Origin of the sequence: Nocardia vinacea NBRC 16497 (assembly GCF_000308835.1) — a bacterium.
In the GTDB taxonomy this organism is placed as follows: domain Bacteria; phylum Actinomycetota; class Actinomycetes; order Mycobacteriales; family Mycobacteriaceae; genus Nocardia; species Nocardia vinacea.
This window is the reverse complement of record NZ_BAGN01000085.1, coordinates 1-57,671: the sequence shown is the minus strand read 5'-3', so window position 1 is coordinate 57,671 and position 57,671 is coordinate 1. Positions and strand designations below refer to the sequence as shown.

Genomic DNA, 57,671 nt, shown 5'->3' with positions numbered 1-57,671 from the left:
ACCGCGGACGGACGCCCGAGCATTACCCACTACGACACCGTCGAGGCGTTCCAGGCGGCCAGCCTGCTCGATATTCATCTGGAAACCGGGCGCACCCACCAGATCCGGGTGCATTTCTCCGCGATCCGGCACCCCTGCTGCGGTGATCTCACCTATGGCGCGGATCCGCGGCTGGCGGAGCGGCTGGGGCTGGAACGGCAATGGCTGCACGCGCGTTCGCTGGGATTCAACCATCCGGCCGACGGCCGGTATCTGGAGATCACCAGCGAATATCCGGATGATCTGAAGAACGCACTCGACGTGTTGCGCAATGCCTGAAACATTGCGCCGCATTGCCATTGCCGTCGGGGCGGTCGGCTTCGTCGTGCTGATCGTGGTGCTCGGTGTGCTGAATCCCCCGCGACCGTCCGGCATTTCGACCGACCGGCTCGGGCCGGAACGGGGTGAGCATGTGGCGGATTATCTTGCGCGGGCACAGGATTCGCTGTCGGGTTCGGATACCGAGGAGCACTGGGCCCTGGTCTCGTTCACCGAACCCCTCACCCCGGATCAGATTCCGGCGCACAGTGGCGGCCTGCGCATTGCCACGGCAAGCCACCATGTGTCGATCCCGCGGGTGAACACCCCGATCGTCACGGTTCAACTGCCCGCGGGAGATGCGGTAGCCGTGGCATCCGCCGATAACGCCGCCTGGCAGCTACTGGCTCAGCACGCGGCCGACGAACGCACCGACCGCATCAACGCGGTGTCGGCGGGACGGCTGCGCGCCGGGTGCGCTTGCACCGTCGGTCTCGTCGTCCGCGGAACGCTGCCCCAACTCCGAGAGCTGGCGGCCCAGAACGGAATCCGCGCGGTACAGGCTCTGCCCGCCGATGCGGTCGCCACCAGTTTCGCGATCGTTCCGCTGCTGCCGGAGTACGAGGACATCGCGCTGCCCGGTACGGATGACGGCGCCGTCCCGGATCAGTAACCGTCGTCCGGCAGTGCCACAACACCATCCAGGTACCGGCGGCAGCGGCCGATGAGCAGTACCCGGTCGCCCGCGAGTTCACAGCGCAGCCTGCCACCGCGCCGGGACAGCTGACGGGCGCTGAGTTCGGCGCGGCCGAATTCGCGGCTCCACAGCGGAACCAGCTGTGCGTGCGCCGATCCCGTGACCGGGTCCTCGACCACGCCGAGGTCCGGACCGAAGACCCGGGAGACGAAATCGACGGTATCGCCGGGTGCGGTGATCACCGCGTCGAATGCCAGCGGCGGGAAGGCCGCGAAATTCGGCCGTGCCTCGCGCACTTCACGTTCGGAACCCACCACGATGACCTCGTCGAATCCGGTGTAGGCACGCACCGCGCGGACGCCGAGTGCATCGACCAGCGCGGGATCGGGCGCGACCTCCTTGGATTCCAGCGCGGGTAGGTCGAGTACGTATTCGTCGTCATCGGTGCGGTCGACGTGTAGCCAGCCGCTGCGCGTGAAGAAGCTCACCCGGTCCTCGCCGGGATGGATGTCCTCGAGAATCTGCGCGGCCGTCGCCATGGTCGCGTGGCCGCACATATCGACCTCCCGGGTCGGGGTGAACCAGCGCAGGTGGACGGCAGGCCACTCCCCGGGTGGACCGCCCGCCTCGACGGGTAATTGCGAGGTGTAGAAGGCGGTCTCGGCGAGGTTGTTCTCCTCGGCCAGATGTTGCAACAGCTCGTCCGGCAACCATGTCGACAGCGGCATGACCGCGGCCGGGTTGCCCGAGAACGGTGCGTCGGCGAACGCGTCGATCTGATGCAGCAGTACCTCCATAGTCGAGAAGGTACTCCAACCCTGAATGATCGCTTCGCACAAGGTATCTCGTGGCGCGGCGGGTCAGGCGTCCAGTTGTTCAGGCGCCCCCGCCCGGTGAGCTCGGAAGTAGCGTGTGCTTCTCGCCCTGAACTGCCGCGGCGATCCACCAGGCGGCCTCGACGAGCACGATGCCGACAGCGCCGCAGATGAACGCCGCGGTGGTGAGCTCGATATTCGACGGGTCGAGTTTGAAGAAATGCCTGGTGAACGGGATTGTGAACAACAGCACATAGGCGAGGATCGATGCGCCGATGAGCACCACCTTCCACCACACGTACGGCCGGGCCACGATGGCCAGGACCCACACCGCGATCATGATCAGGGTGATGAGTGCGGTGGTGCCCGCCTGCTCCTTCTGCTCGGGGGTGGCATGCGGTCCCGCATAGGCGATCAGATACGCGACGAAGGTGGCGATGCCGATCACCACACCGGATGGAATCGCCAAACGCATGACGCGCGAGACGAATCCGGAGCGGGCGCGCTCATTGTTCGGAGCCAGCGAGAGGATGAAGGCCGGAATGCCGATGGTGAACCAGGCCGCGATCGTGACATGCCTTGGCAGGAACGGATATCCGATCGGTTCGTAGTCGAAGATCTGCGAGCCGACACCGGCGAGGCCGACCAGGAAGGCGAGCAGCACCGAGTACACGGTCTTGGTGAGGAACAGATTCGAGACCCGCTCGATATTGCCGATCACCCGGCGGCCCTCGCCGACCACATACGGCAGTGTGGCGAACTTGTTGTCCAACAACACGATCTGGGCGACCGCGCGGGTGGCCGGACTGCCCGAACCCATGGCCACACCGATATCGGAATCCTTCAGCGCCAGTACATCGTTCACGCCGTCACCGGTCATAGCGACGGTGTGGCCGCGAGATTGCAAAGCGCCCACCATGGCTCGCTTCTGATCGGGGCGCACCCGGCCGAAAGTGGTCTCACGTTCGAGCACATCGGCGAGTGCGGCACGGTCCTCGGGCAATTCGCGGGCGTCGACCGCGTGATCACCGCCGCGCAGATCGAGCGAGGAGGCGACCGCACCGACCGAGACGGCATTGTCGCCGGAGATCACCTTGATCGAAACCTGCTGGCTGGCAAAGTAATCGAGGGTTTCGCGGGCATCGGGGCGCACCTTCTGCTCGAGTACGACCAGGGCCGCGGGGTCGACGACGCCGGGTGCGTCGGCGGCGTCGACCGGACGGTCGCTGCGCGCGAGCAGCAGAATGCGCAGGCCCGAGGAGCCGAGTTCCTCTGCGATACGGGCATCTTCGGAACTCGGGTCGAGCAGCACGTCGGGCGCGCCGAGCAGCCAGTCGCCGTGCTCGCCGTAGGAGAACCCACTCCACTTCTTCGCCGAGGAGAAGGGCGCGACCGCGGTGTGCTGCCAATTCGGTTTGTCGGTGAGCTCTTCACCGATGGCCTGCACGCTCGCATTCGGGCGCGGATCGTCGGCGGCCATGGCGGCCAAGGCCTGTCGTACCTCGGCGTCGTCGAACGTGGCGAGCGTCTTGATATCCGACAGGCGCATCCCGTTCTCGGTGAGCGTGCCGGTCTTATCCGCGCACACCACATCGACGCGGGCCAGGCCCTCGATGGCGGGCAACTCCTGCACCAGACATTTGCGCCTGCCGAGTCGCACCACACCGACCGCGAAGGCGACCGAGGTCATCAGCACCAGACCCTCGGGCACCATCGGCACCAGCGCCGCGACCATACCGGTGACCGCGGGCCGCCAGGACTCCTTACTGGAGAACAGCTGGTTGTAGATGCTCAGCAGACCTGCCGGGATCAACAGATAGGTGATGACCTTGAGGATGGTGTCGATACCGCTGCGCAATTCGGACTTGACCAGCGTGAACTTGCTCGCCTCTTCGGACAGCTTGGCGGCGTAGGCATCGCGGCCGACCTTCGTCGCACGGTAGCTGCCGGAACCGGAGACGACGTAGCTGCCCGACATCACCGACGCGCCGATCGGCTTGTCCACCGGATCGGCCTCGCCGGTGAGCAGTGATTCGTCGATTTCGAGCAGTGCGGACTCCTCGACCGTGCCGTCGACCACGATCTGGTCGCCGGGGCCGAGCTCGATCAGATCGTCGAGCACGACCTCCTTCGGCGCCACCTCGTGCGACTGTCCGTCGCGGCGCACGGCCGGCTTGGCCTGGCTGACAATGGCCAACTGGTCCAGGGTGCGCTTGGCGCGGACCTCCTGGATGATGCCGACCGCGCTATTGGCGACGATCAGCAGGCCGAACATGCCGTCGATGATCGAGCCGGTCGCCAGCACCAGGATGAACAGCACACCGAGGATGGCATTGATCCGGGTGAAGACATTGGCGCGGACGATGTCGCGTACGGATCGGCTCGCCCGGTCCGGCACGTCATTGGTCAGCCCGTCGCGGCGACGTTGCTCGACCTCCGCCGCGGTCAGCCCGGTGACGGCCGTATGGGGCACGGTAATCGACATGACCGCCAGGCTACCGAGAACTACCGTCGGTAGGGTGCAGCGAAGCAGGGCGGTCCCGGGTGTTGTGTTCGGTACGGGCGCATTTCTGATCTGGGGGCTGTTTCCGGCGTACTTCGGTTTGCTGGCCTTCGCGAATCCGGCCGAGGTGGTGGCGCAGCGGATTCTGTGGACGTTGGTGCTGGTGCTCGTGGTGCTGGCGATAACCGGGCAACTCGGTGGGCTGCGCGGAATCGCACCGCGGACCTGGCGGATGGCGGCAGTGGCCATCGCGGCGTTATCGATCAACTGGGGCGTGTACGTCTACGGCGTCACCTCCGGGCATGTGGTGGAGTGTGCGCTCGGGTACTTCATCAATCCGCTGGTGACGGTGGCGTTCGGCGTGCTGATCTTCCGTGAGCGGTTGGCAAGGGCGCAGTGGGCGGCGCTCGGGCTGGGTGCGGTGGCCGTCGCCGTGCTCACCGTCGACTACGGCAGACCGCCGCTCATCGCGCTCGCGCTGGCCTGCTCATTCGCCACCTATGGGCTGGTGAAGAAGGTGATTCCGCTCGACGCCCTGCACGGGATCGCGGCCGAGGGGCTGGTCGCCGCACCGTTCGCGCTGGTCTTCGTGATCGTATTCGCGGTCACCGGACGTAGTGAATTCGCCAGTGGCATCGCACATTCCGGATTGATGATCTCGACCGGTCCGGTCACCCTGCTGCCACTGCTGCTGTTCGCCGTTGCCGCGCAACGGGTTCCGCTCTCGACCATGGGACTGCTGCAGTACCTCACGCCCGCGCTGCAGATGGCATGGGGTGTGGCCGTCGCGCATGAGCCGATGCCCGCGTCGCGGTGGGCCGGTTTCGCGCTCATCTGGGCGGCGCTGGCGATTTTCACCGCCGACGCGCTGGTGCGCGGCCGGCGGCGGGCCAGGACCACGCAGCCCGAACCGGCCAGTTCGACAGACCGTCGCTGATCTGCCCTTCCCAGCTATGGCTTCGTGGTGAGGGCACAGTTTTCCACGCGATCGCTTGTCGAGTTCGACAGGACGGAACAGCCCATGTCCTCGGGTACATTGACCGCGAAAAACCGCAGGCGGCGGAAGGTTTCTTGATGCTGGACGATGCGCAACTGGATCGAGCGGCGGGTGTGCTGCTCGGCACCGCGGCGGGCGATGCGCTCGGGGCAGGCTACGAATTCACGTGGCCGGGACCGCAAGTCGCGATCGAGATGATCGGTGGCGGGCCGTGCCGGTGGGCACCCGGACAGTGGACCGATGACACATCGATGGCGATCGCCATCGCACTGGCGGCCGATAAGGGGCCCGGTATCGATCTCGACGAGGTGGCAGCCGGATTCGTCCAATGGTTCGATTCCGATCCACCTGATATCGGCATCCAGACCCGCGCCGTGCTCTCGGTGCGCCCGCGCTCGGCCCGTGAGATGCAGGTGCAGGCAATGTCCTTGCACGGCAAGACCGGCGGCAACGGTTCGCTGATGCGCACCGCCCCCGTTGCCCTCGCCTATCTCGGCGAAGCGGACCAATGCGTCCGCATGGCCGGTGCGATCGGCGCGCTCACCCATCACGACCAGCAGGCGATCGAGGCCTGCAAGATCTGGACCTACGCCATCCGGCACGCCGTGCTCACCGGAACCTTCGACGGTGTCCGCGAGTTCGTCGACGCATCGCCGAGCGCCGCCTACTGGACCCACCTGCTCGACCAGGCCGAAGCCGGTGGACCGCAAGACTTTTCGAATAACGGCTGGGTCGTGCACGCCCTCCAGACCGCCTGGTGGGCCATCACCACCGCCGACGCCTCCGATCCGGACCACCTCCGGCGCGCACTCGAACTCTGTGTCCGCGCGGGCGGCGACACCGACACCACCGCCGCCATCGCGGGCGGCCTCCTCGGCGCCCGCTGGGGCGCCACCGCCATCCCGCACCACTGGCGTCAACTCCTACACGGCTACCCGGGCTTCACCGCCGCCGACCTGACCGCCTTGGCCACCCGCATAGCGACCAACAGCATCAACCGCTAGTACGCCGTATTGATGTGGCCCGGCGTCCAGAGGCCGGAGTGGTCCTGCTGGGTGATTTCGGGTTTCGCAGGGTCGGCCTCGGGATCGATGCGGACCAGTTGTTGGAGTTCGCCCCAGTCTCGCCGCCAGTCCTGGTCCAGGTAGGTGGCCAGGGTGCGGGGACGCAGGAGCATATTGGACCAGCCCAGCGGGCCGCCGCCGTCGTGGCTCTGCCAGAGGGTGGTGATCTCGGCACCCGGACGGTCCGGAAGGATGCGGTAGACCGGGACCTCGGCGATATTGTCGCGGTGGTCGTAGGGGCGCTGGTTGGGGAATTGCAGGCCCACCATCCAGTCGGTGAGAACCGGGACCTGTGAGCCGACAACATCGTTCAGCGTTCTGGTCTGGGGCACCCGCGGCGGGGTGACGGCCAGCCATTGCTTGGGATTGCGGTCGCGGTCGACGGCGACGATGCGGATAACGTCTGCGCCGGTGGGGATTTCGCTGAACGGTACGCGCAGGTTGCGCCAGGACGGAGCCGGTCCGATATCGATCGGGGTGACCTTGCCCATGGGCTGCGCGGTGGTCTCGGAATCGGTTGCGCCGTATTCGATTTCGAGGGTCTGGCCCGGGGTGACGATGCCGTCGGCGTCGACCGAGCGGATCCGGCCCGCCGCGGTCAGCGCGATAATGCCATTGCGGTCACCGGGTTCCGGAAGCCGGTACCAACCCGTGGTCAGATCGGCGGGGCCCGCGTCACCGGAGCCGTAGCTGCCGAGCACCGGCGTGGTCGCCGGGTTCAGTCCGAAAGGCAGTGCGGCGGTGGCGGTTCCGGCGGTGTTCTCCGAGGCGGACTTACTGCTCAACGCGTCGGCGATACTGCCGGTCGGACTCGAATCGTCGTCGGGACGCAGATCGGCGGCCACGCCCGCCCCGGTGAATCCGGTGCCGGTACCCGACAGCGTGCTCACCGCATCGCCGGTCAGCGGGCGCAGCATGCCCGCATTCGGATCGGTCTCCACCAGCACATGGCCGGCCAGACCCGCCGTCTTCCCGGTCAGCGCCTCGATATTCGAGCGCGCCAGCGAGAACGCGGGCCCCTGGGCCACAGCCGCCTTGGCGAAGGAGCCGACATCCCAGACCACGAGCAGCGCCAGCGCGATGGTCAGCGGGGGCAGCACCGACACCCGCCATGCGAGACGCGAAACCCGATGCGGGGTACCGGGTTCCGGTGCTCGTACATGCCACCACGCGGCCACGGCAAGCAATGCGGCGGCAGCGAGCAGGAACAGTTTGTTGAGCTCGACACCGGCGATCACCGGCGGCTTGTCCCACCACGGAATGCCGTAAGACGAGACATACCACCACTTGTTGGGCCCGGAGAACACCAGCGCGAGCAGGAACGCCACCACCGCGGCGAACAACGCACGATAGCGCGGCGCCCGCAAAACCCTTGGCGCGACGGCCATCGCGGTCACCATGGCGACGGCACCGGCCACGCCCGCGTACACACCGAAGTGATGGGTCCACTTGGTCGGCGTGACCATGATCAGCAGCAGCGCGCCGACGGTGACACCGAGAATGCGCCGGGTCGGACCCGCGGCCAGCAGCGGAATCCGACCGCCCTTGCGCAGCAGGACGATGACACACACGATGAGCCCCGCGAACATGGCGAGCACACCGATCCGGCGGCCGACCGAGCCGTCGGTCTCGCCTTGGAAGAGGTACTGATAGCGCAGATAGTCGTTGAACCACTCGACATCCGGGCCGACGATGTGGTGAATCCGCTTCATCTCGAACATCGCCGCCAACGGCTGATCGGCGAACATGATCGCCAGCGCCACGATACCGGCGGCCAGCAGCGGGGCGAGTAGCACCGCATAGCCGACCACCCGGGCACGCAACGATCCCCGAGTCCCGGTGCGGTCCATGATGATTCGCGCGACCGGCCGCAAGCCCGCCAGCAGCGCCGCGATACAGATCACACCCGACGGCCCGGCCGTACAGGCGAAGGCCGCGACCAGGATCGCGAATCCGGCGGGCAGCAAACGCCGCGTGGCGATGGCACGCTCGACCAGGCACCAGGTGAGCAGAAGTCCCAGCGCGACCGGCGGTTCCGGACGCAGCCCGTTGTCATAGGCCAGCCAGATAGTCAGGAAGCCGAGTGCACCGGTCCACATCGCGACGCGGTTGCGTCGCACCGTGACCCCGAGCCGGGGCGCCACCTCGCGGCTGAGCAGCAGCCACATCAGCACACCGCAGCACAGCGCGGGCAGTCGCACCCACGGACTGGCGGTGCTGATCTCCGTCATGATCCGGATCAGGTCGTAATACGGTGTGCCGACCGGGTTTTCGGGCACCCCGAAGTAGGCGAAGTAGTTGGCCATGTAACCCGCGACACCAGACGCACGGGCCATACCGAACTGATAGCCGTCGTCGGAGGTGGTGGACCCGATGAAGTACCAGAGCACCATGGTGCCCAGCACCACCACATCCAGCAGCGTGAACGTCCACCAGCGCTGCGGCAGGAAGCGACGCACCCGCCGACCGTCCAGCCGGTCGAGCCGATACAGCGCGACCAGCGCCACAATCGTGCACAGCACCGCGAGCCAGATCGCCGCGCGCTTCACCGGAGTGGGCGTCGAGGAGAACCTGGTGTCGAGTTCGGCGGTGACGCGCGCACCGTCGGCCGCGGCCAGATCACTGAAGATGCCCACCATCTGCGGCCGGTAGTCGCCATTGAGCACCACCGGGAATCCGGGCGCTTCGAATCCGACCAGGGTGGCGGTCGCGCTGGTGTTGTCGGCGTGCACGGTGAGTTCACAGCCCGGAACCAGTTCGGCCACCGGCACGCTGAGCAATGCCTGATTGCGCAGCACGACATCCAGCCGCGCCGGAGTGCCGGCCCCGGCGTGCACGCGGGCGACGAATCCGTAGCGCTCGAGGTCCGGCGCGCCATCGGGTCCGGTCGCCGCGAGGGTGCCGCCCTTGGCGCTGAGCTGGTTGATCGCCGTGCACGGCAAGGTGGCGTCGAAAGTCAGCGGCGCATAGGAGATCAGCGGCGCCTCGATGCTGCGCGCCGAACCCACCTGCGGCCAGGTCAGCGTCGCCGCATCCACCCGCACCGGCAGCAGCGGCACCGCCACCGCGAACAGTGCACCCAGCAGGCCCGCGATCAGCGCGATCGGCCCGGCCAAACCCCTCCGCGTCTTCGATTGTGCCGTCCCGAGTTCGGATTCCTCGACGGACGGCTGCCCCGCCCACACCATCGTGTCAGCCACGGGGCCTGATCCTAACGGTAACTATTTCAAACGAAAGTTCTTGCCGGCGTGCGGCATTGATTCTCAGCAAGCACACAGCTGGCGCGGCCGACACCGGGTCGGCCGCGCCAGCTGGTCTATCAGCCGCAGGCCGCCGACTGCTGGCCGAGGTTGGTCAGCATGGTGCAGGCCCAGGCCTTCTGGATCTTCCACTTGCCGTTCTCTGCGACGAACGGCACGTCGACGATGTTCTCCTGGCCGTTGAGCACGACCTTGGCCTTGGCATTGACGCTGTCGCCGAAGCTGGTCACATCGGTGACCGTCACACTGATATTGGCGTTCTTGGCGGCCTCGGCGAGTCGATTCGGCAGTTCCGGATCGGCCTCGGCGCCCTGCACGCCGTCGAGCTTCTCCGAATTGGGGATCGACGGATCGAGGGCACGCTGCAGCTGCGTGTTCAGTTCCGCGACGGAGGGGACCGGCGGCAGATTGGTGTTCGCGTTCGCGCTGGCCGAGGCCTGGGCGCTGGTACTGGTCTTCGCGGCCGGCTTGCTGTCTTTGTCATCGCTGCAGGCGGTCATGCCGAGTGCGGCGACGACGGCCAGGGCGACGATGGCGATGCGTCCAGTCTTACGAAGCTTCAACTGCTCGTCCTTTGCGTTCGAGTAGGTACATGTCGTTCCACCAACGGCAGCCGTCACCCGAATCGGCAACGCTGCACGAATGACCCAGGCTACCTGTCAGCGGAGACTGCCGAGCGGATCTGCCCGGGACAGACTGATGTCGTCGGCGGCAAAGGTACGCGCCGGACCGGGCCCTGTCGAGCTGGTCTCGAACCGAACAGTAACCACCCCGAGCCCGGCGCCTTGCACCCACCCGTGCCCGAATTCGGGGTGCGTGACATCCAGTCCGGGATACCACAACGTCGCGCTCCGCATCGGCGAATCATCCTGAGCTGCACCGACGCTCGGCTGCGTGGTCGCGGGGACCGGGGATGTCGCGGTTACTCCCACCTCGACGCCTACCGCCCCGACCGACGCGCCGAAGCCGAGCTCCATGGCACTGTCCTCAGCCGCGGACGGCCCCGCCTGTGCACCCCAACCATCGGTGTTCGGCGCGTCGCCCTCCCAAACACCGCCGTCCTCGACCGGCGCCTGATCCAACTCCGGAAACAGCGACTCCTGCCGGACCGTCGACAGCCCGCCGTAACCCACTCCGACCAGCCGGATCGGCCCGAGCTCGGCCGGATCAATGGCCGAGCGCTGCGCCGCCGTCGTCAGTGTGGCCAGTTCGGCCGTCGCGTACGGCAGCGTGAACGACCTGGTCACGATGCTCATATCGGATTTCTTCAGCTTCAGCACCACGGTGCGTGCCGCCCGCCCGTCCTTTTCCAGACGACGGTGCGCGGCCGCCGCCATCGTCTCGATCGCCGGGCGCAGCTGGGCCAGCGTGACGATATCGGTCTCATAGGTGTTCTCGGCGCTGATTTGTTTGGCTTCGGCCCGCTCGGCAACCGGCCGGTCGTCGATGCCACGGGCCAGCCGGTGCAGCGCCGCGCCGACGCTGCCGCCGAGAATGGACACCGCCTCCGATTCCGGCAGCGCCGCGAAGGCGCCGACGGTCTCGATACCGAGCGAACGCAAGCGGCTGTCGGCCACCGGACCGATCCCCCACAGCTTGCGCACCGGCAGCCCGGCCAGCAGTTGCTGCTGCTCATCCGGCGAAACCACCCGTACCCCATCGGGTTTGGCCATACCGGAGGCGATCTTGGCCAGTTGCTTACCGGTGCCCGCACCGACCGAGGCGACCAACCCGGTCCGCTCCCGCACCAGCGCACGCAACCCCTCGGAGAATTCGCGCACCTGCTCGACGGTCGCGCCCACCAACTCGGCGGGCTCACCGAACGCCTCGTCGAACGACAGCGTCTCCAGCACCGGGATCCGGCTGCGCAGTGCGTCGAACACCCGCGCACTGACCACGCTGTAGACCGCACCGCGCGGCGGCACCACCACTGCGGTCACCCCGACCAACCGCCGAGCCTGATGCATCGGCATGGCCGAGCGCGCACCGAATACCCGCGCCTCATAGCTCGCCCCCGCGACCACACCGCGCCCACCGGTGCCACCGACCAGCACCGGGCGACCGCGCAGCGTCGGCCGGGTCAATTGTTCGACCGAAGCGAAGAAGGCATCCATATCGATATGCAGCACCCACCGCCGAGCCGTGCGCACAGACGCGGACCCCACCGCACCTCCCCCGGCGGCCACAGCGGTGTTGTCGGTGCTCACGCACCGGAATCTACGCCGCCCCACCGACAGGTCGGCCCACCGCGCAACACCGCGTCAACCTGTGAAGACGACAGGCAACCTGGGTGCCGGATGTACGTCAGCCGAGTAATTTCTGCGAGATTGCTATCGAACTTCGCGGCGCGACGACAGAGCGAGCGCGGCTCTCTGCCCTGCCCAACCACCCGTGACCAGGTCTGATACCAAAATGTTGCCGCCTCGACATGCCCGGGCCAAGCCTGGGGATCGCCGGTTCGGACCCGCTCGGGTATGTGATGATCGGACCATGAAGATCCGTAAGGCCGTGATACCGGCCGCCGGAATCGGCTCCCGGCTGCTCCCGCTGACCAAGGCCATCCCCAAGGAGATGCTGCCGGTCGGCGATAAGCCGGTCATCGAGCACACCGTCCGCGAGCTGGTCGCATCCGGAATCACCGATATCACCATCGTGGTCACTAGCGGAAAGTCCCTGATCCAGGACCATTTCCGCCCCAATCCGGCGCTGGTGGCCCAACTACGCGCCGACGGCAAGGACGCCTACGCCGACGCGGTGGAGGAGGTCGGCGAGCTGTCCCGGCTCGGGCATATCACCTACCTCGATCAGCACGGGCCCTATGGCAACGGCACCCCGGTGCTCAATGCCGCCCGTAATCTCGGCGACGAGCCGATGCTGGTGCTGTGGCCCGACGACGTCTTCGTCGCCGGGGTGCCACGCGCCCAGCAGCTGATCGACGCCTATGAGGCGACCGGCGCGCCCGTGCTCGCGCTGATGCCGATGGATCCGTCCGAATCCCAGCGCTACGGCGTCCCTGTTGTCGCGGACGACCAGGGCAACGGCCTGCTGCGCATCACCGGGCTGCGGGAAAAGCCCAAGCCCGAGGACGCACCGTCGAACTATGCCGCGATCGGCGGCTATGTCGTCACCCCCGGCATCATCTGCGAACTGCGCAGACAGACCGAGCAATGGTACGAACATCGCACCGGCGAGGTTTACCTCACCGATGCGATCAATGTGCACGCCGCCGACAACCCGGTCTTCGGCCAGGTCATCCAGGGCCGCTGGTACGACACCGGCAACCCGGCCGACTATCTGGTCGCGCAATTCGCCTCGGCACTGGCGCATCCGCAGTACGGGCCGCTGCTGCGCCAGCTCGTCGACTGAGCTCGGGTTCGCCTAGGGCATGGGCGACGATCACAACCTCGTCGTCGGCCGGCGCTGGAACACCCGATCCCATCACGCTCCCCATCGTTGCCATCCAAGCGCAACCATGCTGGTCCGGGAGAAACGTGGCCGATCCGGATCAGAAACGACGGATGGTGTAGATGTCGAAGTCGCGGAGTGGATGCAGACCGACCGGAACACCCCAGTCGTGCGCATCCAGGATTTGCCCGGAGCCGGCGTAGATGCCGACATGCGAGGCGTCGTCATTGAGGATTACGACATCACCCAGCGACAGGGCTGGGAACGGCACCACCGCGCCGACCTTGGCCTGCTCGTAGGTGGTACGCGGCAGTTTCACCCCGACCTGACGGAATGCCCACTGGACCAGAGCCGAGCAATCCCAGGCGAATGGGCCGGTGGCGCCCCATTCGTACGGTTTGCCGATCTGGGTGTAGGCCGCGGCAAGTGCGCCGAGTCCGGCGATACTCGGCAGCGGCAGGGCAGCGGAACCGCTGGAACTGCCGGAACTACCGGATGCGGAGCCGGAGCTACCCGAACCGGAGGCGCTTCCGGTATCACCGCGCACCGGTCCGGCCAGGACGAGCGTCATGACGATCGATACCAGAAACCCAACAGCTATCCGCCGCAATGCCTTTTTGTGCCCGGTGGTCATGCGCTCGCCCCTTCCGTCGACCCGATCGACGCGCGGTACCGGCCTCACCATCAGGGAAGGATCCGCACGTCACTGACCTGCGTCGCATCACGTACCCACGGGCGACGCAAGGTATTTCAGGTAGAGCAGTTCAAGCACGAACATTCACTGCCGTCACAGAAGTCGATCTGCGCACCAGCAGCAACATGCCGATTGTGCCGGGCATTGTGCGAGCACGACAAGGAAATCAGCTAATTCTTGGCATGTGATCTGTATCACATGAAAGCCTGGGATACAGACGCGAGTCGGGGCGGGATCTCGAGATCCCGCCCCGACTGCCGTTCCGAACGACCGCGCTCCAGCCGAGCCGCCGCGTCAGACCTTCGCGATCGACACCCGCACGCCACCGACGATTTCGGCGGCATCCGCGCCCGGATCACCGAAAGTCAGCTCGGTGGCGAGGATTTCGCCCGCGATGAGGTCGCGATGGGTCTGCGCCCAGACCTGCTTATCGTCGGGCACCGCGAGCACCACAGTGATGCGATCGGATACGTTCAGCCCCAAGGACTTTCGCGTCTCCTGCAGATCGCGGATCACATCGCGGGCCCAGCCCTCGGCCTCGAGCTCCTCGGTCACCACCGAATCGAGCACGACCAGGCCCGCATTGCCGGGCAGGGCCGCGGTCGACTCCGGTTCGGCCGCGACCAGTCGCTGGGTGTACTCCTCCGGCAGCAGGTCGATGCCCGCCGCGGTGACCACACCGGCGGCGTTCTCGGACCATTCGCCAGCCTTCACCGCCTTGATCACCGTCTGTACATCCTTGCCGAGGCGCGGGCCTGCGGCACGGGCGTTCACGACCAGCTCGAAACGGCCGTGCACGGCGACATCGGTGGTCAGGTCGACCTTCTTGACGTTCACCTCATCGGCGATGATGTCGGCGAACGGCCGCAGCCGCTCGGCATCGGGCGCGGCGATGGTGACCTCGGCCAGCGGCAGGCGCACCCGAAGATTCTGCGCCTTGCGCAGGCTCAGCACCGTCGAGCAGACCACCCGGACCTCGTCCATGGCAGCGACCAGATCCGGATCCTCCGGCAGCTCACCGTCCTTGGGCCAATCAGCCAGATGCACCGACTGCTCGCCGGTCAGCCCGCGCCAGATCACCTCGGAGATCAGCGGCAGCAGCGGCGCGGCCAGCCGGGTGACGACCTCGAGCACCGTATGCAGTGTGTCGACCGCATCCCGGTCCTCCTCCCAGAAGCGCGAACGCGACCGGCGCACATACCAATTGGTGAGGGCATCGGCGAAGGAGCGCAATTCCTCGCAAGCGCCCGCGATGTCGTAGACCTCGAGCGCCTCGGTCATCACATCCTGGGTCGCGGCCAGCTTGGCCAGGATGTAGCGGTCCAGCACATGCGGCGAATCCGTGCGCCACACACCGGTTTTCGAGGCGTACAACTGCAGGAAGGTCCAGGCGTTCCACAGTGGGCGCAGCGCATGGCCGACCCCCTCGCGGATGCCGCGCTCGGTGACGATGAGATTACCGCCGCGCAGGATCGGCGAACTCATCAGGAACCAGCGCATCGCATCGGAGCCGTCCCGGTCGAACACCTCGTTCACATCCGGGTAGTTGCCCTTGGACTTGCTCATCTTCAGCCCGTCGTCACCGAGCACGATGCCGTGCGCGGCAACGGTTTTGAAGGCCGGACTGTCGAACAGCGCGGTCGAGAGCACGTGCAGGTTGTAGAACCAGCCGCGGGTCTGCCCGTTGTACTCGACGATGAAATCGCCCGGGAAGTGGCTGTCGAACCACTCCTTGTTCTCGAACGGATAGTGCACCTGGGCATACGGCATCGAACCCGATTCGAACCAGCAGTCCAGTACCTCCGGCACCCGGCGCATGGTCGACTTCCCGGTCGGATCATCGGGATTCGGCCGGGTCAGCTCATCGATGTTCGGCCGGTGCAGATCAGTCGGGCGCACGCCGAAGTCGCGCTCCAACTCCTCCAGCGAGCCGTACACATCGGTGCGCGGGTATGCCGGATCATCGGAGACCCACACCGGGATCGGGCTGCCCCAGTACCGGTTGCGGCTGATATTCCAGTCCCGCGCACCCTCGAGCCACTTGCCGAACTGTCCGTCACGGATGTGTTCGGGCACCCAGGTGATCTGCTGGTTCAGCTCGACCATCCGGTCGCGGAACTTGGTCACCGCAACGAACCAGGACGGCACCGCCATGTAGATCAGCGGCTGGCCGGAGCGCCAGCTGTGCGGGTAGGAGTGCTCGATCGTCTCGTGCCGCAGCAGCTTTCCGGCCGCCTTGAGGTCCTTGATGATCACCGGATTGGCGTCGAAGACCATCAGGCCCTCGTACGGGGGCACCATCGAGGTGAACTTGCCGCCGGGATCCAGCGGCTGCACGAGTTCGATGCCGTTGGCACCGGCGACGTCCATATCCTCCTCACCGAAGGCCGGTGCGAGGTGCACGATTCCGGTGCCGGAGTCGGTGGTCACGTAGTCGGCGGTCAGCACGCGATGCGCGTTGGGATGACCGACGAAGAAGTCGAACGGCGGTGCGTAGGACAGATCCGCGAGGGCGGCGCCGTCGAACTCACCGAGCACCTCGGGCTCATTGCCGAATTCGCGAGCGTAGTGCGAGACCCGCTCGGCGGCCAGCAGATAGCGCTTGCCGTCGGCGCCGCGCACATGCACGTAGCGCACATCCGGGTGCACCGCGATGGCGAGGTTCGACGGCAGCGTCCACGGCGTGGTGGTCCAGATGAGTGCGTTCGCGCCGTCGAGTTCGTGCAGCGGATGCTCACCCGGCACGCGCAGCACCATATCCACGGTGACGGCCGGATCCTGACGCATCTTGTAGGCGTCGTCGAGCCGACTTTCCTGATTCGACAGCGGGGTCTGCTCGTACCAACTGTAGGGCAGCACCCGGAAGCCCTGGTAGATCAGGCCCTTGTCGTACAGCGACTTGAACGCCCACATCACCGACTCCATGAAGTCGAGATCCAACGTCTTGTAGTCGTTGTCGAAGTCGACCCAACGGGCCTGACGCGTCACATAATTACGCCATTCCCCGGTGTAGCGCAGTACCGATGATTTACAGGCCGCGTTGAATTCCGCGAGCCCCATGGCATCGATCTGTGATTTGTCCGTGATACCGAGCTGCTTTTCCGCTTCGATTTCCGCGGGCAGTCCGTGACAGTCCCAGCCGAAACGTCGATCGACCTGCTTGCCGCGCATGGTCTGGAAACGCGGGACCAGATCCTTGACGTACCCGGTGAGCAGATGTCCATAATGTGGCAATCCGTTGGCAAACGGCGGTCCGTCGTAGAAGACGAACTCCGCCGCACCCGAACGGTTCTCGATGCTGGCGCGGAAGGTGTCGTCGGTCGCCCAGGCGTCGAGTACCCGACGTTCCAGGTCGGGGAAGGATGACCCGCTGCCAGCGCCCAGATCGACGCGCGGGTATGCGCTGCTGGAAGGTTCGTCCGCCATCGCGGATCCGTCTCCTCGTGCCGCCGCGCCGTGGCGCGTATGTGTCAGCACGGGGACGATGACGACGCCGGTTGCGTCGAAACCGCGGTACCACCCCGCTTGTCCGAGCGGCGCGCCGATTCGCGCGACCAACCAGGACCTCTCGTTTCGAGCTGTAACGGGCTCACCCGTTCGGTTCTACTGAGTGCGGCCCGCGCACCGTTCTTCCGAAGACTCCCCGGTGATGGCCGGATCTACGCCGATTACATGTTTGATTCTAACCAGGACGGTCAAACCAGTTTGTCGGGGCCACGATTACCGTTTGGCATGCCGACCAGGTGGCGGCGCGGCATCGCCATCGGAGCTGCGCATAGAAAGCGCGCTCACCAGCAACAGCACAGCGCCCACGATACAGATAAGGATGCACCCCCAGGCCCACAGCACAGACCCAGTGGTCAGCGCGGCCACTAGCAGGGCGAACCCGATCGCCGCAAGGACGAGCGTCAAGACGAGCATATTGACCCCCTAGGCATGCCAGGCGGCTCGGCGTACCTCTAGCTACTCGAACAGCAACTACAGCGGAGATATCTCTCTACTACGAGATTACTTGGCGCCCTTGGCGAACGAGGCGGGAGCGAGATTGTTCGCGGTATTGGCGTCGACGAAGGCCTCGCCGCCGTCCACCGGCACCGCCGAGCCACGGTTCTCCAGCTCCTCGAGCTGGGACTCCAGGTACGACTTCAGCCGCACGCGGTATTCCCGCTCGAAGGTCTTGAGCTGCTCGATCCGGCTCTCCAGCACGCTGCGCTGCTGGGTGATGGTGGCCATGATCTCGGTGTGCTTGCGCTCGGCATCGGCCTGCAGCGCATCGGCCTTCTCTTTGGCCTGCCGTAGCTGGTTGTCCGAACGGGTCTGGGCATCCGACAGCATCGCATCCGACTTCTGCCGCGCATCGGCGATCATCGCCTCCGAGCGGGTTCGCGCATCGCCGACCAGGCGTTCGGAATTGGCCCGCGCATTCGAAAGCAGGTTCTCCGCTTCGAGCTTCGCATCGCTGGTCAGCCGGTCCGCCATCTCCTGGGCGAGGCTGAGAACCTTGGCCGCCTGCAAGTTCGCATCGGCGCTCGGCGCATCCTTGGCTACCGGTGCCGCGACCGGCATCGGAGGCGGCGGCGGGGCCTGCTGCACCGGCGGCTTGATGGGCTCGGGTGGGGGCGGCGGGGCTTGCTGGACCGGTGCTTTCACTGCGGCGGAATTGGCCGGACCGCGATTTTTCTTGGCGTCGGCCAGTTCCGCATCGAGTTCGGCAACCCGCTGGCGCAGGTCAGCGTTCTCCTCGATCAGACGCGACAGCTCCTGCTCCACGAGATCCAAGAAGGCATCTACTTCATCCTCGTTGTAGCCGCGCTTCCCGATCGGCGGTTTGCTGAACGCGACGTTGTGCACATCGGCTGGGGTCAGCGGCATGGAAGGATCCCTTCACGCGTCTTTTGGAGATCTAGCAGATCTAGCAAGCTATCTTCTCGGTTCATTCTGTCACACCAGGGCTACCCGTCGGCGTGGCCGCCCACAAACGTCATCGAGATGAAGACGACGAAAAGCAGGACCATAATCGACAGATCGAGCCGAATTCCTCCCAATGACACCGGTGGTATCAACCGCCTCAGGAGTTTCACCGGAGGATCGGTGATCGTGAAGATCACCTCGAGGATGACGACGACGAAGCCGCTCGGGCGCCAGTCTCTGGCAAAGCTGCGGATGAACTCCACGATCACTCGGCTGATCAACAACAGCCAGAAGATGAACAGTACGAAGTACAGCACCGCAAACAAGGCCACGACCTCACTCTGCCCCAAAATCCGCGTCGCGCAAAATGACCACACCGCCCCATACGCAACGGGTCTAACAGAACCCCCGGATCACAGCGCTATTTCTGGTTGTAGAAGCCGGTTTCCGCGATCCTGCGACGTTCTTCGGCCGAGACATCGACATCGGCCGGTGAGAGCAGGAACACTTTGGTCGCGACCTTGTCGAATGAGCCACGCAGCGCGAAAGCGAGGCCGGCAGCGAAGTCGACCAGCCGCTTTGCGTCGGCATTGCTCAGATCGACCAGGTCCATGATCACCGGGTTGCCCTCGCGGAAGCGCTCACCGATGATGCGGGCCTCGCTGTAGTCGCGCGGGCGCAGCGTCGTGATCTTGGACAAGGGACCTCCGTCCTCGAAGATCCCCGGCCGGCGTGCGGGCGCGGGCTCGGGGCGCACGCGCTCCTCCAGTCGCCGCTCCTCGGCCTCGGGATCGACGGCGAGCGCACCCCTGGTGGCTCCCCGCAGCATCGGCGCGTTACCGCCCGCACGGAATCGGGACGCGCCCGGCGCGGCATCGATCCTGGTGGGACGCGGCCGCGCGTCATAGCGGTCGTCCACATAGGGCTCGTCGACATAATCATCGCGCCGAGACACCGGGTATCCCGCCTTGTACGGCGACTTGTACGCCGGCTCAGGATAATCCGGCTCATCGTCGTAGCGGTCTTCGGCATAGCGGTCCGCGCCGTAACCGGCGCGCTCGGAATAGTCACGGGGCCGGGGACGACGTGAGCCGCGCTCGTCCACACCCCGGGGGGTCGGCTCGGCGACATAGTCGTCTTCGTAATCCTCGAGCGGAACCATGCCGAAGTACGCCTTGAACTTGTGCAGCGTGCTCATTTCATAGACCTTCCTTCGGCCCCGGTGGCGGCCGGGTGTTGAAGTCTTGCTCAGTCCTCTCCAGTCCCAGCATATGTGTCAAATGTGACTGATGAGGTTTCTTTGCTACGCCGAGGTTATCGGTCGAGCGCCCATCAAGGCGGTACCGACACGCACACAGGTAGAACCGTGTTCGATCGCCGATTCCAGATCACTCGACATGCCCGCGGAGAGTTCGGTCGCTTCCGGATGGTCCGCGCGTACCAGCGAGTGCAAATGTGCAAGGCGTGCAAAAGCATCGTCGGGCACGGCGTCGAGCGGGGGAATCGCCATCAAGCCCGCGAGCTGCAGTCCCGGCGCGGTGGCCACCCGATCGGCCAGTGCCGCAAGATCTTCCGGAGCGACACCACCGCGACCCGGATCCTCGTCCAGGCTCACCTGCATCAAGACGCGAACCGGTTCGCCGCGCTCTCCCGCGTCCAAGGCGGCCCGCGCCGCGGTGTCAAGGGCCGTTGCCAGGCGTTCGCTGTCGACCGAGTGCACCGTATGTGCCCAGCGCGCGACGATCCGAGCCTTGTTGCGCTGCAGCCGACCGACCATGTGCCAGCGCACATCCGCGAGGTCGGCCAGTTCGGCGACCTTCGCGGTGGCCTCCTGCTCCCTGGACTCGCCGAATTCCCTGCAACCCAAGCGATGCAGGATGGCGATATCGGTGGCCGGGAAGAACTTCGTCACGGGCAGCAGCCGCACCGAGTCCGGATCACGTCCGGCCGCATGACAAGCCGCGCCGATTCGCTTGTTCAGATCGGCGAGATTCGCCGCGAGTTCGGCGGTCCGGCCGTCCATGGCATCGGCCGCAATGGATTCCGTACTCATGCGTCCGCCTGCATCCAGATGACACCGGCCATGCGCCCGGTCGGTGCGCCGCGGCGATGACTGAACAGCGTCTTGTCCTCGATCGTGCAGCGTGGATCGAGGGCCACCCCGCCGATTCCGGCTTCGGTGAGCTGCCTGCTGATTCCGGCGCGCAGGTCGAGTCCAGGTGTGCCGCGCACGGTGGTTGTCGCACTGCCGGGCAGATGCGCCTCGACATCGGCGCGCATCGCGGCGGGCACCTCGTATTGACGACCCGATGCGGCCGGACCCAGAAAGGCTCCGATCCGCTCGATCCGAGCGCCGGCCGAAACCATTGCGTCCAATACCCGCGGCACGATACCGATGCGCGCACCGATGCGCCCGGCGTGCACGGCCGCGATCACACCTGCTTCGTCATCGGATAGCAGGATCGGTACGCAGTCCGCGGTGAGCACCACCAGTGCCAGCCCAGGCACGGTTGTCACCAGTGCGTCGGTGGCGGGCACCGGCGCGTCCCGTGGCCCATCGATGATTTCGACATTGCGCCCGTGGATCTGCTCCATCCACACGAGCCGATCCGGTGTCAGGCCGATACCCTCGGCCAGCCGGTCCCGGTTCCGCTGAACGGCCGCCGGGTCGTCCCCCACATGATCCCCGAGATTGAACGAATCGTATGGCGGCGCCGAGAAACCGCCCGCTCTGGTGGTCGTCACTCGTCGAACGGTTGATGTCGGCGCTGCTCCCCCGCCTCCCCGGAACTTTCGCCGGTCGTCGAGCGTGTCAACGGCGCCGTCGCGGGCAGACGGCCGTGTGCCTGGCCGAGTGCTGGGCGTCCCCGACGAGTTACCCATGTACGTACGAGATCAGTTGTTGCTTGGGCATACCGCCCAGTGTGCCAGTCCGGCCTTGCGATTTGCTTATGACCTACCGGCGCATGAACGAGGGCACGTCGACATCGTCGTCGTCATCGGAATCCGGCGGCTCGATATGCGAGCGCGTATTGTGCGTTGCCGTCGGCTCGGCCAGCGTGCGCGCCCGCTCGGAGTCCCGGTAGCTGGGCACCGCACCCCGAGTGGAGCTGGTTTGACCTGCGGCGGAGGTGGTTTCGGAACGCGAGGCGGCGGCGATCTCACTGGTCCGGCTGGTCTGGCCGATCTCACCGGCCCGGCCCGAACCGATCGCGCCGCGGCCCGCCTCGAAGGTACGCCTGGCCGGACCGCCGCCGTCGAAACCGGCCGCGATCACCGTGACGCGAACCTCATCGCCGAGCGAATCGTCGATGACGGTACCGAAGATGATATTCGCCTCGATATGCGCGGCCTCCTGCACCAGCGAGGCCGCCTCGTTGATCTCGAACAGGCCCAGATCCGAACCACCCGCGATCGAGAGCAGTACGCCGTGCGCACCATCCATCGATGCCTCGAGCAGTGGCGAATTGATGGCCGATTCAGCGGCCTTGACCGAACGACCCTCGCCGCGCGCCGAGCCGATACCCATCAAAGCGCTTCCCGCGCCGGACATCACGCTCTTCACGTCGGCGAAGTCGACGTTGATCAGACCCGGGGTGGTGATCAGGTCGGTAATGCCCTGCACACCGTTGAGCAGTACCTCATCGGCGGAGCGGAAGGCGTCCATCAGACTGACCGCCGCATCGCCGAGCTGCAACAGCCGATCGTTCGGAATGACGATGAGCGTGTCGCAGGATTCGCGCAGCAGGTTGATGCCCACCTCGGCCTGGTTGCCACGGCGCTTGCCCTCGAAGGAGAACGGCCTGGTGACCACACCGATGGTGAGCGCGCCGAGTTTGCGCGCGATGCTCGCGACGACAGGCGCACCACCGGTACCGGTGCCGCCGCCCTCACCCGCGGTGACGAAGACCATGTCGGCGCCCTTGAGCACCTCTTCGATCTCGTCCTTGTGATCCTCGGCAGCCTTGCGACCGACCTCCGGGTCGGCACCGGCGCCGAGACCGCGCGTGAGCTCACGGCCGACGTCGAGTTTGACGTCGGCATCGCTCATCAGCAGCGCCTGCGCGTCGGTGTTGACCGCGATGAACTCGACTCCCTTGAGTCCCTGTTCGATCATCCGGTTGACGGCATTCACGCCGCCGCCGCCGATACCGACGACCTTGATCACAGCAAGGTAGTTGTGCGGGGGCGTCATGGGCTCTCGCCTTCCTTCGATCTAAAGTCTGTCGTTTTCGAATTCTCGACATTCGGCCTGTGGCTGGTCCGGGCAAACTCTAAACCTCAACCACAGGGTTAGCGTTATGTCAAGTATCCGACTGCTGCGGAACGCTATTCGCAGCCGCCGCGATAGGCGCGCAGGCGCGCCGAAACGACTGACAGAATCTTGCGATCCCTCTCGTCTCGCCGCGCAACACGTCGTATCGTGAACGGTTGCCCCCGAACCCCCGGTCTCGCTGGGCTGTTCCCACTGCGGTCACAGTTCCATCGAAAAACCCCTGGGCACAATGGGTATCGATCACTTTACCGTGACCAGATTCGGACTCGAAACATCGAACACCGTTCCATCGCGGGTCAACAGCGGCATCACCACGGCCGCCTTGCGTTCCGCGTCGTTAGTTCCTCCCCACACTACCGTGCGGCCGTCGCGCAGGTTCAGCGAAATATCCGAAATCGACCGCGCGACAACCTCGTCCACTTGCACGACCAGCGCCGCGGGCAGTATCGACAGAACCGAGGCCGCGGCCCGGGTGACCGGATCGTCGCCGCTGGGATGTTCGGTGGTGAGCTTCGGAACGCCGATGGGGGCCTCTTCGATCGCGAACTCCACACCCTCCGCATCAAGCAGATGCGCGCCTTGCGGACTGTCCCAGAACAGTACTGGCGTGCGCTCCACCACCGTCACCTTGACGGTGGACGGAAATACGCGTTGCACCCGTGCAGTGCGGACTTTCGGAATGCCGGCCACCCGCCTGGCCATCGCATCGGTGTCGATGCGCAACATCGAGCGGCCGGACGGGATCTCGAGTTTGTCGCGCACCTGCTCCTCGGGCACCGCGACCAAACCGTCGATCTCGACCGTGCTCGCCGAGAGCACCGGGGTGAACCAGGCCAGTACAACGACCACGGTAAGGACGCACACGCCGAGCAAACTCCACAGGCGCAGGCGACCCCGGTGTGCCCGGTCGAACCAGTCACCCGCGGTTCGCATCGCGGGTCACCGCCCGTATTGCGGACGAGCTCGCAGCCCATCGAGAATCTGGCTGCCGAGCATCGTCACATCGCCCGCACCCATGGTGATCACCACATCGCCGGGCAGTGCCAGACCCGCGACCTGACGACCGACCCGCGACATATCCGGCTGGTAGTGCACGGGTTTCGTGACGGCTTGTGCGACGAGTGCGCCGTTGACGCCGGGCAGCGGCTTCTCCCGCGCACCGTAGACATCGAGCACGACGACCTCGTCGGCAAGGCTCAACGCCGCGCCGAAATCCTGGGCGAAGGTGGCGGTGCGGCTGTAGAGGTGCGGTTGGAACACCACGATGACCCGGCCCTGTCGGGAGCGCGCACCGTCGCGAGCCTCCTGCTGCACCAGCTCCACGGCCGCGCCGAGTACCGCGCGCACCTCGGTCGGGTGGTGGGCGTAATCGTCGAAGACGCGCACCCCGTTTTCCCGGCCCACGAACTGGAACCGGCGATGCACACCGCCGAAACCCTCCAGCCCCTGGATGATTTCGTCCACATCCGCACCGGCGGCTCGTGCGGCGAGCAGCGCGGCCAGCGCGTTGAGCGCCATATGCCGGCCGGGCACCGCGAGTCGCAGGGTGCGCGGCGCGGCCTCATCGGCGAGCTGGAACTGGGCCAGCCCGCCGACATCGCGCGGCTCCCAACTGTGCAGCCGCACACCCACTGGCACCGGCGCGTCGGACAGGTCGCCCGACCCGTAGCCGAGCACCCGAACGTTCTTCTCCGCCAATCGCGCACCGACCCGCTCGGCCAGACCCCGCGAACCGAGATCGTCCAGACACACCACCAGCAGCCCACCGGGGCCGAGACGGTCGGCGAAATCGTCGAAGACCTGGACATAGGCCTCATCGGAACCGAAGAAGTCCAGGTGATCGGATTCGATATTGGTGACCACGGCGACATCCGGGTCGTATTGCAGCAGCGAGCCGTCGCTCTCGTCGGCCTCGGCGACGAAGATCTCGCCGGTGCCGTGGTGGGCATTGGTGCCCGCCTCGTTGAGTTCACCGCCGACCGCGAAGGACGGATCGAATCCGCAGTGCTGCAACGACACGATCAGCATGGAGGTGGTCGAGGTCTTGCCGTGCGTGCCCGAGACCAGCAGCGTGCGATGTCCCTGCATCAGCGAGGCGAGCACGGCGGGTCGCAACAGCACCGGAATATCGCGCCGATTCGCCTCGACCAGTTCGGGATTGGTCTTCGGTATGGCCGCATAGGTGGTGACCACAGCGGTCGGGCCGCCTGGCAGCAGATCGAGGGCGCTGGCATCGTGACCGATGCGCACCTGCGCGCCCCGGGCCCGCAACGCGAGCACACCGCGACTCTCCTTGGCATCCGAGCCGGAGACCGAGCCACCGCGCGAGAGCAGGATGCGGGCGATGCCGGACATGCCCGCCCCTCCGATCCCGACCATATGCACACGCGCCAATTCGGGCGGCAGGGCCGAGCGCGCCTCGTCGGCGCCGGATTCGACCGCCCCGGATTCGGTGGCATCGGCTCCCGTGGTCACCGGCCGCTCACCTCGACGACAATGCGCGCCAGCTCGTCGGCGGCGTCGCGGTGTCCGGCGCCTGCGGCGGACAGGCTCATTTCGATCAGCCGTGTGTGGTCGGTCAGCAGCGGTATCACCTCGTCGATCACATATTTCGGGGTCAGCTCGGCATCGGGGACGATTCTGCCACCTCCCTGGCGGACGATCGGCCTGGCATTGAGTTCCTGCTCACCGTTGCCGTGCGGCAGCGGTACATAGAACGCGGGCAGACCGACCGCCGACACCTCGGCGACGGTCATCGCGCCGGAGCGGCAGACGACCGCGTCGGCGGCGGCATAGGCCAGGTCCATTCGGGAAAGATACGGCACCGCGATATACCGCGCCCCACCCTCATCCGATTCCGCGACCTCGAGGGTGTTCTTGGGGCCGTGCGCGTGCAGCACCGAGACGCCCGCCGCGGCCAGCTGTGGCGCCGCGCCGGATATCGCCTTGTTCAACGAGACCGCACCCTGCGAGCCACCGAAGACGAGCAGGACCGGTCCCTCGGCGGGCAGGCCGAAATGAGCACGGGCCTCGGCCTGCAATGCGGCCCGATCCAGCGAGGTGATGGACCCGCGCACCGGAATGCCGATGACCTCGGCCTTGGCCAGACCCGAACCGGGGACGGCGGCAAGCACTCTGGCCGCGCGCCTGGCACCGACCTTATTGGCGATACCTGCCTTGGCATTCGCCTCGTGCACCACCACCGGCACCGCGCGCCTGCGGCCGAACAAGCCACGGCCCGCGGCGAGATAGGCGGGCAGTGCGACATAGCCGCCGAAGCCGACGATCACATCGGCCTCGACCGCATCGATGACCGCCCTGGTCTTGGCCACCGAGGCGCGGACACGACCGGGCAGCCGCAGCAGATCCGCGCTCGGCTTGCGCGGCAACGGCACCGGCGGGATCAACTCCAGCGGATAGCCGCGCTCGGGCACCAGTTTGGTCTCGAGTCCGCGTTCGGTGCCGAGTGCGGTGACCCGGATCGAATCGTCGAGTCGTCGCAGCGCGTCGGCGACGGCCAGCGCGGGCTCGATATGTCCCGCGGTACCACCGCCCGCGACGATCACCGACAGTGGTTTGCGGGGTCGCTCCGCACTCACCTGGATCTTCCCCGATCTCTCGCATGGTTTATCGGATAGCTCGGCTCCCATGCCCTGGTCGCCCGCAGCGAACTCGTTCCTCGGCTCTCGGGCACGCGCCGCCGACCGGATTCGGACTGGCCGCGCCGCCCCTGCGGCAGTGCGGCCCGCGCGCGGTCGGCCTTGGCCCGTTCGGCACGTGCCCGCTGTTCGGCCGCCTTGGCCTTGGCCGCGGCCGAGCGCGCACGTGCCGCATCCGCCTTCGCCGGTGAGTACACCTCCGGCTTGGGCAGTCGCAGCAGTCGGCTGAATCTGCCGTCCTGTCCGGCCTGCAGCGCCGAAATGGCCTCGGGCTCATGCCTGGCCGCATTGGCGATGATGCCGAACATGAACAGGGTGATCGCCAGCGACGAACCGCCCGCCGAAACCAGCGGCAGCTGCAGACCGGTCACCGGGAGCAGGTTGACCACGTAGCCGATGTTGATCAGCGCCTGGCCGGTGATCCAGGTCGTCGCGGTCGCGGTGAGCAGCCGCAGGAAAGGATCGACCGAACGGCTCGCGATGCGCAGGCCGGTGTAGACGAACAGTGCGAACAGGCCCAGAACCAGTGCGCAGCCGAGGAATCCGAGTTCCTCGCCGATGATGGCGAAGATGAAGTCGTTGTGCGCGTTCGGCAGGTACTGCCACTTGGCGCGGCTCTGGCCGAGGCCGCGCCCCCAGATCCCGCCGTCGGCAAGCGAGTACAGCGCCTGGCGCGCTTGGTAATTGATGCCCTGCGGATCGTCGCCCGGATTGAAGAAGGCGCGCATCCGGTCCGAGCGATAACCAGCCGACAGCGCGAGTATGCCCGCGGCGATCATGCCCGAAATCGCGATGGTGACGAACAGCCGCACCGGCAACCCGCCGAACCACAGCAGTGCGGCGAGCACGATGCCCAGCGCGATGGTGGTCGACAGATTCGGCTCCAGCACGACGAGCAGACACACCAGCAGACCGGCAGGCACCAGCGGCACCAGAATGTCCTTCAAGCCGGCCTGTTCCGAGCGGCGCGAGGCGAGCAGATGCGCACCCCACACCACCAGCGTCACCTTCACGATCTCCGATGGCTGCACCGAGATCGGCCCGAGGAAGAACCAGCGCCGCGCACCCTGCACCTCGGAGCCGATGCCGGGAATCAGCACCAGCAACAGCGCCAGCACCGAGATCGCGAACAGCGGAAACGACCATTGCCGCAGTCGGCGCAACGAAATCCGCAGTGCCAGATAGAACAGCACCGCGCCGATCGCGGCGAACATGGCCTGCTGGATGAACAGCGAATACGCCGACCCGCCGTCGACATACGCCTCGACGCTCGACGCCGACAACACCATGACCAGACCGAGCACCGTCAGCAGTGTCGCGATCGTGACAACGAGATGGAACGACGCGAGCGGGCGCGCCAGCCAGGCGCCGAATTTGGTGGCCGCCAGCCGATTCCGCCGGGTCGTCTCGGTCATAGATGCCGCCCGATGTCACCGTCTTCCAGCGCGGCCACCGCCGCGGCGAAACTGCGCCCGCGGTGGGTGTAGTCGGCGAACATATCCAAGGAGGCCGCGGCCGGAGCCAGCAGTACGGCGTCCCCGGGACGGGCGAGCCCGGCCGCGGCGCGCACGGCCTGCACCATCACGGCGTCGGCGCTCGCAGCCCCATCTATCCCAGCGTCACCCATTCCTGCATGGTCTCCCGCGCGCACCTCGACAACCGGGACCTCGGGCGCGTGTCGCGCCAATGCGGCCGCGATCACCGGCGCGTCGGCCCCGATCAGCACGGCGGCGACGAGGCGATCGGCGATCTCCTCGACCAGATCCTCGACCGACGCGCCCTTCAGCTGCCCACCCGCGATCCAGACCACCTGCGGGTGACCGAGAATCGATGAGCGGGCGGCATGCGGGTTGGTGGCCTTGGAGTCATCGATGAATTCGACACCGGCCACCTCGCGCACGAAGGCGGACCGGTGCGGACCGACCTTGTGCTCGATGAGACCTTCCCGCACGAATTGCGGTGCCACATCGATGGCCCTGGTCAGCGCGGCGGCGGCGAGTGCGTCGGCGACACCGGCGGGTCCCTTGGGGCTGATATCGCCGACCTCGGCCAGGATGGCGGCCTTGGTGAAGGCGCGGTCGAGCAGTTTGCCGTCCACGACACCGAGTTCGCCGTCGGCGGGTACGCCGATCCGGAACCCGACCGTCCGGCGCGCCTTACTGCGCCGGGCCAGCGAGGCGGCCACCGGATCGTCGAGACCGACCACACCGACGCGGCCGTAGAGCGCCCTGGACTTGGCGGCGGCGTAGGCATCGAGGCCGCCGTGCCAATCGAGGTGATCCTCAGCCACATTCAGCACCACACCGGCCTCGGGCCGCACCGAAGGCGCCCAATGCAATTGGAACGAGGACAGCTCGACCGCCAGCACCTGCGGACCGGGATTGCGGCGCAGCGCATCCAGGATCGGCAGTCCGATATTGCCGCAGGCGACACTGGCGATACCGGCCGCGCGCAGAATCGAATGCACCATCGAGGTGGTGGTGGTCTTGCCGTTGGTACCGGTCACCACCAGCCATTTGCGGACCGGACCGTAGATCCTGGCCTGATCGACCCACCAGGCGAATTCGACATCGCCCCAGACCGGGGTGCCCTCGGTCACCGCGGCGGCGAGCACCGGCGAATCCGGCCGCCAGCCCGGGCTGGTGATGACCAGCGCGAAGCGGCTCCAGTCCGCGGTTTCCAGTTCGGTACAGGTCGCGATGTCCAGACCGAGCCCGGCCGCTTCGGCCAATGCGGCGGCACCGCCGTCGGTGACCACCGGACGCGCGCCGATATCGCGCAGCGGTTCGATCAACGAGCGACCCGAGACACCCCATCCGGCCACCAGAACATCACGGCCACGCAGGAATTCGAGCATGGGCCCAGGTGTTCGCAGGGCCCGCGGAGAATGTTCGACCATCGCTACTTCACCCGACCGCTGAGAGATATTCGCTGTAGAACAGGCCGAGTCCGACCGCCGACGCCATCGCCGCCAACAGCCAGAACCGAATGATCACCGTAGTCTCGGCCCACTTGCTGAGTTCGAAGTGATGATGGAACGGCGCCATCTTGAATAGCCGATTGCGGGTTGTGCGGTACACCGCGACCTGCAGCACCACGGAGGCGGTTTCCGCGACGAACAGCGCACCGATCACGACCATCAGCAGTTCGGTGCGGGTCGTGATGGACAGGCCGGCGAGCATGCCGCCCAGCGCCAGCGAACCGGTATCGCCCATGAAGATCTTGGCGGGCGCGGCATTCCACCACAGGAAGCCGACACATGCGGCGGCAGCCGAAGCGCAGACCAGCGCAAGGTCCAGCGGATCGCGCACGTTGTAGCAGCCCGCCTCCGGGATCGTCGCGCAGGCATTGCGGTACTGCCAGAACGTGATGATCACGTAGGCGCCGAGCACGAGGCTCATCGAACCGGCGGCCAGACCGTCCAGGCCGTCGGTCAGGTTCACCGCGTTCGACCAGGCCACGACCAGCAGACAGACCCAGCACAGGAAGATGATCACGCCCATCGACACCGTGGTGATATCGCGGACATAGGACAGATGCTTACTCGCCGGAGTCAACCCGTTGCCGCCGCGGAACTGCAAGGCGAGGATGCCGAACAGGACCGCGGCGCTGATCTGACCGATGTACTTGCCCGCGGCCGACAAACCGAGATTGCGCTGCTTGCGCAGCTTGATGAAGTCGTCGAGGAAGCCGACCACACCGAGTGCGGTGGTCAGCCCGAGCACCAGAATGCCCGAGGCGGAGGGGCCGTCGGCGTCGTAGCCGATGCCGATCAGATGTGAGCCGAGGTAGCCGGCCCACATGCCGACCAGGATGGCCACACCACCCATGGTCGGGGTGCCGCGCTTGGCCTGATGACTGGCCGGACCGTCGACCCGGATCTCCTGCCCGAAGCCCTGCCTCGCGAAAATGCGTATCAACAGCGGCGTCAGCAGGATGGAGACCGCAAGCGCGATACCAGCCGCGAACAAAATCTGCCTCACGACTCCGCCTCGCTGACGCTCGGCTCCGTCGTTCGGCAGGAAGCCGCTGTGTTCATGGTTCGCTCGCTTCGCTCACTCACGACTCCGCCTCGCTGACGCTCGGCTCCGTCGTTCGGCAGGAAGCCGCTGTGTTCATGGTTCGCTCGCTCACGCCTCGCGCCTCCGTGCTACCCGACTGATTCCCGCACGTTCCGCGCTGGTCAAATGTTCGGCGACCGCCCACAGTCCGACCGCCTTGGACGCCTTGACCAGCACCACATCGCCCGGCTCGACCTCCTTGTCGAGCAGCGCGATGGCCGCGCCGATATCGGGCACGAGAATCGACTCCTCGCCCCACGAGCCTTCCATTACCGCGCCCTGGTGCATCGCGTGGGATGGCCTTCCGGTGCCGACCACGATCAACCGGGAGACATCCAGACGCACCGCGAGGCGCCCGATCCGGTCGTGTTCGATGACGGATTCCTCGCCGAGTTCACCCATTTCGCCGAGTACGGCCCAGCTGCGGCGCGGAGTGTCGCCCGCACGCGACATGGTCACCAACGCCTTGAGCGCGGCGCGCACGGAATCCGGATTGGCGTTGTAGGAGTCGTTGACGACGGTGATGCCGTCGGCGGTGGTCCGCACATCCATGCGGCGGGCCGATGCGGCATGCGCGCCACCGAGTGCCTGCGCGACGGCGTCGAGGTCGGCACCGCATTCGAGTGCGACGGCGGCGGCGGACAGCGCATTGCCGACCTGGTGCTCGCCGTGCACGGCGAGCCGCACCGGGATGCTGCCTTTACTTGTGTGCAGTGTGAAGCCCGCGCGTGCCTCGGCATCGAGATGTACATCGGTGGCGCGGATTTCGGCATTGCCCGCCTGACCGACCGTCACCACGCGCGCCTGCGTGCGTGCGGCCATCGCGGCCACCTGCGGATCGTCGGCATTGAGTACGGCCAAGCCCGTCGACGGCAGTGCCTCGACGAGTTCGCCCTTGGTCTGCGCGATCGCCTCGCGACTGCCGAACTCACCGAGATGGGCGGTGCCGACATTGAGCACGACACCGATCTTCGGCGGCGCGACCTGTGCGAGCGCGGCGATATGGCCGGGACCGCGCGCAGACAGTTCCAGTACCAGGAAGCGGGTGTCGGCATCGGCGCGCAGTGCGGTCCACGGATGGCCGAGTTCGTTGTTGAACGATCCGGGCGGTGCGACGACCGGCCCCAGCGGCGTGAGCACGGCCGCGAGCAGATCCTTGGTCGAGGTCTTGCCCGAGGAGCCGGTCACCCCGATCACGGTGAGTCCGCCTGCCGCGGAAAGACGTTCGACACTCACCCGGGCGAGCGTAGCGAGCGCGACCAGCACCGCAGCTCCCGACCCGTCCGAATCACCGGCCAGCGCAACGGATTTCGCGGGCACGATACCCGGACTCGGCGTCACCACGATCGCGGGCACGCCGACCGGGCGGGCCGCGAGCACCGCGACCGCACCGGCGTCGACGGCGGCCTTCGCATAGTCGTGGCCGTCGGCGTGCTCGCCGGGCAGGGCCAGGAAAAGATCCCCGGAACCGATTCGGCGCGAATCGAATTCGACCGAACCCGTTACCGTCACCTCCGGGTCTGGGGCGTCGTGCAGCGTGCCGCCGACGACCTCCGCGATCTCCCGCAGTGTCATCTCGATCATGAAACCGTCATGTCCTCCGCGTCCGACCCCTGCGGACTCTGCTCAGTATTGGATCGGCCGCGCTCGCGGGACCCTACGTGGTCACGCTTCGCTACCGCCTCCGGGCCCGTCGCTCCCGCGGCGGTGTTGTCGTCCTGCGGGCCCCGCCCCCGTCGCTCCAACGCCGCCGCGAGCACCTCGCGGTCGTCGAACGGATGCTTCACACCCTGGATCTCCTGCCCTGCCTCATGTCCTTTACCTGCCACCAGCACCACGTCACCGGGACGGGCCCAGTCGACGGCGGCGGCGATGGCCGCGGCCCGGTCCCCGATTTCGCGTACTTCACCGCGTTCGACCTCCGGGACCGCCAGCGCGCCTCGGCGCAGCGCGGCGCGGATCGCGGCCGGATCCTCGCTGCGCGGATTGTCGTCGGTGATGATCAGCAGATCGGCGCCGCGCGCACCGGCCGCACCCATCAGCGGGCGCTTACCCGCATCCCGGTCCCCGCCCGCGCCGACGACCACGGCCAGCCGACCACCGGTATCGCCTGCAGTATCGGATTCGTGGCGCCCTCCGTGGCCACGCTCCGCTACCTCCTCCGGGCGCGTCGCTCCGGCCGCCAGATGACCCCGCAGCGTGGCGATCACCGACTCCACCGCCGCGGGCTTGTGCGCGTAGTCGACGATCGCAAGGAAGTCCTGTCCGCGCTCGACCCGCTGCATCCGGCCCGGCACATCGACGGTGGCCAGTGCGGGCGCGGCGACGGTGGGCTCCACTCCTGCGGCGGTGCACACCGCGACCGCGAGCAGTCCGTTGGCGACGTTGTAGCGGCCCGGAAGCCGCAGGCGCACATCGACATTCGCACCCGGTCCGGCAGCGGTGAATTCCTGCTCACCGCCGTGCGCCGATACCTCGCCAGTGAGCTGCCACGTGCCGGAGCCGGTGGTGGATACGGTGATCGGATCCGTGAGATCAACGGCGAGGCGCTGTCCCCATGCATCATCGACGCAGATGACCGACGTGCGTGCGGCGACCGGCGACTCCGGTTCGAAAAGCCTGCGCTTGGCGGCGAAGTAATCCTCGAAGTCGGCGTGGAAGTCCAGGTGGTCCTGGGAGAGATTGGTGAACGCACCCACCGCGAAGCGCACACCGTCCACCCGGCCCAGCGCCAGCGCGTGGCTGGAAACCTCCATTACGACCGCATCCACACCCTGCTCGACCATCAGCGCGAACATGGCGTGCAGCTGCGGCGCCTCGGGCGTGGTCAATGCGCTCGGCACCCGACGACCGCCGATCCTGGTCTCGATGGTGCCGATCAGCGCCGTGGACAGGCCGCCGGCGGCCAGCCCGGCCTCCACCAGATACGCAGTGGTCGTCTTGCCCGAGGTGCCGGTAATGCCGACGATGCGCAGCCGCTCCGACGGATTGCCGTAGAGCGCGCCCGAAAGCTCGCCGAGCACCGACCTGGGTTGCTCGCGCACCAGCACCGGCACACCGAGCTCACCGGCCAGTTCGGCGCCCGCGGGGTCGGTGAAAACCGCGACCGCGCCCCGTTCGACGGCATCGCGCGCGAAACGGGCGCCATGCGCCTGCGCGCCCGGCAGTGCGGCGAACAGATCACCCGGCTGTACCGCATGCGAGCGCTGCTCGATGCCGGTGACCTGGATCTGCGCGAGGTCGGCTCGCGAGGAGCCGGCCCCGGTCATGGCCAGTACGGTGGACAACGACGTCGACCGCGAATGGGTCGGCCGGAGCACGTGCTGGCTGGACTGCGCGGGCACAAGGCTCCTCTCGAGAATCGGCACGGACGGGACTGGGTGGATCTATAGGAAAGGCGGGAACGTCGAGTCAGGTTACCGACGTCGGCTCACGGCCGGGCAACGCGGCTCCAATCTTATGAAGCCTGCAGAACGAACCGTCGCGACGGCTCGGGTGAAGGGGGGATCCGGTCGCGCTGCAGCGCCCAGGAGGCGATGTTGTGGAACAGCGGCGCCACCGACCCGCCACCGCTGCCGTCGGAGCTGCGAATCGGCGCGTCGAGCATCAGGCCGATGACGTAGCGCGGGTTGTCCGCGGGGGCCATACCGGCGAAAGTGATGTAGAACGACGAGGTCGAATAGCAGCGGCAGCTCGGGTCGACCTTCTGCGCGGTGCCGGTCTTGCCCGCCACCTGATAGCCATCGATCGCCGCGGACGCGCCGGTGCCCATCTGCACGCCCATCGGATCGCGCTGCACGACTGCCTGGAACATAGTGCGCAGCGTGGCCGCGGTCTGTTCGCTCACCACGCGCACGCCGTCGGGCTGTGGCTCATCGGTGCGGGTGCCGTCCGGTGCGGTCTCGGACTTGACGATGCGCGGCGGAATCCGCACGCCGCCATTGGCAATGGCCTGGTACATCCCGGTCATCTGCAGGTTGGTCATCGAAAGGCCCTGTCCGATGGGCAGGTTCGCGAAGGTTCCGCCGGACCACTGGTCGCGGGCGGGCACCTGGCCCGGGCTTTCGCCCGGCAGTCCGACACCGGTGCGCTGGCCGAGGCCGAAGCGGTTGACCATATCCGCGAACCGGTCCTCGCCGACCCGCTGCGCCAGCATCAGCGTGCCGACATTGGAGGACTTACCGAAGATGCCGGTGGTGGTGTACGGCATAGTGCCGTGCTCCCAGGCGTCGTGCACGGTGACGCCCGACATCCTGATCTCGCCGGGCACCTGCAGCACCTCGTCGGGATTGGTCAAGCCGTATTCGATGGCGGCGGCCGCGGTCACGATCTTGTTGACCGAACCGGGTTCGAAGGGATCCTGCACCGAGGGGTTCTGCATCTCGGCATTGCCCCAATGCTGCGGTCCCAGCGCCGGGTTGAAGGTGTTGTCATTCGACATCGCCAGCACCTGCCCGGTTTTCGCATCCAGCACGACGGCCGAGGCCGCGTTCGCGCCGGACATCTCCTTGGCCTGCTGCACCTGCTGCTGCACGTAGTACTGCAGATCCGAGTCCAGGGTCAGTTGGACTGAGTAGCCGTTCACCGCCGGCTGCTTATCGCGCCAGCTGCCCGGAATGACCGCACCGTCGGAGCCGCGGTCGTAGGTCTGCGAGCCGTCGGTACCCGCCAGCAGCGAGTCCAGCGACGATTCCAGCCCCATCTGGCCGTGTCCGTCCCAGCCGGTGGTGCCGAGCACATTGGCCGCCAGCGAGCCGCCCGGATAATCGCGCACATCCTGACGCTCGGCGCCGACCTCGGGAAATTGCACCTTGATATCGGAGGCGACGCGCGGATCGACATTGCGGGCGAGATAGACGAACGCTGTATCGCTCTTCAGCTTGTCCAGCAGCGCCGATTCGGCGGGCGCGTCCTTGCCGATCTTGTCGTGGATGGTCTTCGCGATCGCTTTGAGCCGCTCATCGGGATCCGGAGCCTTGGCCGACTTCTCCTTCGCATCGGCGAGTTGTTTGCGCACGACCACCGGCTGGAAGGTCAGCGCCTGCGCGCTCAGCGTGATCGCGAGGGACTTCCCGTTGCGATCGGTGATCGGCCCACGGGTGGCGTACTCGGGCTCGCGGGTGGTTCGCTGGCTGGCCGCCTGCGCGGACAGGCTGGGCGCGGAAATGCTCTGCACCCAGAGCAATTGCAGCGCGACGACCGCCAGTGCGATCAGCATGATCACCCGGCCGACGCCGAGACGCAGGCGCAGCGGACGATCCGGGGCGGCCGTCCGCGGTCTGGATGCGGTTGCCGTCCTCGATGTCCCGGAGGCTCTGGTGGAACCCGCCGTGGATGCCGACGGCCCGCGGCGCTGACGCGACGCGGGCCTGGCCTGCCGCATGCTCATCGGGCGCCCTCGTCAGGGGTGGGCGCTGTTTGGGACGTTTCGGGCTGCGGCGCAAGAGCTTGCGCCGGTACGGGCTGCGGAGTTTCCGGTTGCGGTGTCTCCACCGGAGCCTGCGCGACCGGACTCGACGTCGGCAGCGGGCTCGCCGGCGTCGGGGTTGGTGTCGGACTCGACTGTCCCGCAAGGGCATTCGCGGGCTGACCGGTATTCGGCTGGGTAGGCGGCGCGGTCGGCGTGGTCGTCACCGGAACCAATCGTTCACCCCGGGCCTGGGCGTTGCCCGTCGGCGGGACGGTGGGCGTGGCAGGCGAGCTGTTCAGCGGCGGGACCGGTGCGCCCTGCGCGGGCGTCGGCTTTCCGATCACCGTCACCCCGCCATCCGGTCCGATCACCAGCCGGGCCGGATCCTTGGCCGGGATCATCCCGAGTTCGCGAGCCCTGGCGGCGAGTTCGGGCGCGGAATCGGCGGCCTCGACCTCGCGCTGCAGCGCCGCGCGTTCGTCGGCCAGCTTGCGGTTGGTCGCCCTGGCATCACCGAGCTGATAGCTGTCCTCCGCCGAACGGGTGGTGAGCAGCAGAGTGAGCGCGAGACCGCAGCCGAGCAGCGCGATGATGGCCGCCACGAACGGAATTCGCGCAGCCATCGCCGACGCGCGCTGTTTCGGCAGATCGTGCTGGTCCCCCGACTGCTCGGCCCGCATCCGACGCTTGGCATAGGCCCGTTGTGCGGCACCCGATTTCACCCGCTCGGCGGCCTGAACCCGGCGGGCGATCCGGCCCGGCGCCTCGACGGTACGCGTGCGCACACTCATGCTGTCCCCTCCTGGATTCTCTCCGCCGCGCGCATCCGCACGGGTGCCGCCCTCGGGTTCTCTTCGATCTCTTGTTCTGTCGCCTTCTCGGCGCCCCGGGTCAGCAACTTGAATTCCGGTCCCATACCGGGCAATTCGACCGGCAGGTCGACCGGTGTCCGCGATGTCGTGCGCGGCGCCAGCTCCTGTTTGACCACCCGATCCTCGAGCGACTGATAGGACATGATCACGATCCGGCCGCCGACCCGCAGCGAGTCCAGGGCGGCCGGCAGGGCGGCGCGCAGCGAGTCGAGCTCGCCGTTCACCTCCACCCGCAGCGCCTGGAAGGTCCGCTTGGCCGGATGACCGCCCGTCCGCCTGGCGGCGGCCGGGATTGTGGCATAAAGCAATTCGACCAATTCGGCACTCGTGCGAAACGGCTTCTGCTGCCGACGGCGCAGCACCTCGGATGCGATCTTGCCCGCGAAGCGTTCCTCGCCATAGGTTTTCAGCACGCGCGCCAGATCACCGTGACTGTAGGTGTTGAGCACATCGGCGGCGGTGATGCCGGTGGTCGGATCCATCCGCATATCCAGTGGCGCGTCGACGGAGTAGGCGAAGCCGCGATCGGCCTCGTCGAGTTGCATCGAGGACACGCCGAGATCCATCAGGATGGCGCTCACCGAACCGGTGGTCGGCAATCCGGCCTGCTTCAGCGCGGCCGCGATTCCGTCATATCGGATGTGTACCAAGGTGATTCGGTCGGCGAACGGCGCCAATCGCGCACCGGCCAATGCCAGCGCGTGGGTATCGCGATCGAGTCCGACGAGATGGATATTCGGGTAGGTCCGTAGGAAGTGTTCGGCGTGTCCGCCCAAACCCAATGTGGCGTCGACATATACCGCGCCGGGTTCGGCGAGTGCCGGACCGAGGAGCGCGTCGGCCCGTTGGAGCAGAACCGGAACATGGCGAGGACCGTCCTGTTCACGGTTCACCTCGACCTCCCGGAATCCTGCCTCGCGTCGTCGCGCATCGAGCCGTGTCAGTGGGATCACTCGCTGCGGGGTCGCCTTGTTACACAGCTACTTTCGAAAATACGAATGCCGCGGGGTCTCTGACCGGAGCCTCGGCACCTGGCGTCGGGGAAGTACGTCAGGGTCCGCGCGTCCGGGCAGAGGCCGCGTGGCACTCGTTCGCTCAGGGCTAGAAGATTCCGCCCAGCGACTCGTCTCTCGCTTGCGCGTAGTCCTCCTCGTGCTCGGCGAGGTAGGACTCCCACGCCTGCTTATCCCATATCTCGAGGAAGTCGACCGATCCGATCACCACGCAATCCCGCGAAAGGTTCGCGTAGCGACGATGATCGGCCGACAACACGATCCGGCCCTGGGCGTCCGGACGCTGTTCATCCGTACCGGCCGCGAGTGCCCGGACGAACGCGCGCGCCTGCGGATTGCTTCGAGATGCCGCCGCGGCTCGCCGTGCGAGAGCGGTGAACTCTTCCTTGGGATATACGGCAAGGCTGTGGTCCTGACCCTTCGTGACCATCAACCCTCCCGCCAGATCGTCTCGAAACTTCGCAGGCAACGTCAGTCGCCCCTTGTCATCCAACCGAGGTGTATAGGTACCGAGAAACAACTCGCTACCTCCCGGATCAACCCCGCGGTACGGGGAGCACGATCACCTCGGATGTATGCCCTTCCTCTTGTGCGCGCTCCACATTACCCCACTTTCCCCCACTTTCAATCGAAACTCGGGGTGATCTGGCTCCCCGCGTTGTCGATTGCGCAGGTCATCCCAGCTATCACGGTGGTGGAGAACTTTTTCCGTGTTCTGGCGACACGCGCCGGACCGCCGGACAAGCCCCCGACAACTGCCAGCAAACGCCCTGGTACCCCAGGCCCTTGGCCACTGACGAGGCCATGCAGAGGTGGGTGGTGGGAGGTGGTGGGGAAGATCGTGGGGCGTTGTGGGGAACCGCGCGCGGCGAGCATTCAGCAGCCGGGTGGTTCACGCATGAGAACACGCCGCCGCACCTGTTCGGTGCGGCGGCGCGTTCGATATGTCGATGTCGGCTACGGGCGCGCTACTCCTGATCGAAGCGGCGGCGGAACCGATCCTCCATGCGCTCGGAGAAACCACCGGACTTGCGCTGTCGCCCACGTCCGCCCGATCCGCCACTCGCGCCGCCGGATTGGGCATTGCCCGACCGGTCGCCCTTGGCGATGCCCTTGGAACTGCCGAGCAGCAACAGCACGCCTGCGGCGAACATCACGATGAATCCGATCAGGCTGATGATCGGAAAGTCGCCGAGCTTCACCGGAGCGGCTATGCCGGCGACAAGTAGAAACAGACCGAGGACGAACAGGGCCGCGGCCTGGAGTCTGCGACGACTCGAGGTCGAGCGAAGGCGTCCGCCGCGGACGGACGACGCGAACTTCGGATCCTCAGCATAGAGCGCGCTCTCGATTTGTTCGAGCATGCGCTGCTCGTGCTCGGAGAGTGGCACGGTACCTCCCCCGGCACTAGGACGTGGCTGTCGCCTCCGGGTAGGCGACAGATAGCCAAGGTCGGCTATCTGCCACCAATGATACGAGTTCGATCAGTGCCGTACCACCTACTCGCCGATAACTAAGCGGTCATACCGCCGGACCAGCCCGGCGCGGGGCGCAATCGAGCCCCGGCATTCAGCAGATCTTCCACATCGTGGAGGAATGCGCCCACCCGCGAATAGAACTCGTCGGCCTGCTGATCGTCCACATCGCGATCCAGCCCCGCCTCCAGCGCCGCCCTGATCTCCGAACGCGCACTGAAGTAGTCGGCCCACATGACGAATTCGGGTGCGGCGCGCTGCAGCAGCACCCAAGCATTGCGCGAGCGCGCCCGCGGCGCTGCGTCCGCCCCGCTGAACGCGAGCACGGCCCCGGCACCGCGCAGCGCGGCGAGATACGCGGTCCGGAAACGCTCGCGCGGGTCGCGTTCCCCCGCCGCCTGCATCAGCAAGCCGTCCGCCCGCTGCAGCAGCTTGCCCGCCTTGCCGGGTTGCCCCGGGTGTTCGATCCGACCAGACATCAGCCGTCCCTCCGAGTCGCGTACCTGGCCTATCCTGGGCGCGAATGCCGAGTTCCCAGCACCGCGGGGATCGAACAGGTATTCGAACGTTTGAATTGAGATTGAATATAGGGACACCCACCGACAACTTTCCGCGGACCGACGAGAGCCATGACAGCCGTCAAGCCCAAACACACCCCCGCCAACGCCCCTGTCGTCATCGACCTCTCCGTCGCGGCGCTGCGCTCCCGACTGCACGACGCGCTTGCGGTGTACGTCGCGGCGATGGAGTATCCGCACGGCACCGAACAGCATCGCGCACCGATGTGGACCGAGCACACCACCCGCGTCGGCTGGCAGGGCGTGGCCGCCGTTGTCCCGGATGACTCCGGGCAGATCGACCTGCGGACCGCGCCGATCGTGGCCATCGCCTACGGCTATCGCGGCGCCGCCCACCAGTGGTGGCATCAGCAGGTGCACAGCGGGATGCGGCGCTCGGGCTGGCCGGAACATTCTGCGCGCGAACTGCTTTCGGACTATTTCGAACTGACCGAGTTGCACGTGCATCCGTCGGCGCAGGGTCGCGGCATCGGCGGCGAACTGCTGACGCGGTTGCTGGCGAATCGCACCGAGAGCGCGGTGCTGCTGTCCACGCCGGAAGTGCACGGCGAGGCCAACCGCGCCTGGAAACTGTATCGGCGACTCGGATTCACCGATGTGATCCGGAATTTCGTCTTCGCCGGGGATACCAGGCCGTTCGCGATCCTGGGACGGCGGCTGCCTCTGTGACCGTTGTGGTCGTCGGGTCAGGCCATAACGCGCTCGTCGCGGCTTGCTATCTGGCGCGGGCCGGGGAGCGGGTGGAGGTGCTCGAGCGCGACGAGGTGCTCGGCGGCGCGGTGTCGACGGTCGAACGCTTTCCCGGTCATCTGGTCGATCGCGGATCTTCGGCGCACATCATGGTGCGCCATACCGGGATCATCGAGGAACTCGAGCTGTCGCGTTTCGGGCTGCGTTATATCGATTGCGATCCTTGGGGTTTCACGCCCGCGGGGCCGGATGGCGGTGCGCCGATCGTTTTCCATCGCGATGTCGATCGGACCTGCGCCGGAATCGCGGAGGTCTGCGGAGCGCGGGATGCGACGGCGTATCGGCGCTTCGTCGAGGTCTGGGGGCCACGGTCGGCGCGGGTGATGCGCGCGTTCGGCGGTGCGCCGACGCCGGGTCGGCTGCTGCGTTCGTTCTGGGGGCTGGACGCGCGCGATGGCGGGAGTGCGTTGTCGCGGGAGTTCCTGCAGACCGGCGATGCCCTGCTGGACAGCTACTTCGACGATGAGCGACTCAAGGCATCGCTGGCCTGGTTCGGTGCGCAGTCCGGGCCGCCGATGTCGGAACCGGGGACCGCGCCGATGGTCGGATTCGCCGCGCTGATGCATACGCTGCCGCCGGGACGGGCGGTGGGAGGAAGTGGGGCGTTGACAACGGCGCTGGTCGCGCGGCTGCGCGCCGACGACGGTGTGGTGTCGGCGGGCGATGCGGTCACCGAGCTGCGCCAGGTCGGTGCGGGCTGGCAGGTGCGCACCGCGTCGGGACGAAGTCTGCATGCGGATACCGTGATCGCGGGCACGCATGTGCTGACGACACTGGATCTGCTGCGGGATGGCGGATTCGACGGTGCGGTGCTCGACGACTGGCAGCGGCGGATCCGGGTCGGGCCCGGTATCGGCATGGTGGTGCGGCTCGCGACGTCCGCGCTGCCGCAGTATCCCGGTAGTTCGACCGCCGAATCCGCCAATGGTCTGCAGTTTCTCGTCTCCGATCGGCGCCAGCTGCGCCGGGCGCACGGTGCGGCACTGGCCGGCGATCTGCCACCGCGTCCGGTGGTGCTGGCCATGAGTTTCAGTGCGCTGGATCCGAGCATCGCCCCGGCCGGTGAGCATCAGCTCTCGCTGTGGGCGCAGTGGCATCCGTACAAGCTGGCCGACGGGAGCGATTGGGCCGCGCACGCGGAGTCGGAGGCCGATCGGATCATCGCCGAAGTCGACTCCTACGCACCGGGTTTCGGGGCGAGCGTGCTGCGGCGGTACGTGCAGACGCCGGTCGACCTGGAACGCGAGCTCGGGTTGCGCGGCGGAAATGTGATGCATGTGGAGATGTCGCTGGATCAGATGATGCTGTGGCGGCCGCTGCCCGAGTTGTCCGGGCAGCGAGTGCCCGGCGCGCCCGGGTTGTATCTCACCGGAGCGTCGACGCATCCGGGTGGCGGGGTGTCCGGAGCGAGCGGGCGCAGCGCGGCGCAGTTGGTGCTGCGCGATCGACGACGCAACCGGTTTCCCCTACTGCGCAGACGATGACGGAGCCGACCGGGCCAGCCGTGCCGGAGCCGGACGAGCGACCCACATCAGGGACGGAAAGCCCTGGTCCAGAGACCACCCGGCGAGCCGAGCGCTCTGACACAACGGACTCCAACATCCACGGTCCGGCGAGTCCAAAGACCACCGGAAGGGCGGAATCCTCCGACACAACCGATTCCGACATCCATAGTCCGGCGAGTCCAGAGACCACCCGGCGAGCCGAGTCCTCTGACGCAAAGGACTCTGACGTCCACGGTGCTGACGGGAACCCGGCAAGTCGGCGCGGCGCGAGTCGGCGCTCGCGGTCGGCGCCAGCCTTTCGATGGACGCCACGGTTGCTGGCCCCCGTGGTCCCGGCGGTGCTGCTCGTGCTCGTGCAGATCAGTTATCCGCTTGCCTCGGGGGTCGGTCGCGATCGGGTGACCGTCGCAGTCGTGCTGTTGTCGGCGGGGACGGCGCTGGTGCACGCGGTGGCGACGCGCGGCATCAGATACGCGTCGGGGTTCGTGGTGATTGTCTCCGGGCTCGGATTGGTTGCCGAAATCGTTGGTACGGCAACAGGTTTCCCATTCGGTTGTTATGCGTATGCCGTCGGCAGATCGGGGCCCGCGGTGACGGGGGTGCCATTGGTGGTCGCGCTGGCCTGGACCGGTGGGCTGTATCCGGTGTGGGTGGTCGCCGGGCTGTTAGCTCGACGGTGGGCCCGGCGAGTTGTTCTGACCGCGGTCGGGGCCGTGGGTTGGGATCTGTTCCTCGATCCGCAGATGGTGGCGGACGGGCAGTGGACTTGGTGTGCCGCCGGTCGGGGACTACCCGGACTCGCCGAGATTCCGTACACCAACTATCTGGGATGGTTCGCGGTGTCGCTGGTGATGGCGTTGCTGCTGACCGGATTGGATCGTGCTGTGGGCGCGAGGGGTGCGAATACGTTTGCGGCGCCGACGGCAGAGCACCGGCTGTCGACAGCGGAGACACGAACGCCGACGGCAGAGCGCCTGTTGCCGACAGCACAGACACACGTGCCGATGGCGGCGGCTCGCGGTGCGGCAGCCTCGGATATGGCGGCTGGAACCCCGGCGCTGGCGTTGGGAACGCCTGACTCGACCAGCCCGCAGCACAAGTCCCGAGAGCCGATATCTCTGATCTCGGCGGACACGGTCGTCCCGGTGGCGGTGTTCATGTGGACCTGGCTCGGGTCGACGCTCGCGCACGCGGTGTTCCTCGATCTGCCGTATTCGGCCTGGTACGGGTGTGTTGGGCTGGGGGTGCTCGGGGTGCCGCTGCTGGTGCGGTCGGCCGCGGCCCGGCGGGGCTGAAGCGATGCGGACCAGCTGTCCGATACTTCGGTCGGCGTACGTTCCGCCCGTCGCGTGGCAATTCGGGGCGATCGCCTGGCACGATGTGTGCCGTGCAGCCGAGTCCTCTCACCGCGATGCCCGACACATCGGTTCTACCGCCACGTTCTCCCCGGCCTGGAGCACGGGTGGCCGCGGCAGTACTGCTGGCCGCGATGCTGGTGCCCATGCTCGCGGGCTGCCTGCGGGTGCAGGTATCGATGGGTGTGTCGTCCAATGACCGGGTCTCCGGTCGGATCGTGGCCGCGGTGGTGCCCGCGGACGCCAATGACAAGGGCCCGCAGCTGAAGGCGCCCGATTCGCTGGCCGCGAAGGTGCGGGTCGAGCCGTACAGCCAGGACGGCTACGTGGGCAGCAAGGTGTTCTTCGAGGATCTGTCCTTCGGTGAGGTCGGCCAGCTCGGCGCGCTCTCCGATCAGACCCAGGGGATGTTCAACCTGTCGTTCCAGCGCACCGGCGACCTGGTCAGCCTCAATGGCCGGGTCGATCTGAAATCCGTTCCGCCGCACGGTTCGGATGTGCAGTTCACCGTGGCTTTCCCGGCCCGCGTCGCCAAGACCAACGGCAATCGTGAGGACGACTCGACCGTCTCCTGGAAACTGCCGCCCGGCGATGTCTCTACCGTGCGCGCCGAGGTCAGCTACGCGGACCCGAATACCCGCTCCTTCGCGGGCTGGGCAGGCATCGTCGGCGGTATCACCCTGGCCGTCGCCGCCATCATCGCCGCCATCGCCTATATGGACCGCAACCCGGCACCGCCCGGCGCACCGGAAACCAACTTCTCGCCGAGCAATCTGTGGCGTTCGCTGACCCGCCGCTGACGCGATCCCTGCGCGCGGGCGCGGCGATCGCCGCGTGGACGGGCGCGGGTATCGCGCTGTTCGGTTGCGGGACCGCGTTATTCAACCGCGTGACGGTGCGCAGGCTCTCGGCCGGACCGAATACGGTGATCGAGCCGGTTTCGGTGTGTATCCCGGCGCGCGATGAGGCACAGCGACTGCCCGAGCTGATCGATGATCTCCGTGGCCAGGTGGGTGTGCCGCGACTGCGGGTGCTGATTCTCGACGACGCGTCGTCGGACGGGACCGAAGCGGCCGCGCTCGACGCGATTGCGGGCGATTCGCGCTTCACGGTGTTCCGTTCCGAGGCCGAACCCGCACCCGGATGGACCGGGAAGGCCGCGGCCTGCGCGCGACTTGCCGAGTTGGCGGATGCCACGGTGCTGATCTTTCTCGACGCCGATGTGCGACTGGCACCGAACGCGATTGCCGCGGCGACCGCCGAATTGCGTCGCAGCCGAGCCGCATTGTTGTCACCGTGGCCGTACCAGGTGACCGATTCGCTGGCCGAGGCGCTGGTGCAGCCGCTGCTGTGCTGGTCGTGGGCGACGAGCCTGCCGATCGCGGCCGCCAATCGCAGCCTCCGCCCCTCGACAGCCGTGGCCTGCGGCCAGTTCTTGGTATTCGACGCCACCGCCTACCACGCCATCGGCGGGCATGCCGCGGTCGCCACGAGCCCGACCGAGGACCTGGATATCGCTCGCGCACTGCGTCGTTCTGGTCGCCGGACCGCGCTGGTCGCAGCAGGCCGGGCGGCGAGCACCCGAATGTACCGTGGCGCAGCCGAACTGGAGACCGGTTACAACCGCTGGCTGTGGTCCGCTTACGGCGGCACGACAATCGGCGGCGCGGCAGTAGGAGCTGTTGCGACACTGGCGTACTGGGCGCCCCCACTGGCCGCGATCGGCGGCCGAGGCTCCGTACGCACCGCCGGTCTCATCGGCTACGGCGCCGCGGTCGCCAGCCGCCTACTCGCGCGCTCACTGGAACGCGGCACCACAACCCGCACAGACGCCCTTGCGGCCCTGGCACATCCGATCTCCATCGACGCCTACCTCCGCCTCTGGACCCGCTCCCGCCGCGCCCACCGCACCAACACCTTGACCTGGAAAACCCGCCCCTCCCCCCCAACCGCTGATCAAGATCAGGTGGCACTGGTGGCGGCATCGCCCGAGAAGCCGCCGCCACCAGTGCCACCTGATCTTGATCTCAGCGCACGGGGGTGAGGTTTATGGTGGGGAGGAAGAGGCAGGAGTGGGGGCCGTTGGCTATGGTTCCGAAGATTGCGGCGAGTACTGGGCCGGATCCGGTTTCGATCGGGACTGCGCGGACGCCGCCGACCGGGAATGCGGCGAAGAAGTCTTGGATGGCGCGTTCGGCCAGTGGCCTTATCTCGGTCGGGGTTTCGGCGGGCACCATCGTGCGGACGACATCGGAGATCGATCCCATGGGGGTGATGCCGCTGCGGCCATTGGCCAGGTTGACCCAGGCGACGTTCATGCCCGAAGCATTCGCGCTGTCCGGACCGAGGCCGTAGGGGACGAAGGTGAACATGACTTGGCCCGCCTTGACGGCGGTCGGGTCGAGTCCCGGAATGGCCACCGTGGTTTTGGGCCACGGCCCCGGGACTGCGCCCGCAACCGCGGGGACCAGACCGAGGCTGCCGGTGTCGGAGCAGAACGGCGCGACCGCCGGGTACAGGAACGGTTCGATGCCGAAGGTGCGCAGCGCCTCCACGACGGCTCGGTAACCGGCGAACAGATCACCGGGTGCGACCTGGGCGGACGGTGCGGTCACGGCCGGAACGGCGGGTGCGGGCATCGGCGCCGGACCCGCGGCGGCGATGCCGGGTGCGGCGAGAGTCAGCGCGGCCGTACCGGTCGCGATGGCGGTTAGCGTGGTCAGACGGCGCAGCAGGGTCACAGCGGACCTCCTCATCGTCGGGCACGAATCGAGGTCCGAGACTACTCCGGCAAACCTTCGCAACAGCGTCTATTCCGGGGGTCGACACGTTCGCGCCGCGCGTCCCGATCGGCCGCCGCGGCGATCCGCAGGCAGGCAATTCGGACGAAAAGCACGCGGAAAACCTGGTCCGAAATGCCATGATCCACTGCACAACCGGGCCAATAGTGCCTGCTCACGCCCATATGAACAAGGTCTGCGCTCACGCTGATTCGTACCCTTGTGCCGGACTTCGCCTGCTTCGCATGATATTTCGGCTAGACCCATTGACCGACCCGTGCTCGGCGTCGGACACACCATCCAGAGCGACCGAGAGACCTGGCTCGTCGACGTCGCAGCAACCCCCCGGTCACCGGGTGCGGGTGCTTCCGCCGGGAACGATGGAGGAACCGAAATATGAGCGCGTCCGTCGCATCCGATACTCCGGTATCGGATGTCCCGATACCGGGTGCCCACACACCCGCCGCTGCCGCAAGCACTAATGCCGCGCCGGCGATCGCCAAGTCCTGGCATCCGTGGCGCTGGGTCGTCAGTGCCATCGCGCTCGTGGTGCTCGCGCAGTTCATCCACGGACTGGCCACCAACCCGGGCTGGGATTGGTCGACGTTCGCCAAGTACTTCACCGCGAAATCGGTGCTGTCGGCGCTGAAGGTCACCTTGGAGCTGACCCTGTGGGGCACGGCGCTGGGATTCCTGATCGGTACGGCATTGGCGATCGCCCGGCTGTCGAGTAATCCGGTACTGCGGGTGATTTCGTGGGTCTATATCTGGGCGTTCCGCTCGATTCCGCTGATCGTGCAGTTGCTGTTCTGGTTCAACATCGCGTACCTGTACCACACGCTCTCGCTCGGAATCCCGTTCGGCCCTTCCTTTCTCACCTTCGAGGTGAACGGGGTGATCAGCGGTTTCACCGCGGCGGTCATCGGACTCGCCTTGCATCAGGCGGCGTATGCGGCCGAGATCATCCGGGCCGGATACATTTCGGTCGATCCGGGGCAGCTGGAAGCGGCCGCGGCACTCGGTATTCCACGGGTGCGCCAGTTCCGCACGGTCATCGTCCCGCAGGCCATGCGCTCGATTCTGCCGAATGCGACCAACGAGGTGATCAGCCTGTTCAAGGGCACCTCGATCGTCTCGGTCATGGCGATCGCGGAACTCTTCTACCAGGTCCAGGTGATCTACGGCCGCAACGGCCGGGTGGTGCCACTGCTCATGGTCGCCACCGTCTGGTACATCGTGCTGACCACGATTCTGTCGGTGGTGCAGTTCTATATCGAACGCCACTACGCCAAGGGCGCGCTCCGTACGCCCCCACCGACACCGGTGCAGAAGGTGTGGCGCAGGCTGCGCGAAATCGCCGAAATCGGTTCCGCCGCACCACGCGGAGCGACCCGATGAGCGCGCCGGTGGCACTGCAGGCGGGCCGGGCTCCTGCGGTAGCGGTGCGCGGCGTGCGAAAGTCCTACGGCGGCACCGAGGTACTCGCCGGCATCGACCTGACCGTGCGCGCCGGTGAAGTGGTCACCGTGATCGGACCGTCCGGCTCCGGCAAATCGACGCTGCTGCGGGTGGTCAACCACCTGGAGTCGCTGGATGCGGGCACCGTGCACATCGACGGCGAACTGATCGGATATCGGCTGCGTCGCAATAAGTTACATGCGCTGTCGGACCGCGAAGTGCGCAAGCAGCGCTCGCACATCGGCTTCGTCTTCCAGCAGTTCAATCTCTTCCCGCATCTGACGGTGCTCGACAATGTCACGCTCGCACCGATTTCCGCGCAGGGTCGCCCGCGTGCGGAAATCGAGGCCGAGGCACGGGACTTACTCGAGCGGGTCGGTATCGGCGACCTGACCGACGCCTATCCGCGGCGGCTGTCCGGCGGACAACAGCAGCGCGTGGCTATCGCGCGAGCGTTGGCGCTGCGACCGCCGGTGATCCTCTTCGACGAACCCACCTCCGCGCTGGATCCGGAGCTCGTCGGTGAAGTGCTCGATGTGATCCGCGATCTCGCCGACGGCGGGACCGCGCTGGTGATCGTCACCCACGAAATCGGTTTCGCCCGTGAGGTCGCCGACACCGTCGTATTCCTCGACGGCGGCGTGATCGTCGAACAAGGTCCGCCCGTTGCCGTACTCGACAACCCGCAACACCCGCGCACCCGCGCATTTCTGTCCCGAGTCCGCTGAGCGCGGTGCGCGCTCCCCGATGAACAGGTATTCGATGAAGCTCTCTGCCCTGGTCGGCCTGGCCGCCACGGTCGCCTTGCTGGCCACCGGCTGCGGCACCGATCCGGACGCGGAAAACTCCGCGCAGCCCGCCGGTTCGATCACCTTCGACCTCTCCCCCCGCCAGTCCGGCCGAATCCACGCGCCCAAAGTCGATGCCATTGCCGCCGAACTGCCGCAGGCCATTCGCGACCGCGGCACATTGGTCGTCACCGGATCCGGCGGTGCCGCACCACCATTGCGGTTCTACGCCACCGACGATAAGACCATCGTCGGGTCCGAGATCGATTTCGCCTCGCTCATCGCGGATATCCTCGGGCTGAAACTCGTCGCGCAGGTGGCCGATTGGTCGCAGAACTTCGTGCGGGTCGACTCCGGCGAGGCCGATGTCTTCATCTCCAACGTCACCGTGACCGAGGAGCGCAAGGAGAAGTACGACTTCGCCACGTACCGCAACGACACCGTCGCGCTGGAGATCCCGAAGCAGAGCACGCTCGACTACAAGGATCGTAAGAGCCTGGCGGGCAAGCGGATCGGCGTCGGCAGCGGCACCAACCAGGAGCAGCTGCTGGTCAAGTGGAACGAGCAGAACATCGCCGAGGGCTTGGCCCCGATCGATATCGCCTACTTCCAGCAGGTCACCGACTACTACCTGGCGCTGGCCTCGCAGCGCCTGGACGGCTACATCGGCCCGAACCCGTCCGCGATCTACCACAGCACCACCGCGAATCAGACCAGGATAGTCGCGACCTTCTCCGGCGCCGGTGACGCATTGCAGGGCGAGATCGGTGTGCTCACCAAGAAGGACAACGGACTGATCGGCCCCATCAACAAGGCCATCAACAACGCCATCCAGACCGGCACCTACCAGCAAGTGATCGATCGCTGGGGGTTGAAGACCGAGACCGTGCCGAGTTCGCGGATCAATCCGCCCGGCCTACCGAAGAAGTCGTGATCGCATGAAGTTCCTGCTGTTCACCCTTGTCTCCCGGGTACCGGATCCGAATACCGGTCGGCTGCCCGAGACCAGGGAGCGACTGCTCGATGTCGTCGGCCAGGCCCGCACCGCCGAGGAACTCGGCTACGACGGGTTCGCCGTCGGCGAGCGGCACGAGGATCCGTTCCTCTCGGCCGCACCGCCGGTGATCCTGTCCCATATCGCCGCGGTCACCTCGCGGATCAGTCTGTTCACCGCCGTCACCACGCTGAGTCTGTTGGATCCGGTGCGTGCGTTCGAGGACTATTCGACGCTGGACAATCTCTCCGGCGGCCGCCTCGAACTGATCATCGGCAAAGGCAACGGCGCGGCCCAGGCGAAGCTGTACCACGTCACCACCGAGGACCAGTGGGATCGCAATCGCGAAGGCTACGAACTGCTCCGGGCGCTGTGGGACAGCGACACCGTGACCTGGTCCGGCCGATTCCGGCCGGCGCTGGTCGAGGCCAAGGCGCTGCCGCGGCCATGGCAGCCGCGCGTCCGCATCTGGCACGGCAGCGCGACCAGCCGCGATTCGGTGGAACTCGCCGCGCGCCACGGTGATCCGCTGTTCTCGGCGAATGTCACCAATCCGATCGAACCGTATGCCGAACTGGTGCACCACTATCGGGAGCGCTGGGAGCACTACGGGCACGATCCGGCCGACGCCCTGGTCGGCGCGGGCACCGCGGGATTTCATGTGGCGCGCACGTCACAGGAGGCCCTCGATGTGTATCGCCCGATCTTCGAGGCTCGACTGACATTGGCGCGCAAGCTCGGACTGCCGATCGTCTTCGAGACGCTCGACGATTTCGTCGCACGCAGTTCGGCGCTGGTCGGCAGCCCGGAGCAGGTGATCGACAAGGTGGGGCGCCAGCACGAGGCCTTCGGGCACGAGGTGATCCACCTGTCCGCCGAACGCGACGGCCGCACCGAATCGCAATATCGCACCGGCCTCGAACTCTTCCAGGCCGAGGTCGCGCCCGAACTGCGCCGACGCATTGCGAGCCGACCACTGGCCACCGCACCGAACGGCCGCAATACCGCACGTCCCACCGATTACGACATAGATTCCCGCGGCGAACTCGTCCGCACCGAAACATCTGGAGTACCACAGTGATCCGTTCCCGCCACCGAATCGCGGCCGTGGCCGCCGCCGTCACCGCGGCCGCGAGTCTCGCCGCCTGCGGCAGTGATTCGGCCACCGGCGGCGCTGACGCGGGCCCGCCGCGGCCGGGCGGCACCCTGCGCTATGGCCTTTCGCAGGCACCGACCTGCTCGGATCCGGCGCAGTCCGGAACCAATCAGACGCTGTATGTGACCCGCCAGGTCGTGGATTCGCTGACCGATCAGGATCCGAAGACCGGTGAGATCAAGCCGTGGCTGGCCAAGAGCTGGGAGATCTCCCCCGACGCCAAGGTGTTCACCTTCCATCTCGCCGACGGCGTCACCTTCAGCGATGGCACCTCGCTCACCGCGGATTCGGTGCGCAACACCTTCGATTCGGTGATCAAACTCGGCGCGGCAAAGACACCGCTCGGCTCCAGCTATCTCACCAATTACGTCGGCACCACCGCGGTCGACAAGCTGACCGCGCGGGTCGAATTCAGCAAGCCCAATGCCCAGTTCCTGCAGGCGTCCTCGACCGCACAGCTCGGCATTCAGGGCGATGCCACCACGGCCAAGGCCGCCGATCAGCGCTGCCTTGGCGACAATGTCGGCAGCGGACCGTTCACCTATGCGGCCTGGCGCCAGGACGCCTCGGCTACCCTGGCCAAACGCGCCGGATACCGCTGGGGTTCGGCGGTCTTCGCCCATCAGGGCGAGGCCTATCTGGACAGGATCGAGTTCACGGTCGTGCCCGAATCCGGTGTGCGCACCGGCAGTCTCATCTCCAGCCAGCTCGACGCCGTCAGCGATGCGCTGCCGCAGGACGCACCACAGATCGAGGCCGCGAGCGGGCGCGTGCTGAGCACCGCGAATCCCGGTGTGCCGTTCGGCTTCCAGACCAATGTCACCCGCGGGCCGCTGCGCGACGCAGCGGTGCGTCAGGCGCTGCTGCCCGCGATCGACCGCAAACAGCTGGTGGACACCGTACTCGGCCCGCAGTTCAAACCGGCTACCAGCACCTTGGCCAGCAGTACGCCCGGCTACCAGGATCTTTCGGCTCGGCTGAGCTATGACCCGGCCAAGGCGCGCAGCATTCTGGACCAGGCGGGCTGGACGCCGGGTGGTGACGGTGTCCGCGCGAAGAATGGTGAGCGCCTGTCCTTCTCGGTGCTCTTCAGTCAGGCGTTCGCGGGTAATCAGGCCATCCTGGAGCTGGTGCAGCAGCAGCTGCGTCAGGTGGGTGTCGAGCTGAAGCTGGATCTGGTTTCGGGTCCGGAGAGCACGGCACGGCAGAACGTCAAGGATTTCGACACCACCTACTACAACACCACTCGTGCCGACGGTGACATTCTGCGCACCTCCTTCAGTGTCGACGGGCGCAATCTCAATGCGCGCGAACGCATCCCGGCATTGGACGATGTGCTCGACGGTCAGCTGAGCGCTTCGGATACCGCCGCGCGCACCGCACTGATCCGCACCGCGCAACAGGCGGTACTCGATGCGGGGCTGTGGATTCCGACGGTCGAACTGTCGCAGGCCATCGGTGCGGCACAGGGCGTGCAGGATCTGAAGTTCGAGGCCTCCGCCCGGCTGCAGTTCTTCGATACCTGGTTGAGCGGGCGGTAGTCATGGCTCGGTATGTGGTTGTGCGGGTCCTGCAGGCGATATGGGTGCTGTGGGCGGCCTTCACCATTTCGTTCGTGGTGCTTTACCTGTTGCCCGCCGACCCGGTCTCCATCGCGGCCGACGGTGCGGGTGCGGGCACCCCGATCGACAAGGCCGCGATCGCCGAGTTGCAGGCGCGCTACGGACTGGACCGTCCGCTCTGGGAACAGTATTGGACCGCACTGACCCACGCGCTGACCGGCGACCTCGGTCACTCCATCGCCACCGGCCAGCCGGTCACCAGTGCGCTGGGCGACGCACTGCCCAATACGCTCGGATTGGCCGGTCTGGCACTGCTCTTCGCGGTGCTCGGCGGGGTGAGCGTGGCCTTCGCGTCGACCTATGTACGCCGCCCGTGGTTGCGTGACGCGCTCAGCTCACTGCCCTCCCTCGGGGTTTCGGTACCGACATTCTGGACCGGACTTTTACTGCTGCAACTCTTCTCGTTCCACTGGCGGCTCGCCCCGGCCTTCGGCGGACACGGTTTCAAGGGCACGGTGCTGCCCGCGCTCACCCTCGCCATACCTATCAGCGCGGTGCTGGCCCAGGTGCTCGCCGCTGGGCTGGCCTCGACCTGGCGTCAGCCGTTCGTCGATGTGGCACTGGCCAAAGGCGGCTCGCGTGGGTGGGTGCTGCGCAAACATGTGCTGCGTCCGGCCAGCGTGCCGACGTTCACCATCGCCGGGGTGCTGGTCGGCAATATGCTCGCCGGATCCGTGGTGGTGGAGACCGTTTTCGCCCGTCAGGGCGTAGGTCGGCTCACCCAGACCTCCGTACTGGCCCAGGACATTCCGGTGGTGCAGGGCATCGTGCTGCTCACCTCGACGGTCTTCGTCACCGTGAATCTGGCCGTTGACCTGCTGTATCCACTGCTCGATCCGCGCATTGCCGGTCGATCCCGGCGTGCGACAACCGATTCCGAGACCGCCTCGATCGAGACCGCCGAGGAGGTGGTCGTCCGTGCGTGAGCCACTCGTTACCCGCACCGGCTGGGCGCGCGACAACGCCACACCCGGCCCTCTCGTCAGCGGCTTCATGCCGTGGCCCGACCTTCGACAGCAGGTGACCGATCATGGTTGATGTCGCCGATGAGTCGCGGCGGATCGCGCTACCAGGACTCCTCCGACCGGCCGTGCGATGGAAGTCGTTGCGCGGCAATGTCGTAGTGATCCTGTCCGGCGCCGTCGCGGTGCTGGCGCTCGGCTGGGCGCTGTTCCCTTCGGTTTTCGCCAGTGGTGATCCGCTGACCGGTGTGCCCGCGCAGAAGTTCCAGGGCCCGAGTGCCCGACACTGGTTCGGCACCGACAATCTCGGGCGCGACCTGTACACCCGGATGGTGCACGGTACGGGCCTCTCGCTCACCGCCACCCTGTCCGCGGTCGCCATCGCCCTGATCGCCGGATCGATTCTCGGGCTGCTGTCGGGATCGCTCGGCGGCTTCGTCGACACCGTCATCATGCGGTTCGTCGACGTGCTGCTGTCGATTCCATCGCTGCTGCTATCGCTCGCGCTGGTCACCGCGCTCGGCTTCGGCACCCGCAATGTGGCCGTCGCGGTGGGTGTTTCGCTGATCGCCAACTTCGCGCGGGTCATGCGCTCGGAGGTGCTCCGGGTGCGACAGGCACCCTATGTGGAGGCGGCGCATGCCGCCGGGGTCCGCTGGTACACGGTGCTGGCCCGGCATGTCCTGCCGAACTCCTACCAGCCGGTCCTTGCCCTGGCCGCAGTCGAATTCGGTATGGCGGTGCTATCGGTCTCGGCGCTGAGCTTCCTCGGCTACGGCGCGAAACCCCCCACCCCCGAATGGGGCTCATTGATATCGGAGGGACGCAATTTCCTCGCCACGGCTTGGTGGATGACCACCCTGCCCGGCCTGGTGATCATCGTCGTCGTCCTCTCGGCCCAACGCCTCGGCCGCGCCGTAGGAAGGAGTCACAGCGCATGAGTGAGTGCATTACGTCCGCCGATCCGACGGACGCGCGCACGGACGGCACGCCGCACATCGGCGACGTCACAAACGGACCGGACGAGGCGGCAGCGACACTGCTGCGCATCGACGGCCTGCACGTGCGCTACGCCTCCGACAGCGGCGATGTCGCCGCACTAAGAGGCGTATCGCTCACCGTCGCACGCGGTGAGGTCGTCGCGCTGGTCGGCGAATCCGGTTCCGGCAAGTCGACACTCGCGCAATCGGTGATCGGCTTGCTCGGCCCCAATGCCGAGATCACCGGTGGGACCGTCACGTTCGACGGAGAGACGGTGGATACCGGATCCGAGCGGGCGCTGCGGCGGATTCGCGGTGCCCGGATCGGATTCGTACCGCAGGATCCGGGACTGTCGCTGAATCCGGTGCGGCGCGTGGGTGATCAGGTCGCCGAGGCGCTGCTCGTGCACGGACTTGCCGATCGCCGCGATGCGACCGCCCGGGCGATCGAATTGCTCGCCGATGCCGGACTGGATCTGCCGGAGTTGCGGGCAGCGCAATATCCGCACGAACTGTCCGGTGGCCAGCGGCAGCGGGTGCTGATCGCGGCGGCGCTCATCGCCGGACCGGAACTGGTGATCGCCGATGAGCCGACCAGTGCGCTCGACGCCACGGTGGCGCGGCGGGTGCTCGACAAACTCGCCGCGCAGACGGCGGCACGCGGTACGGCAGTGCTGCTGATCACCCACGATCTGGCGATCGCCGCCGAGCGGGCCGATCGGATCGTGGTGCTGAGTGACGGGGAGATCGTCGAAACCGGGCCGACCGCGACGGTGCTCGCCGAACCGCGTCATCCGTACACGAAGCGACTGCTCGCCGCCTCGCCGAGCCTGGCCCCGTTCGACGGGTTCCGCACGCCACGGGTGAGCTCCGGTCCACCGCTGCTCACCGTGCGGGATGTGCACAAGCGGTTCCGCGCACCGGCCGGTGGTTCGGTCACCGCGGTGGCGGGTGTCGGATTCGAACTCGGTCGCGGCGAAACCCTGTCGCTGGTCGGCGAATCCGGCTCCGGCAAGTCCACGACTGCGCGAATCGCCTTGCGACTCACCGAACCCGATAGCGGCGCGATCACGTTCGACGGGCAAGACCTCACCGCGGTGAAAGGTGGACGACTGCGCGACCTGCGCCAGCGCTTCCAGGTGGTCTACCAAAATCCCTACGGCTCACTGGATCCGCGCTGGCGGGTCGGTGCGATCATCGAGGAGCCGCTGCGGGCCTATGCCGTCGGCGATCGCAAGGCCAGGCAGGAACGAGTACGGGAACTGCTCGGCCAGGTCGCGCTGCCGGAGAACTTCGCCCAGCGCCGCCCAGCGGAACTGTCCGGCGGACAACGCCAACGCGTCGCCATCGCCCGCGCGCTCGCCCTGCACCCGGACCTGCTCGTACTCGACGAACCGGTCTCGGCACTGGACGCCTCCGTCCAGGCCCAGATCCTGGAACTGCTGGACCGTCTGCAAACCGAACTCGGCCTGAGCTACCTGTTCATCTCGCATGACCTCGCCGTGGTACGCCGCATCAGCGACCGCGTCGCGGTCATGCGCGACGGACGCATTGTCGAATCCGGTTCTACCGCCGAGATTTTCGATAACCCACAGCACGAGTACACCCGCGAACTGCTGTCGGCCATACCGCACGTCACCGCACCGGGGGCGGCCTGATGACCGGCACCCGACTACGCCATCCCCATCGCAACCGCACACTCGAAGGAGTCAGAGCGTCATGACGACCAGCATCACCAGTCTTTTCGAAACCGAGTGGGCGCATTGGCATCACGCCAGGGAGGAGCAGTTGCGCAGTCCGCTCGGCTTCCTGAGCCTGACCGGATTGCATTGGCTCACCGACCAACCCGAACGCATCCCCGACATTCCCGGCACCTGGTGGGTCACCGACGACAAGGTGTTCATCACCGCCCAACCCGCCGACCGCTTGCAGTTCCAGGGCACCGACATCGCCGGCGTACAGATCGTCATACCGGTCGAAGGCGCACCGGGACTCGATGTGCTGCACGAGAATCGGGTACTCGAGGTGATTCGCCGCAGCGGCCTTTACGCCGTGCGCGTGCACGACCCTGCCGCACCGACATTGCTGAGCTTCGAGGGCATCCCGGCCTATACCCCGGAACCGCACTGGGTGGTCGAGGGTCGCTTCGAACCCTTCGACGAGCCCCGCACGATCACAACCGGCGCCGTCGTCGACGGACTCGAGCATCACCACACCGCCTCGGGCACCATCGAATTCAGCATCGGCGAGGTCACCGAGCGCGTCATCGCCTTCGGCGAGCCGACCAGCCTGCGGGTGCTGTTCACCGACGCCACCAGCGGCGTCACCACCTACCCTGCGGCCCGCTCGCTGGCCGTCGAGGCACCCGATGCCGATGGGACCGTGCGTCTCGATTTCAACCGGGCGGCCAATCTGCCCTGCGCATTCACCGATTTCGCCACCTGCCCGCTGGCTCCCGCGGAAAACCGGCTGCGGGTGGCCATCGAAGCGGGCGAACAGCATCCGCGCCTAGGACGGTCCGCATGACGATCCCGCTTTCCATCCTCGATCTGGCCCCGATCAGTGCCGGTTCCACCGCACAGCAGGCCCTGCGCAACACCATCGATCTGGCCCAGCACGCCGAGCAGTGGGGTTACCGCCGCTACTGGCTTGCCGAACATCATTTCGTTTCGGTGGCGAGTTCCTCCTCCATCACGCTGATCGGCCTGGTCGCGGCGGCCACCACCCGGATTCGCGTCGGCTCGGCGGCGGTTCAGGTCGGCCACCACACTTCGGCATCTATCGTCGAGGCGTTCGGCACCATCGACGCCCTCTATCCGGGACGACTCGACCTGGGCCTGGGCCGATCAGGCCATCGCCGCACCCAGTTCGGCGCGCAGCCCGCGCATCCCAAAGGCGGTCACCCGGTCGTCGATACCGTGACCGGGCGCACCGAGGTCCGCGACGGCGTGGTGGTTCCGCCGCCGTTCGATCCCGGACGGATCACCGACAGGTCCAGGTTCATCGCCTCGCTCGGCGCACTGCAACAGCAGGGCGCGCAGGCACCGGACTTCCCGGATCAGGTCGAGGAGGTGCGCGCCCTGCTCAACGGCACCTATAAGAGCGCCGAAGGCGTTGCGCTGCACGCGGTTCCGGGTGAGGGCGCACAGGTCGAGCTGTGGTTGTTCGGCAGTACGGCCAGCGAAAGCGCCGAATTGGCGGGCAAACTCGGTCTGCCCTTCGCCGCGGCCTATCACGTCTCCCCCGGCACCGCCCTGGACGCGGTCGCGGCCTATCGAGCGGCCTTCCGCCCCTCGGCCGAGCTCGCCGAGCCGTATGTGGTGATCTCCGCGGA

Annotated in this window: 49 protein-coding genes and 1 riboswitch (1 of these 50 running past the window's edge); of the genes, 20 read left to right on the top strand and 29 right to left on the bottom strand. The window is 66.9% G+C overall.

Annotation, left to right across the window (positions count from 1 at the left end; genetic code table 11):
* Both ON44_RS10895 and ON44_RS10890 read left to right on the top strand, forming a co-directional pair.
* On the top strand, positions 1-318 hold the end of the coding sequence (locus tag ON44_RS10895) for an RluA family pseudouridine synthase (protein WP_040688680.1). 609 nt of this gene lie to the left of the window's left edge; 318 of the gene's 927 nt are visible here — the last part of the coding sequence; the start codon falls outside the window, past its left edge; it ends in the stop codon at positions 316-318.
* Positions 311-970 carry a hypothetical protein gene (locus ON44_RS10890; protein ID WP_051181873.1) on the top strand — a complete coding sequence of 220 codons (660 nt, stop codon included), beginning with the start codon at positions 311-313 and terminating at the stop codon, positions 968-970. Before ON44_RS10895 ends, ON44_RS10890 begins: the two co-directional genes overlap by 8 nt.
* Here ON44_RS10890 and ON44_RS10885 read toward each other — a convergent pair.
* On the bottom strand, positions 964-1,791 hold the full coding sequence (locus ON44_RS10885) for a PhzF family phenazine biosynthesis protein (protein WP_040688678.1): 828 nt from the start codon (positions 1,789-1,791) through the stop codon (positions 964-966). The two genes, ON44_RS10890 and ON44_RS10885, sit on opposite strands and share 7 nt — an antisense overlap.
* Before the next feature lie 79 nt (positions 1,792-1,870).
* Positions 1,871-4,294, bottom strand: coding sequence for an HAD-IC family P-type ATPase (locus ON44_RS10880; protein WP_040688676.1), 2,424 nt, complete (start codon positions 4,292-4,294; stop codon positions 1,871-1,873).
* Between ON44_RS10880 and rarD the strand changes: the two genes are divergently transcribed.
* Together rarD and ON44_RS10870 are read left to right on the top strand one after the other, a co-directional pair.
* The gene (gene rarD, locus ON44_RS10875; RefSeq protein WP_051181872.1) at positions 4,293-5,249 is read left to right on the top strand and encodes an EamA family transporter RarD; all 957 of its coding nucleotides are present in this window, start codon (positions 4,293-4,295) and stop codon (positions 5,247-5,249) included. The two genes, ON44_RS10880 and rarD, sit on opposite strands and share 2 nt — an antisense overlap.
* Positions 5,250-5,386: 137 nt before the next feature.
* Positions 5,387-6,313 (top strand): ADP-ribosylglycohydrolase family protein, encoded by a 927-nt coding sequence (locus ON44_RS10870; RefSeq protein ID WP_051181871.1) that lies wholly within the window; start codon positions 5,387-5,389, stop codon positions 6,311-6,313.
* Here ON44_RS10870 and ON44_RS10865 read toward each other — a convergent pair.
* The 3 genes from ON44_RS10865 to ON44_RS10855 form a co-directional block, all read right to left on the bottom strand.
* Positions 6,310-9,561, bottom strand: coding sequence for an arabinosyltransferase domain-containing protein (locus ON44_RS10865; protein ID WP_085998516.1), 3,252 nt, complete (start codon positions 9,559-9,561; stop codon positions 6,310-6,312). The two genes, ON44_RS10870 and ON44_RS10865, sit on opposite strands and share 4 nt — an antisense overlap.
* A gap of 131 nt (positions 9,562-9,692) precedes the next feature.
* Positions 9,693-10,196 carry a WKL family lipoprotein gene (locus tag ON44_RS10860; RefSeq protein ID WP_040688666.1) on the bottom strand — a complete coding sequence of 168 codons (504 nt, stop codon included), beginning with the start codon at positions 10,194-10,196 and terminating at the stop codon, positions 9,693-9,695.
* A 96-nt stretch (positions 10,197-10,292) separates the two neighbouring features.
* Positions 10,293-11,819, bottom strand: coding sequence for a DNA polymerase IV (locus ON44_RS10855; RefSeq protein ID WP_040688817.1), 1,527 nt, complete (start codon positions 11,817-11,819; stop codon positions 10,293-10,295).
* A 304-nt stretch (positions 11,820-12,123) separates the two neighbouring features.
* Here ON44_RS10855 and ON44_RS10850 point away from each other — a divergent pair, with 304 nt between their 5' ends.
* Positions 12,124-12,999 carry a UTP--glucose-1-phosphate uridylyltransferase gene (locus ON44_RS10850; RefSeq protein WP_040688664.1) on the top strand — a complete coding sequence of 292 codons (876 nt, stop codon included), beginning with the start codon at positions 12,124-12,126 and terminating at the stop codon, positions 12,997-12,999.
* A gap of 139 nt (positions 13,000-13,138) precedes the next feature.
* Here ON44_RS10850 and ON44_RS10845 read toward each other — a convergent pair whose 3' ends face one another.
* The 23 genes from ON44_RS10845 to ON44_RS10735 form a co-directional block, all read right to left on the bottom strand.
* Positions 13,139-13,672 carry an NlpC/P60 family protein gene (locus tag ON44_RS10845; RefSeq protein WP_051181870.1) on the bottom strand — a complete coding sequence of 178 codons (534 nt, stop codon included), beginning with the start codon at positions 13,670-13,672 and terminating at the stop codon, positions 13,139-13,141.
* A 354-nt stretch (positions 13,673-14,026) separates the two neighbouring features.
* Entirely contained in the window at positions 14,027-17,158 is a 3,132-nt protein-coding gene (gene ileS / locus ON44_RS10840) for an isoleucine--tRNA ligase (protein ID WP_040688814.1), read from the bottom strand.
* A 294-nt stretch (positions 17,159-17,452) separates the two neighbouring features.
* A complete protein-coding gene (locus tag ON44_RS53725; RefSeq protein WP_040688662.1) occupies positions 17,453-17,653 on the bottom strand; it encodes a hypothetical protein in 201 nt (66 codons plus the stop codon).
* Between the two features lie 87 nt (positions 17,654-17,740).
* Positions 17,741-18,604, bottom strand: a complete 864-nt coding sequence (wag31, locus tag ON44_RS10830) for a DivIVA-like cell division protein Wag31 (RefSeq protein WP_040688660.1) — start codon at positions 18,602-18,604, stop codon at positions 17,741-17,743.
* Positions 18,605-18,684: 80 nt separating this feature from the next.
* Entirely contained in the window at positions 18,685-18,975 is a 291-nt protein-coding gene (locus tag ON44_RS10825; RefSeq protein WP_040688811.1) for a YggT family protein, read from the bottom strand.
* A gap of 89 nt (positions 18,976-19,064) precedes the next feature.
* Positions 19,065-19,841 carry a cell division protein SepF gene (locus tag ON44_RS10820; protein WP_040688657.1) on the bottom strand — a complete coding sequence of 259 codons (777 nt, stop codon included), beginning with the start codon at positions 19,839-19,841 and terminating at the stop codon, positions 19,065-19,067.
* Between the two features lie 105 nt (positions 19,842-19,946).
* Positions 19,947-20,696 (bottom strand): YggS family pyridoxal phosphate-dependent enzyme, encoded by a 750-nt coding sequence (locus ON44_RS10815; protein ID WP_174415041.1) that lies wholly within the window; start codon positions 20,694-20,696, stop codon positions 19,947-19,949.
* Entirely contained in the window at positions 20,693-21,388 is a 696-nt protein-coding gene (gene pgeF, locus ON44_RS10810) for a peptidoglycan editing factor PgeF (RefSeq protein ID WP_040688654.1), read from the bottom strand. The genes ON44_RS10815 and pgeF overlap by 4 nt, the downstream gene beginning before the upstream one ends.
* A 211-nt stretch (positions 21,389-21,599) precedes the next feature.
* Positions 21,600-22,838, bottom strand: coding sequence for a cell division protein FtsZ (gene ftsZ, locus ON44_RS10805; protein WP_040688653.1), 1,239 nt, complete (start codon positions 22,836-22,838; stop codon positions 21,600-21,602).
* A gap of 321 nt (positions 22,839-23,159) precedes the next feature.
* Positions 23,160-23,852, bottom strand: coding sequence for a cell division protein FtsQ/DivIB (locus ON44_RS10800; RefSeq protein ID WP_083897789.1), 693 nt, complete (start codon positions 23,850-23,852; stop codon positions 23,160-23,162).
* A gap of 6 nt (positions 23,853-23,858) precedes the next feature.
* Entirely contained in the window at positions 23,859-25,298 is a 1,440-nt protein-coding gene (gene murC / locus ON44_RS10795; RefSeq protein WP_051181882.1) for a UDP-N-acetylmuramate--L-alanine ligase, read from the bottom strand.
* A 92-nt stretch (positions 25,299-25,390) separates the two neighbouring features.
* A complete protein-coding gene (gene murG / locus ON44_RS10790; RefSeq protein ID WP_040688651.1) occupies positions 25,391-26,518 on the bottom strand; it encodes an undecaprenyldiphospho-muramoylpentapeptide beta-N-acetylglucosaminyltransferase in 1,128 nt (375 codons plus the stop codon).
* Complete coding sequence (gene ftsW / locus ON44_RS10785) at positions 26,515-27,993, bottom strand: putative lipid II flippase FtsW (protein WP_051181869.1); 1,479 nt, start codon at positions 27,991-27,993, stop codon at positions 26,515-26,517. Before ftsW ends, murG begins: the two co-directional genes overlap by 4 nt.
* Positions 27,990-29,435 (bottom strand): UDP-N-acetylmuramoyl-L-alanine--D-glutamate ligase, encoded by a 1,446-nt coding sequence (murD, locus tag ON44_RS10780; RefSeq protein ID WP_040688650.1) that lies wholly within the window; start codon positions 29,433-29,435, stop codon positions 27,990-27,992. The genes ftsW and murD overlap by 4 nt, the downstream gene beginning before the upstream one ends.
* A gap of 49 nt (positions 29,436-29,484) precedes the next feature.
* On the bottom strand, positions 29,485-30,561 hold the full coding sequence (gene mraY / locus ON44_RS10775) for a phospho-N-acetylmuramoyl-pentapeptide-transferase (protein WP_040688647.1): 1,077 nt from the start codon (positions 30,559-30,561) through the stop codon (positions 29,485-29,487).
* Between the two features lie 147 nt (positions 30,562-30,708).
* Complete coding sequence (locus ON44_RS10770; protein WP_040688645.1) at positions 30,709-32,223, bottom strand: UDP-N-acetylmuramoyl-tripeptide--D-alanyl-D-alanine ligase; 1,515 nt, start codon at positions 32,221-32,223, stop codon at positions 30,709-30,711.
* Positions 32,220-33,908, bottom strand: coding sequence for a Mur ligase family protein (locus ON44_RS10765; RefSeq protein WP_083897796.1), 1,689 nt, complete (start codon positions 33,906-33,908; stop codon positions 32,220-32,222). The genes ON44_RS10770 and ON44_RS10765 overlap by 4 nt, the downstream gene beginning before the upstream one ends.
* A 188-nt stretch (positions 33,909-34,096) precedes the next feature.
* Positions 34,097-36,022 carry a peptidoglycan D,D-transpeptidase FtsI family protein gene (locus tag ON44_RS10760; protein ID WP_083897787.1) on the bottom strand — a complete coding sequence of 642 codons (1,926 nt, stop codon included), beginning with the start codon at positions 36,020-36,022 and terminating at the stop codon, positions 34,097-34,099.
* Between the two features lie 2 nt (positions 36,023-36,024).
* Positions 36,025-36,840: a cell division protein FtsL gene (gene ftsL, locus ON44_RS10755; RefSeq protein ID WP_051181868.1), complete on the bottom strand. Its 816-nt coding sequence runs from the start codon at positions 36,838-36,840 to the stop codon at positions 36,025-36,027.
* Positions 36,837-37,814, bottom strand: coding sequence for a 16S rRNA (cytosine(1402)-N(4))-methyltransferase RsmH (gene rsmH, locus ON44_RS10750; protein WP_040688795.1), 978 nt, complete (start codon positions 37,812-37,814; stop codon positions 36,837-36,839). The genes ftsL and rsmH overlap by 4 nt, the downstream gene beginning before the upstream one ends.
* A 208-nt stretch (positions 37,815-38,022) precedes the next feature.
* Positions 38,023-38,454, bottom strand: a complete 432-nt coding sequence (gene mraZ, locus ON44_RS10745; protein ID WP_036535307.1) for a division/cell wall cluster transcriptional repressor MraZ — start codon at positions 38,452-38,454, stop codon at positions 38,023-38,025.
* Positions 38,455-38,902: 448 nt separating this feature from the next.
* Complete coding sequence (locus ON44_RS10740) at positions 38,903-39,325, bottom strand: SCO2097 family morphological protein (RefSeq protein ID WP_040688643.1); 423 nt, start codon at positions 39,323-39,325, stop codon at positions 38,903-38,905.
* 122 nt (positions 39,326-39,447) lie between these two features.
* Entirely contained in the window at positions 39,448-39,888 is a 441-nt protein-coding gene (locus ON44_RS10735; RefSeq protein ID WP_040688642.1) for an SAV_6107 family HEPN domain-containing protein, read from the bottom strand.
* Positions 39,889-40,038: 150 nt separating this feature from the next.
* On the opposite strand from ON44_RS10735, the gene ON44_RS10730 reads away from it, so the two are divergent.
* The 5 genes from ON44_RS10730 to ON44_RS10710 all read left to right on the top strand — a co-directional run bounded on the left by ON44_RS10730 (position 40,039) and on the right by ON44_RS10710 (position 45,641).
* Positions 40,039-40,656, top strand: a complete 618-nt coding sequence (locus ON44_RS10730) for a GNAT family N-acetyltransferase (protein WP_040688640.1) — start codon at positions 40,039-40,041, stop codon at positions 40,654-40,656.
* Positions 40,653-42,221, top strand: a complete 1,569-nt coding sequence (locus ON44_RS10725; protein ID WP_040688637.1) for a phytoene desaturase family protein — start codon at positions 40,653-40,655, stop codon at positions 42,219-42,221. Before ON44_RS10730 ends, ON44_RS10725 begins: the two co-directional genes overlap by 4 nt.
* A 335-nt stretch (positions 42,222-42,556) precedes the next feature.
* A complete protein-coding gene (locus tag ON44_RS52410; protein ID WP_245567099.1) occupies positions 42,557-43,537 on the top strand; it encodes a carotenoid biosynthesis protein in 981 nt (326 codons plus the stop codon).
* An 83-nt stretch (positions 43,538-43,620) separates the two neighbouring features.
* Positions 43,621-44,397: an LppM family (lipo)protein gene (locus ON44_RS10715; RefSeq protein WP_040688636.1), complete on the top strand. Its 777-nt coding sequence runs from the start codon at positions 43,621-43,623 to the stop codon at positions 44,395-44,397.
* An 8-nt stretch (positions 44,398-44,405) separates the two neighbouring features.
* The gene (locus tag ON44_RS10710; RefSeq protein WP_083897795.1) at positions 44,406-45,641 is read left to right on the top strand and encodes a glycosyltransferase family 2 protein; all 1,236 of its coding nucleotides are present in this window, start codon (positions 44,406-44,408) and stop codon (positions 45,639-45,641) included.
* On the opposite strand, the gene ON44_RS10705 is transcribed toward ON44_RS10710, so the two are convergent.
* On the bottom strand, positions 45,625-46,338 hold the full coding sequence (locus tag ON44_RS10705) for a hypothetical protein (RefSeq protein WP_245567098.1): 714 nt from the start codon (positions 46,336-46,338) through the stop codon (positions 45,625-45,627). The genes ON44_RS10710 and ON44_RS10705 overlap by 17 nt on opposite strands.
* Positions 46,339-46,670: 332 nt before the next feature.
* A riboswitch (SAM riboswitch) is annotated at positions 46,671-46,764 on the top strand.
* Between the two features lie 9 nt (positions 46,765-46,773).
* Here ON44_RS10705 and ON44_RS10700 point away from each other — a divergent pair.
* From ON44_RS10700 to ON44_RS10655, 10 genes are all read left to right on the top strand, one after another.
* The gene (locus ON44_RS10700; protein WP_083897783.1) at positions 46,774-47,775 is read left to right on the top strand and encodes an amino acid ABC transporter permease; all 1,002 of its coding nucleotides are present in this window, start codon (positions 46,774-46,776) and stop codon (positions 47,773-47,775) included.
* The gene (locus ON44_RS10695; protein ID WP_040688633.1) at positions 47,772-48,563 is read left to right on the top strand and encodes an amino acid ABC transporter ATP-binding protein; all 792 of its coding nucleotides are present in this window, start codon (positions 47,772-47,774) and stop codon (positions 48,561-48,563) included. The genes ON44_RS10700 and ON44_RS10695 overlap by 4 nt, the downstream gene beginning before the upstream one ends.
* Before the next feature lie 19 nt (positions 48,564-48,582).
* Positions 48,583-49,557, top strand: coding sequence for a transporter substrate-binding domain-containing protein (locus ON44_RS10690; protein WP_051181866.1), 975 nt, complete (start codon positions 48,583-48,585; stop codon positions 49,555-49,557).
* A gap of 4 nt (positions 49,558-49,561) precedes the next feature.
* Positions 49,562-50,698, top strand: coding sequence for an LLM class flavin-dependent oxidoreductase (locus tag ON44_RS10685; protein WP_040688627.1), 1,137 nt, complete (start codon positions 49,562-49,564; stop codon positions 50,696-50,698).
* Positions 50,695-52,314 carry an ABC transporter substrate-binding protein gene (locus ON44_RS10680; protein WP_085998514.1) on the top strand — a complete coding sequence of 540 codons (1,620 nt, stop codon included), beginning with the start codon at positions 50,695-50,697 and terminating at the stop codon, positions 52,312-52,314. Before ON44_RS10685 ends, ON44_RS10680 begins: the two co-directional genes overlap by 4 nt.
* Positions 52,315-52,316: 2 nt before the next feature.
* Positions 52,317-53,321 carry an ABC transporter permease gene (locus ON44_RS10675; RefSeq protein WP_040688625.1) on the top strand — a complete coding sequence of 335 codons (1,005 nt, stop codon included), beginning with the start codon at positions 52,317-52,319 and terminating at the stop codon, positions 53,319-53,321.
* 104 nt (positions 53,322-53,425) lie between these two features.
* A complete protein-coding gene (locus ON44_RS10670; protein ID WP_051181865.1) occupies positions 53,426-54,298 on the top strand; it encodes an ABC transporter permease in 873 nt (290 codons plus the stop codon).
* Positions 54,295-55,995: a dipeptide ABC transporter ATP-binding protein gene (locus ON44_RS10665; protein WP_083897782.1), complete on the top strand. Its 1,701-nt coding sequence runs from the start codon at positions 54,295-54,297 to the stop codon at positions 55,993-55,995. Before ON44_RS10670 ends, ON44_RS10665 begins: the two co-directional genes overlap by 4 nt.
* A 61-nt stretch (positions 55,996-56,056) precedes the next feature.
* Positions 56,057-56,863: a DUF1684 domain-containing protein gene (locus ON44_RS10660; protein WP_040688622.1), complete on the top strand. Its 807-nt coding sequence runs from the start codon at positions 56,057-56,059 to the stop codon at positions 56,861-56,863.
* A partial coding sequence (locus tag ON44_RS10655) for an LLM class flavin-dependent oxidoreductase (RefSeq protein WP_040688620.1) occupies positions 56,860-57,671 on the top strand: 812 nt, incomplete at its 3' end. The genes ON44_RS10660 and ON44_RS10655, both read left to right, overlap by 4 nt.

Excerpts from the sequence above, each read along its gene's own strand:
- ON44_RS10770 (WP_040688645.1), bottom strand. The coding sequence starts at position 32,223 with ATGATCGAGATGACACTGCGGGAGATCGCGGAGGTCGTCGGCGGCACG.
- ON44_RS10885 (WP_040688678.1), bottom strand. The coding sequence starts at position 1,791 with ATGGAGGTACTGCTGCATCAGATCGACGCGTTCGCCGACGCACCGTTC.
- ftsL (WP_051181868.1), bottom strand. The coding sequence starts at position 36,840 with ATGAGTGTGCGCACGCGTACCGTCGAGGCGCCGGGCCGGATCGCCCGC.
- ON44_RS10690 (WP_051181866.1), top strand. The coding sequence starts at position 48,583 with ATGAACAGGTATTCGATGAAGCTCTCTGCCCTGGTCGGCCTGGCCGCC.
- murC (WP_051181882.1), bottom strand. The coding sequence starts at position 25,298 with ATGGTCGGGATCGGAGGGGCGGGCATGTCCGGCATCGCCCGCATCCTG.
- ON44_RS10685 (WP_040688627.1), top strand. The coding sequence starts at position 49,562 with ATGAAGTTCCTGCTGTTCACCCTTGTCTCCCGGGTACCGGATCCGAAT.
- ileS (WP_040688814.1), bottom strand. The coding sequence starts at position 17,158 with ATGGCGGACGAACCTTCCAGCAGCGCATACCCGCGCGTCGATCTGGGC.
- ON44_RS10880 (WP_040688676.1), bottom strand. The coding sequence starts at position 4,294 with ATGTCGATTACCGTGCCCCATACGGCCGTCACCGGGCTGACCGCGGCG.
- murD (WP_040688650.1), bottom strand. The coding sequence starts at position 29,435 with ATGCTCGAATTCCTGCGTGGCCGTGATGTTCTGGTGGCCGGATGGGGT.
- ON44_RS10850 (WP_040688664.1), top strand. The coding sequence starts at position 12,124 with ATGAAGATCCGTAAGGCCGTGATACCGGCCGCCGGAATCGGCTCCCGG.
- ON44_RS10700 (WP_083897783.1), top strand. The coding sequence starts at position 46,774 with ATGAGCGCGTCCGTCGCATCCGATACTCCGGTATCGGATGTCCCGATA.
- ON44_RS10890 (WP_051181873.1), top strand. The coding sequence starts at position 311 with ATGCCTGAAACATTGCGCCGCATTGCCATTGCCGTCGGGGCGGTCGGC.
- ON44_RS10715 (WP_040688636.1), top strand. The coding sequence starts at position 43,621 with ATGTGTGCCGTGCAGCCGAGTCCTCTCACCGCGATGCCCGACACATCG.
- ftsW (WP_051181869.1), bottom strand. The coding sequence starts at position 27,993 with ATGACCGAGACGACCCGGCGGAATCGGCTGGCGGCCACCAAATTCGGC.
- rarD (WP_051181872.1), top strand. The coding sequence starts at position 4,293 with ATGACCGCCAGGCTACCGAGAACTACCGTCGGTAGGGTGCAGCGAAGC.
- ON44_RS10845 (WP_051181870.1), bottom strand. The coding sequence starts at position 13,672 with ATGACCACCGGGCACAAAAAGGCATTGCGGCGGATAGCTGTTGGGTTT.
- ON44_RS10735 (WP_040688642.1), bottom strand. The coding sequence starts at position 39,888 with ATGTCTGGTCGGATCGAACACCCGGGGCAACCCGGCAAGGCGGGCAAG.
- ON44_RS10760 (WP_083897787.1), bottom strand. The coding sequence starts at position 36,022 with ATGCGGCAGGCCAGGCCCGCGTCGCGTCAGCGCCGCGGGCCGTCGGCA.
- ON44_RS10695 (WP_040688633.1), top strand. The coding sequence starts at position 47,772 with ATGAGCGCGCCGGTGGCACTGCAGGCGGGCCGGGCTCCTGCGGTAGCG.
- ON44_RS10730 (WP_040688640.1), top strand. The coding sequence starts at position 40,039 with ATGACAGCCGTCAAGCCCAAACACACCCCCGCCAACGCCCCTGTCGTC.
- ftsZ (WP_040688653.1), bottom strand. The coding sequence starts at position 22,838 with ATGACGCCCCCGCACAACTACCTTGCTGTGATCAAGGTCGTCGGTATC.
- ON44_RS53725 (WP_040688662.1), bottom strand. The coding sequence starts at position 17,653 with ATGCTCGTCTTGACGCTCGTCCTTGCGGCGATCGGGTTCGCCCTGCTA.
- ON44_RS10675 (WP_040688625.1), top strand. The coding sequence starts at position 52,317 with ATGGCTCGGTATGTGGTTGTGCGGGTCCTGCAGGCGATATGGGTGCTG.
- ON44_RS10800 (WP_083897789.1), bottom strand. The coding sequence starts at position 23,852 with ATGCGAACCGCGGGTGACTGGTTCGACCGGGCACACCGGGGTCGCCTG.
- wag31 (WP_040688660.1), bottom strand. The coding sequence starts at position 18,604 with ATGCCGCTGACCCCAGCCGATGTGCACAACGTCGCGTTCAGCAAACCG.
- ON44_RS10665 (WP_083897782.1), top strand. The coding sequence starts at position 54,295 with ATGAGTGAGTGCATTACGTCCGCCGATCCGACGGACGCGCGCACGGAC.
- ON44_RS10670 (WP_051181865.1), top strand. The coding sequence starts at position 53,426 with ATGGTTGATGTCGCCGATGAGTCGCGGCGGATCGCGCTACCAGGACTC.
- ON44_RS10660 (WP_040688622.1), top strand. The coding sequence starts at position 56,057 with ATGACGACCAGCATCACCAGTCTTTTCGAAACCGAGTGGGCGCATTGG.
- ON44_RS10870 (WP_051181871.1), top strand. The coding sequence starts at position 5,387 with ATGCTGGACGATGCGCAACTGGATCGAGCGGCGGGTGTGCTGCTCGGC.
- ON44_RS10765 (WP_083897796.1), bottom strand. The coding sequence starts at position 33,908 with ATGACCGGGGCCGGCTCCTCGCGAGCCGACCTCGCGCAGATCCAGGTC.
- ON44_RS10815 (WP_174415041.1), bottom strand. The coding sequence starts at position 20,696 with ATGAGTACGGAATCCATTGCGGCCGATGCCATGGACGGCCGGACCGCC.
- ON44_RS10865 (WP_085998516.1), bottom strand. The coding sequence starts at position 9,561 with ATGGTGTGGGCGGGGCAGCCGTCCGTCGAGGAATCCGAACTCGGGACG.
- ON44_RS10820 (WP_040688657.1), bottom strand. The coding sequence starts at position 19,841 with ATGAGCACGCTGCACAAGTTCAAGGCGTACTTCGGCATGGTTCCGCTC.